This is a genomic window from Methylobacterium sp. GXS13, assembly GCF_001455965.1.
Lineage (GTDB): Bacteria > Pseudomonadota > Alphaproteobacteria > Rhizobiales > Beijerinckiaceae > Methylobacterium.
Map to the genome: position 1 here is coordinate 54,402 of NZ_LKKO01000001.1, position 52,309 is coordinate 106,710.

General features: G+C 68.7%; 67 protein-coding genes and 2 pseudogenes (2 of these 69 only partly in view). 33 read left to right on the forward strand and 36 right to left on the reverse strand.

All coding sequences use genetic code 11. The features are described 5' to 3' along the window. From AO398_RS00305 to umuD, 7 genes are all read right to left on the reverse strand, one after another. Positions 1-421, reverse strand: partial view of a hypothetical protein gene (locus tag AO398_RS00305; protein WP_058190023.1) — the 5' portion only. 50 nt of this gene lie to the left of the window's left edge; 421 of the gene's 471 nt are visible here — the first part of the coding sequence; the start codon lies at positions 419-421; its stop codon lies beyond the left edge, outside the window. A 261-nt stretch (positions 422-682) separates the two neighbouring features. Further along, positions 683-4,096: a PAS domain S-box protein gene (locus AO398_RS00310; protein ID WP_058190024.1), complete on the reverse strand. Its 3,414-nt coding sequence runs from the start codon at positions 4,094-4,096 to the stop codon at positions 683-685. Beyond that, a complete protein-coding gene (locus tag AO398_RS00315) occupies positions 4,083-4,277 on the reverse strand; it encodes a type II toxin-antitoxin system ParD family antitoxin (protein ID WP_058190025.1) in 195 nt (64 codons plus the stop codon). The genes AO398_RS00310 and AO398_RS00315 overlap by 14 nt, the downstream gene beginning before the upstream one ends. 220 nt (positions 4,278-4,497) lie before the next feature. Then, positions 4,498-4,782, reverse strand: a complete 285-nt coding sequence (locus tag AO398_RS00320; RefSeq protein ID WP_058190026.1) for a hypothetical protein — start codon at positions 4,780-4,782, stop codon at positions 4,498-4,500. A 61-nt stretch (positions 4,783-4,843) separates the two neighbouring features. Then, the gene (locus AO398_RS00325; protein ID WP_058190027.1) at positions 4,844-5,197 is read right to left on the reverse strand and encodes a hypothetical protein; all 354 of its coding nucleotides are present in this window, start codon (positions 5,195-5,197) and stop codon (positions 4,844-4,846) included. Positions 5,198-5,362: 165 nt separating this feature from the next. Then, the gene (locus AO398_RS00330; RefSeq protein ID WP_058190028.1) at positions 5,363-6,652 is read right to left on the reverse strand and encodes a Y-family DNA polymerase; all 1,290 of its coding nucleotides are present in this window, start codon (positions 6,650-6,652) and stop codon (positions 5,363-5,365) included. Then, positions 6,649-7,077, reverse strand: coding sequence for a translesion error-prone DNA polymerase V autoproteolytic subunit (umuD, locus tag AO398_RS00335; RefSeq protein WP_058190029.1), 429 nt, complete (start codon positions 7,075-7,077; stop codon positions 6,649-6,651). The genes AO398_RS00330 and umuD overlap by 4 nt, the downstream gene beginning before the upstream one ends. A gap of 475 nt (positions 7,078-7,552) precedes the next feature. Between umuD and AO398_RS00340 the strand changes: the two genes are divergently transcribed. Then, complete coding sequence (locus AO398_RS00340) at positions 7,553-8,113, forward strand: hypothetical protein (RefSeq protein ID WP_152997357.1); 561 nt, start codon at positions 7,553-7,555, stop codon at positions 8,111-8,113. Between the two features lie 59 nt (positions 8,114-8,172). Here the strand turns inward: AO398_RS00340 and AO398_RS00345 are convergent, their stop codons facing one another. Beyond that, on the reverse strand, positions 8,173-9,471 hold the full coding sequence (locus AO398_RS00345; RefSeq protein ID WP_082643063.1) for a DUF2235 domain-containing protein: 1,299 nt from the start codon (positions 9,469-9,471) through the stop codon (positions 8,173-8,175). 54 nt (positions 9,472-9,525) lie between these two features. After that, entirely contained in the window at positions 9,526-11,547 is a 2,022-nt protein-coding gene (locus tag AO398_RS00350) for an AAA family ATPase (protein ID WP_058190031.1), read from the reverse strand. Positions 11,548-11,799: 252 nt separating this feature from the next. Between AO398_RS00350 and AO398_RS27995 the strand changes: the two genes are divergently transcribed. Further along, positions 11,800-12,036, forward strand: coding sequence for a hypothetical protein (locus AO398_RS27995; protein ID WP_152997358.1), 237 nt, complete (start codon positions 11,800-11,802; stop codon positions 12,034-12,036). Between the two features lie 23 nt (positions 12,037-12,059). Here the strand turns inward: AO398_RS27995 and AO398_RS00360 are convergent, their stop codons facing one another. The 4 genes from AO398_RS00360 to AO398_RS00370 form a co-directional block, all read right to left on the reverse strand. After that, on the reverse strand, positions 12,060-12,485 hold the full coding sequence (locus AO398_RS00360) for a hypothetical protein (RefSeq protein WP_058190033.1): 426 nt from the start codon (positions 12,483-12,485) through the stop codon (positions 12,060-12,062). Positions 12,486-12,488: 3 nt separating this feature from the next. Further along, positions 12,489-12,749 (reverse strand): type II toxin-antitoxin system prevent-host-death family antitoxin, encoded by a 261-nt coding sequence (locus tag AO398_RS00365; protein ID WP_058190034.1) that lies wholly within the window; start codon positions 12,747-12,749, stop codon positions 12,489-12,491. Positions 12,750-12,979: 230 nt separating this feature from the next. Further along, positions 12,980-13,105, reverse strand: a complete 126-nt coding sequence (locus AO398_RS29640) for a hypothetical protein (RefSeq protein ID WP_280139102.1) — start codon at positions 13,103-13,105, stop codon at positions 12,980-12,982. An 18-nt stretch (positions 13,106-13,123) separates the two neighbouring features. Beyond that, the gene (locus AO398_RS00370) at positions 13,124-13,372 is read right to left on the reverse strand and encodes a DNA-binding protein (RefSeq protein ID WP_160329298.1); all 249 of its coding nucleotides are present in this window, start codon (positions 13,370-13,372) and stop codon (positions 13,124-13,126) included. Positions 13,373-13,550: 178 nt separating this feature from the next. On the opposite strand from AO398_RS00370, the gene AO398_RS29645 reads away from it, so the two are divergent. From AO398_RS29645 to AO398_RS00380, 3 genes are all read left to right on the forward strand, one after another. Further along, on the forward strand, positions 13,551-13,676 hold the full coding sequence (locus tag AO398_RS29645) for a hypothetical protein (RefSeq protein ID WP_280139103.1): 126 nt from the start codon (positions 13,551-13,553) through the stop codon (positions 13,674-13,676). Between the two features lie 140 nt (positions 13,677-13,816). Next, the gene (locus AO398_RS00375; protein WP_058190036.1) at positions 13,817-14,194 is read left to right on the forward strand and encodes a hypothetical protein; all 378 of its coding nucleotides are present in this window, start codon (positions 13,817-13,819) and stop codon (positions 14,192-14,194) included. A 180-nt stretch (positions 14,195-14,374) separates the two neighbouring features. Then, a complete protein-coding gene (locus AO398_RS00380) occupies positions 14,375-14,731 on the forward strand; it encodes a hypothetical protein (RefSeq protein ID WP_058190037.1) in 357 nt (118 codons plus the stop codon). A gap of 53 nt (positions 14,732-14,784) precedes the next feature. Here the strand turns inward: AO398_RS00380 and AO398_RS00385 are convergent, their stop codons facing one another. Together AO398_RS00385 and AO398_RS00390 are read right to left on the reverse strand one after the other, a co-directional pair. Then, positions 14,785-15,321, reverse strand: coding sequence for a hypothetical protein (locus tag AO398_RS00385; protein WP_058190038.1), 537 nt, complete (start codon positions 15,319-15,321; stop codon positions 14,785-14,787). 78 nt (positions 15,322-15,399) lie between these two features. Further along, positions 15,400-16,257 carry a hypothetical protein gene (locus tag AO398_RS00390; protein ID WP_058190039.1) on the reverse strand — a complete coding sequence of 286 codons (858 nt, stop codon included), beginning with the start codon at positions 16,255-16,257 and terminating at the stop codon, positions 15,400-15,402. Between the two features lie 288 nt (positions 16,258-16,545). On the opposite strand from AO398_RS00390, the gene AO398_RS00395 reads away from it, so the two are divergent. From AO398_RS00395 to AO398_RS00415, 4 genes are all read left to right on the forward strand, one after another. Then, positions 16,546-16,785, forward strand: coding sequence for a hypothetical protein (locus AO398_RS00395; RefSeq protein ID WP_058190040.1), 240 nt, complete (start codon positions 16,546-16,548; stop codon positions 16,783-16,785). Positions 16,786-17,398: 613 nt separating this feature from the next. After that, entirely contained in the window at positions 17,399-18,559 is a 1,161-nt protein-coding gene (locus AO398_RS00405) for a hypothetical protein (protein WP_152997359.1), read from the forward strand. Next, positions 18,556-18,888 (forward strand): hypothetical protein, encoded by a 333-nt coding sequence (locus AO398_RS00410; protein WP_058190043.1) that lies wholly within the window; start codon positions 18,556-18,558, stop codon positions 18,886-18,888. Before AO398_RS00405 ends, AO398_RS00410 begins: the two co-directional genes overlap by 4 nt. Positions 18,889-18,893: 5 nt before the next feature. Beyond that, on the forward strand, positions 18,894-19,271 hold the full coding sequence (locus AO398_RS00415) for a hypothetical protein (protein ID WP_058190044.1): 378 nt from the start codon (positions 18,894-18,896) through the stop codon (positions 19,269-19,271). 270 nt (positions 19,272-19,541) lie between these two features. Here the strand turns inward: AO398_RS00415 and AO398_RS00420 are convergent, their stop codons facing one another. Continuing rightward, complete coding sequence (locus tag AO398_RS00420) at positions 19,542-20,102, reverse strand: metallophosphoesterase family protein (RefSeq protein WP_058190045.1); 561 nt, start codon at positions 20,100-20,102, stop codon at positions 19,542-19,544. A gap of 542 nt (positions 20,103-20,644) precedes the next feature. On the opposite strand from AO398_RS00420, the gene AO398_RS00430 reads away from it, so the two are divergent. The 9 genes from AO398_RS00430 (at position 20,645) to AO398_RS00470 (ending at position 29,207) form a co-directional block, all read left to right on the forward strand. After that, positions 20,645-21,961, forward strand: a complete 1,317-nt coding sequence (locus tag AO398_RS00430) for a hypothetical protein (RefSeq protein WP_082643066.1) — start codon at positions 20,645-20,647, stop codon at positions 21,959-21,961. Positions 21,962-22,049: 88 nt separating this feature from the next. Then, positions 22,050-22,610, forward strand: coding sequence for a hypothetical protein (locus tag AO398_RS00435; protein ID WP_058190048.1), 561 nt, complete (start codon positions 22,050-22,052; stop codon positions 22,608-22,610). A 177-nt stretch (positions 22,611-22,787) separates the two neighbouring features. After that, entirely contained in the window at positions 22,788-23,969 is a 1,182-nt protein-coding gene (locus AO398_RS00440) for a hypothetical protein (RefSeq protein WP_152997360.1), read from the forward strand. After that, positions 23,947-25,365, forward strand: coding sequence for a DEAD/DEAH box helicase (locus AO398_RS00445; RefSeq protein ID WP_058190050.1), 1,419 nt, complete (start codon positions 23,947-23,949; stop codon positions 25,363-25,365). Before AO398_RS00440 ends, AO398_RS00445 begins: the two co-directional genes overlap by 23 nt. Positions 25,366-25,454: 89 nt before the next feature. Then, positions 25,455-25,883: a GNAT family N-acetyltransferase gene (locus AO398_RS00450; RefSeq protein ID WP_058190051.1), complete on the forward strand. Its 429-nt coding sequence runs from the start codon at positions 25,455-25,457 to the stop codon at positions 25,881-25,883. Then, positions 25,883-26,935, forward strand: coding sequence for a hypothetical protein (locus tag AO398_RS00455; RefSeq protein WP_058190052.1), 1,053 nt, complete (start codon positions 25,883-25,885; stop codon positions 26,933-26,935). Before AO398_RS00450 ends, AO398_RS00455 begins: the two co-directional genes overlap by 1 nt. Then, complete coding sequence (locus AO398_RS00460) at positions 26,925-27,995, forward strand: phosphoadenosine phosphosulfate reductase family protein (protein WP_058190053.1); 1,071 nt, start codon at positions 26,925-26,927, stop codon at positions 27,993-27,995. Before AO398_RS00455 ends, AO398_RS00460 begins: the two co-directional genes overlap by 11 nt. Next, positions 27,995-28,651 (forward strand): ParB/RepB/Spo0J family partition protein, encoded by a 657-nt coding sequence (locus tag AO398_RS00465; protein WP_082643106.1) that lies wholly within the window; start codon positions 27,995-27,997, stop codon positions 28,649-28,651. The genes AO398_RS00460 and AO398_RS00465 overlap by 1 nt, the downstream gene beginning before the upstream one ends. Before the next feature lies 1 nt (position 28,652). Then, a complete protein-coding gene (locus AO398_RS00470) occupies positions 28,653-29,207 on the forward strand; it encodes a hypothetical protein (RefSeq protein WP_058190055.1) in 555 nt (184 codons plus the stop codon). A 378-nt stretch (positions 29,208-29,585) separates the two neighbouring features. Here AO398_RS00470 and AO398_RS00475 read toward each other — a convergent pair whose 3' ends face one another. From AO398_RS00475 to AO398_RS00505, 8 genes are all read right to left on the reverse strand, one after another. Further along, positions 29,586-30,014: a hypothetical protein gene (locus AO398_RS00475; protein WP_058190056.1), complete on the reverse strand. Its 429-nt coding sequence runs from the start codon at positions 30,012-30,014 to the stop codon at positions 29,586-29,588. 235 nt (positions 30,015-30,249) lie between these two features. Then, positions 30,250-30,435: a hypothetical protein gene (locus AO398_RS00480; RefSeq protein WP_058190057.1), complete on the reverse strand. Its 186-nt coding sequence runs from the start codon at positions 30,433-30,435 to the stop codon at positions 30,250-30,252. 211 nt (positions 30,436-30,646) lie between these two features. Continuing rightward, the gene (locus tag AO398_RS00485) at positions 30,647-30,916 is read right to left on the reverse strand and encodes a hypothetical protein (protein WP_058190058.1); all 270 of its coding nucleotides are present in this window, start codon (positions 30,914-30,916) and stop codon (positions 30,647-30,649) included. 2 nt (positions 30,917-30,918) lie between these two features. Further along, positions 30,919-31,071 carry a hypothetical protein gene (locus AO398_RS28725; RefSeq protein ID WP_160329299.1) on the reverse strand — a complete coding sequence of 51 codons (153 nt, stop codon included), beginning with the start codon at positions 31,069-31,071 and terminating at the stop codon, positions 30,919-30,921. A gap of 2 nt (positions 31,072-31,073) precedes the next feature. After that, a complete protein-coding gene (locus AO398_RS00490; protein WP_058190059.1) occupies positions 31,074-31,313 on the reverse strand; it encodes a hypothetical protein in 240 nt (79 codons plus the stop codon). Next, on the reverse strand, positions 31,310-31,609 hold the full coding sequence (locus AO398_RS00495; RefSeq protein ID WP_058190060.1) for a hypothetical protein: 300 nt from the start codon (positions 31,607-31,609) through the stop codon (positions 31,310-31,312). The genes AO398_RS00490 and AO398_RS00495 overlap by 4 nt, the downstream gene beginning before the upstream one ends. Before the next feature lie 267 nt (positions 31,610-31,876). Further along, a complete protein-coding gene (locus AO398_RS00500; RefSeq protein WP_058190061.1) occupies positions 31,877-32,170 on the reverse strand; it encodes a hypothetical protein in 294 nt (97 codons plus the stop codon). A gap of 90 nt (positions 32,171-32,260) precedes the next feature. Continuing rightward, complete coding sequence (locus tag AO398_RS00505; protein ID WP_058190062.1) at positions 32,261-32,821, reverse strand: hypothetical protein; 561 nt, start codon at positions 32,819-32,821, stop codon at positions 32,261-32,263. Between the two features lie 49 nt (positions 32,822-32,870). Here AO398_RS00505 and AO398_RS27185 point away from each other — a divergent pair, with 49 nt between their 5' ends. The 6 genes from AO398_RS27185 to AO398_RS00535 all read left to right on the forward strand — a co-directional run bounded on the left by AO398_RS27185 (position 32,871) and on the right by AO398_RS00535 (position 35,867). Then, positions 32,871-33,302, forward strand: coding sequence for a hypothetical protein (locus tag AO398_RS27185; protein ID WP_244498620.1), 432 nt, complete (start codon positions 32,871-32,873; stop codon positions 33,300-33,302). A gap of 164 nt (positions 33,303-33,466) precedes the next feature. Further along, entirely contained in the window at positions 33,467-33,706 is a 240-nt protein-coding gene (locus tag AO398_RS00515) for a hypothetical protein (RefSeq protein WP_058190064.1), read from the forward strand. Next, on the forward strand, positions 33,703-34,155 hold the full coding sequence (locus tag AO398_RS00520; protein ID WP_058190065.1) for a hypothetical protein: 453 nt from the start codon (positions 33,703-33,705) through the stop codon (positions 34,153-34,155). Before AO398_RS00515 ends, AO398_RS00520 begins: the two co-directional genes overlap by 4 nt. A 217-nt stretch (positions 34,156-34,372) precedes the next feature. Then, positions 34,373-34,708, forward strand: coding sequence for a hypothetical protein (locus AO398_RS00525; RefSeq protein ID WP_058190066.1), 336 nt, complete (start codon positions 34,373-34,375; stop codon positions 34,706-34,708). Next, the gene (locus AO398_RS00530; RefSeq protein ID WP_058190067.1) at positions 34,705-35,529 is read left to right on the forward strand and encodes a metallophosphoesterase; all 825 of its coding nucleotides are present in this window, start codon (positions 34,705-34,707) and stop codon (positions 35,527-35,529) included. Before AO398_RS00525 ends, AO398_RS00530 begins: the two co-directional genes overlap by 4 nt. Positions 35,530-35,531: 2 nt before the next feature. Continuing rightward, positions 35,532-35,867, forward strand: coding sequence for a hypothetical protein (locus AO398_RS00535; RefSeq protein ID WP_058190068.1), 336 nt, complete (start codon positions 35,532-35,534; stop codon positions 35,865-35,867). On the opposite strand, the gene AO398_RS00540 is transcribed toward AO398_RS00535, so the two are convergent. Beyond that, on the reverse strand, positions 35,864-36,289 hold the full coding sequence (locus AO398_RS00540) for a hypothetical protein (protein WP_201025688.1): 426 nt from the start codon (positions 36,287-36,289) through the stop codon (positions 35,864-35,866). The genes AO398_RS00535 and AO398_RS00540 overlap by 4 nt on opposite strands. Before the next feature lie 256 nt (positions 36,290-36,545). Between AO398_RS00540 and AO398_RS00545 the strand changes: the two are divergent. Further along, a pseudogene (locus AO398_RS00545) lies at positions 36,546-36,833 on the forward strand (response regulator); the annotation flags it as partial. Between the two features lie 114 nt (positions 36,834-36,947). Here the strand turns inward: AO398_RS00545 and AO398_RS00550 are convergent. After that, on the reverse strand, positions 36,948-38,096 hold the full coding sequence (locus AO398_RS00550; RefSeq protein ID WP_058190545.1) for an acetate/propionate family kinase: 1,149 nt from the start codon (positions 38,094-38,096) through the stop codon (positions 36,948-36,950). A 139-nt stretch (positions 38,097-38,235) separates the two neighbouring features. Here AO398_RS00550 and AO398_RS00555 point away from each other — a divergent pair, with 139 nt between their 5' ends. From AO398_RS00555 to AO398_RS00575, 5 genes are all read left to right on the forward strand, one after another. Further along, on the forward strand, positions 38,236-40,767 hold the full coding sequence (locus tag AO398_RS00555) for a phosphoketolase family protein (RefSeq protein ID WP_058190071.1): 2,532 nt from the start codon (positions 38,236-38,238) through the stop codon (positions 40,765-40,767). Positions 40,768-40,884: 117 nt separating this feature from the next. Next, positions 40,885-41,172: a cytochrome c gene (locus AO398_RS00560; protein ID WP_058190546.1), complete on the forward strand. Its 288-nt coding sequence runs from the start codon at positions 40,885-40,887 to the stop codon at positions 41,170-41,172. A 264-nt stretch (positions 41,173-41,436) separates the two neighbouring features. After that, complete coding sequence (locus tag AO398_RS00565) at positions 41,437-41,769, forward strand: hypothetical protein (RefSeq protein ID WP_058190072.1); 333 nt, start codon at positions 41,437-41,439, stop codon at positions 41,767-41,769. Between the two features lie 62 nt (positions 41,770-41,831). Next, the gene (locus AO398_RS00570) at positions 41,832-42,068 is read left to right on the forward strand and encodes a hypothetical protein (protein ID WP_058190073.1); all 237 of its coding nucleotides are present in this window, start codon (positions 41,832-41,834) and stop codon (positions 42,066-42,068) included. A gap of 195 nt (positions 42,069-42,263) precedes the next feature. Continuing rightward, a complete protein-coding gene (locus tag AO398_RS00575; RefSeq protein WP_082643069.1) occupies positions 42,264-43,631 on the forward strand; it encodes a TAXI family TRAP transporter solute-binding subunit in 1,368 nt (455 codons plus the stop codon). Positions 43,632-43,679: 48 nt separating this feature from the next. On the opposite strand, the gene AO398_RS00580 is transcribed toward AO398_RS00575, so the two are convergent. Both AO398_RS00580 and AO398_RS00585 read right to left on the reverse strand, forming a co-directional pair. Beyond that, positions 43,680-44,324, reverse strand: coding sequence for a DUF1003 domain-containing protein (locus tag AO398_RS00580; protein ID WP_244498621.1), 645 nt, complete (start codon positions 44,322-44,324; stop codon positions 43,680-43,682). Further along, entirely contained in the window at positions 44,324-45,142 is an 819-nt protein-coding gene (locus AO398_RS00585; RefSeq protein WP_058190074.1) for a universal stress protein, read from the reverse strand. The genes AO398_RS00580 and AO398_RS00585 overlap by 1 nt, the downstream gene beginning before the upstream one ends. A gap of 221 nt (positions 45,143-45,363) precedes the next feature. Between AO398_RS00585 and AO398_RS00590 the strand changes: the two genes are divergently transcribed. Further along, positions 45,364-46,182: a universal stress protein gene (locus tag AO398_RS00590; RefSeq protein WP_058190075.1), complete on the forward strand. Its 819-nt coding sequence runs from the start codon at positions 45,364-45,366 to the stop codon at positions 46,180-46,182. Positions 46,183-46,351: 169 nt separating this feature from the next. On the opposite strand, the gene AO398_RS28915 is transcribed toward AO398_RS00590, so the two are convergent. From AO398_RS28915 to AO398_RS00600, 4 genes and pseudogenes are all read right to left on the reverse strand, one after another. Beyond that, positions 46,352-46,576, reverse strand: a complete 225-nt coding sequence (locus AO398_RS28915; RefSeq protein ID WP_280139107.1) for a BON domain-containing protein — start codon at positions 46,574-46,576, stop codon at positions 46,352-46,354. Then, positions 46,577-46,705, reverse strand: a pseudogene (locus AO398_RS29650) (BON domain-containing protein); the annotation flags it as partial. It abuts the gene before it with no gap. A gap of 18 nt (positions 46,706-46,723) precedes the next feature. Further along, a complete protein-coding gene (locus tag AO398_RS28920; RefSeq protein ID WP_201025690.1) occupies positions 46,724-46,999 on the reverse strand; it encodes a BON domain-containing protein in 276 nt (91 codons plus the stop codon). Between the two features lie 119 nt (positions 47,000-47,118). Continuing rightward, the gene (locus tag AO398_RS00600) at positions 47,119-47,970 is read right to left on the reverse strand and encodes a universal stress protein (protein WP_058190076.1); all 852 of its coding nucleotides are present in this window, start codon (positions 47,968-47,970) and stop codon (positions 47,119-47,121) included. 431 nt (positions 47,971-48,401) lie between these two features. On the opposite strand from AO398_RS00600, the gene AO398_RS00605 reads away from it, so the two are divergent. Continuing rightward, entirely contained in the window at positions 48,402-48,596 is a 195-nt protein-coding gene (locus AO398_RS00605; RefSeq protein WP_152997362.1) for a hypothetical protein, read from the forward strand. Between the two features lie 35 nt (positions 48,597-48,631). On the opposite strand, the gene AO398_RS00610 is transcribed toward AO398_RS00605, so the two are convergent. Both AO398_RS00610 and AO398_RS00615 read right to left on the reverse strand, forming a co-directional pair. Next, on the reverse strand, positions 48,632-49,375 hold the full coding sequence (locus AO398_RS00610; protein ID WP_082643070.1) for a cyclic nucleotide-binding domain-containing protein: 744 nt from the start codon (positions 49,373-49,375) through the stop codon (positions 48,632-48,634). 97 nt (positions 49,376-49,472) lie between these two features. Further along, entirely contained in the window at positions 49,473-50,039 is a 567-nt protein-coding gene (locus AO398_RS00615) for an OsmC family protein (RefSeq protein WP_058190078.1), read from the reverse strand. Positions 50,040-50,197: 158 nt separating this feature from the next. On the opposite strand from AO398_RS00615, the gene AO398_RS00620 reads away from it, so the two are divergent. After that, positions 50,198-51,127: a LysR family transcriptional regulator gene (locus AO398_RS00620; protein ID WP_058190079.1), complete on the forward strand. Its 930-nt coding sequence runs from the start codon at positions 50,198-50,200 to the stop codon at positions 51,125-51,127. 55 nt (positions 51,128-51,182) lie between these two features. On the opposite strand, the gene AO398_RS00625 is transcribed toward AO398_RS00620, so the two are convergent. Next, the gene (locus AO398_RS00625) at positions 51,183-51,533 is read right to left on the reverse strand and encodes a 4-fold beta flower protein (protein WP_058190080.1); all 351 of its coding nucleotides are present in this window, start codon (positions 51,531-51,533) and stop codon (positions 51,183-51,185) included. A 49-nt stretch (positions 51,534-51,582) separates the two neighbouring features. Continuing rightward, a protein-coding gene (locus AO398_RS00630; protein WP_058190081.1) for a universal stress protein crosses the window boundary here: on the reverse strand, positions 51,583-52,309 show its 3' portion. Its footprint extends 89 nt past the window's final position; the window shows 727 of its 816 coding nt (coding positions 90-816); its start codon lies off the right edge, out of view; it ends in the stop codon at positions 51,583-51,585.

Below are 52,309 nucleotides of genomic sequence, written 5' to 3' on the forward strand. Positions count from 1 at the left end.
CGTCGAGCTGCGCCTTGAAGTCTGCGATGCCGAGGACCTGGACGGGATTGCCCGCCTCGTCGAGGAACTCGTAGAGGGCATCCTCGATGTTGCGGTTGCTGAAGAACACGATGGCGTCCTCGTCGCCGCCCCCCTCCGTATGCGGGTCGCCGTTCGCCACGCCCGAGACGTAGCTGCCCGTCGGACGGATCTCCTTCAGGGACCCGTCCTCGCGATAGAACCTGAGTTCGCCCTGCATCACGAGCGTGACGTAGGGGCTCCTGTGCCGATGCAGCATCACGCGCTGGTTCGCGGCGAACTTGAACACGACGTCGACGATGCGGTTCTCCTCGTCGACCTTGTAGACGAAGAAGGCGATGTGCGGGAGCCAGTCCAGGGTCCGCCACGTGATGTTGGTCTCGTCGAACATGTGGCTGGGCATCGCGTTTCCTTCCGTTCCCCACGTCCGGCCACTCACGGCCGGAGCACGGTTTTCCGCCGCGTCTCGTGGTAGGGGCAACGTCCTCCATGTCGAATGGATGCGACCGCCCGGGGATCGCGGACCTGCGACGCCAGTTCGAAACTCGATGCTGGCGTCCGGCCCATGGTCGGGACGAGGCAAGGCGGGGGGAGCCCTGACAGAGGTCGAGTTCAGGCGGTTGGGTAAGGCGGTCGGTCATTTTGGTGACGCCGGTGGGACGTCCTATTCAGCCGCCGGCCTGCGGCGCCGCCGTTTCGAGGCCGCCAGGCGCAGGATGCGGGACAGCGCCTCGACCGAGTAGGGCTTCTGCAGGAGCTCGAACCCGTGGTCGCTTTCCTGCGCGAGGACGTGGCTGTAGCCGCTGGTCAGAACCACCGGCAGGCCGGGGTACAGACGTCCGATCTCGCGTCCGAGCTCGACCCCGTTCGTGCCGGGCATGATCACGTCCGAGAACACCACGTCGTAGGTGTCGGGTTCGGCGGCCAGGGCCGCCAGGGTCTCGGCGGCGTTCCCGACCCAGTGCGTGCCGTAGCCGAGTTCCTGGAGGGTCTGGGTCGAGAAGGTGCCGACGTCCCGGTTGTCCTCGACCACCAGGACGTGGGTGCCCCGGCCGTCGACGGCGGCGTCCTCGTCCACGGCCTCGTCGACCCTTGCGGCGTCCGCGACGACGCGCGGGAGATAGAGCGCGAAGGTGGTCCCGTGCCCGACCTCGCTCTCGACTAGGACCTCGCCGCCCGATTGCTTGGCGAAGCCGAACACCTGGCTGAGGCCGAGGCCCGTCCCCTGCCCGACGCCCTTGGTCGTGAAGAATGGCTCGAAGATCCTATCGATCAGATCGGCCGGGATGCCGAAGCCTGAATCTGACAGCGCGATCCGGACGAAGTCGCCGACCTGCGCGGGATGCGAGCGCAACGCGGGGACGACCGCCACGGTGTCGACCGCGATGTCGAGCCGTCCCTCGCCGTCCATCGCGTCGCGGGCGTTGACCGCCATGTTCACGAGGGCGGTGTCGAACTGGCTCGGGTCGGCGCGGATGTGGCAAGGCTCGTCGCCGACGTGGATCGACACCGTTATCCGGGCCCCGGTGAGGGTCCCGACCATCTCGCCGATGGCCCTGACGCCGCGGCCGACGTCGAACACCTCGGGCCGCAGCGCCTGGCGCCGGGCGAAGGCCAGGAGCTGGCCCGTGAGCTTGGCCGCCCGGTCGACGGTGTCCGAGATCGCGCCGATGTACCTGCCCCGCCGTTCCTCGGAGAGGTCCGGTCGCTTGAGCAGGTCGGTCGACGACTTGATCACGGTCAGCAGGTTGTTGAAATCATGCGCGACGCCCCCCGTCAGCTGCCCGACGGCCTCCAGCTTCTGCGATTGCCGCAGGGCCTCCTCGGCCTGGAGCAGGCTGGCAGTCCGCTCCTTTTCCCGGGTGACGTCGCGTGAGACGCAGTACAGCATCCCCTCGACCGGGACGGCCGTCCACGACAGCGTGCGGTAGCCCCCGTCGCGCGCCCGGAAGCGGTTCTCGAAGGCGAGCGTCAGGCCGCCGGCGGCGAGCCGGGCGACCTCGGCGCGCGTCCTCTCGCGGTCGTCGGGGTGTTCGAGCCACTCCGAGGTCCTGCCGATGATCTCGTGGCGCTCCCACCCCAGGATCGAATGCCAGGCCGGGTTGATGCTGACCCAGACACCGTCCGCGTCGGCGACGCCGAGCATGTCCTGGCTCACCTGCCAGATCCGGTCGCGCTCCTTTGTGCGCTCGGCGACCTGGGCCGCCAGGGTCTCGTTCAACGCCCGGAGCGCCCCCTGAGCGCGGACGCGCTCGACCGCGTCCCAGATCCGGGCCGCGACCTCCTCGACCAGCGAGACCTCGTCGGCCGTCCAGGCCCGCGGCTCGCGCTGGTTGACGTAGACGACCGAGCGCAGGCGTCCCTCGTGGACCTGGGGCACGGCGACGATGGCGGCGATGCCGAAGGCGCCCATCCCCAGGCCGGTGGTGTCCGGATCCGCCTCGACGTCGGGATAGACCGACGTGCGGCCCGCCTTGAGGTTGGCGATGTTGCCGGGTCCGAACGCGTCGAGCGGGTAGGTGTCGGCCAGCGTCGCGACGCCGTCGACGTACTCGGTGCCGAGGGTGACGGACACGCCGTCGTCCCCGACGAAGCCGTAGCCGACCCGGCTGGCGCCGATGTGGCGCCCGAGGGCGTCCACCGCCGCCTGCATCCGGCCGCGCGGGCCGCCCTGTTCGCGCAACGTGTCGGTGAGCGCGAGCAGGAAGCGCTGCCGCGCCTCGGCCGCATGCCGTTCCACGACCCGCATCTCAAGTTCGGCGTTCATCTCACGCAGGCGTCGCTCGTCGAGCCTGCGGCCGGTGACGTCCGAGACCGTCAGGACGGCCCCCATGAGGTTGCCGCCCTCGAAGACCGGGGCGTTCGAGCAGACCACCTCGACCGGCGTGCCATCCTGGCGGAAGAAGGTCGCGTCGCGCTGCCGGAGGGTCGATCCATCCCGGATCGCGTCGACGAAGCCGCATTCGGATGCGGGGAACGGGCGCCCGTCCGGATGGTGGTGGTGGGCGGCCTCGTGCAGGTCCTGCCCGACCAGGGTCCCGTCCCCCCACCCCAGCAGGGCGTGCGCGGTCCGGTTGGCGAAGGTGACGATTCCGTCGAGGTCGAGTTGGAACACCGCCTCGCTGACGTGGTCCGTGACGGTCCGGAGCAGGTCGGTCTGCCGCTGCAGCGCCTCCGCCGCCAGGCGCTGGCCGGTCCTGTCCCGGAGGATCTTGAGGTAGCCGACGTGCCCGCCGTCGTCGGCGTGCAGCGGCATCATCTCGCCGAGCGCATAGAAGCGCGAGCCATCCTTGCGCACGTGCCAGCGCTCGTCGTTGCCGCGGCCTTCCTCGCGCGCGCCCTTTATTTCCCGCTCGGGGATGCCCGCGGCGTCGTCCTCGTCGGTGAAGAAGATACGGGCCGGCTTGCCGCGCATCTCAGCCTCGGACCAGCCGAGGATCGCCTCGGCCCCGGCGCTCCAGCCGGTGACGAGGCCGTCGAGGTCCATGGTCACCATCGCGTAGTCGATGGCGCTGTCGAGGATCTGGCTATGCCGGGTATCCGCCTCCCGGGCGCTGCGAAGGGCGTCGTCGCGGGCGGCCATCGACCGGCGCAGCTCCATCTGCGCCATGACCTGGCGGGCCAGCGCCTCAAGGGCCTCGGCCTGGTCCGGGGTCAACCCCTCGGGCCGGGGCTTCCCGTCGATCACGCACAGCGTCCCGAGCGCGACGCCCTCCGGGGTCTCCAGGCGGGCGCCGGCATAGAACCGCAGGTGGGGCTCCCCGGTGACCAGGGTGTTGCCGCGGGTCCGCGGGTCGGTTGTCAGGTCCGGGATCACCAGCAGGCCCGGTCGCGCGAGGGCATGCGCGCAGACCGATTGCGACAGCGGGGTCTGGCACGGGTCGAACCCGACGCGGGCCTTGAACCACTGGCGGTCGGCGGCCACCAGGCTGACCAGGGCCACCGAGGTCGCGCAGATCCGGGAGGCGAGCAGGACGATGTCGTCGAAGCCCCGCTCGGCCTGCGTGTCGAGGATGCCGTAGCCGTCGAGGGCCGCGAGGCGTTCCGGATCGCGGGCGGCCTCCTCAGGCGCGGTCATGGACGGCCTCGGCGTTGGCGGCCCCACGGTGCACCTTGGCCGCCTCCCGCTCGATCAGGAGGCGCAGCGCCGTCCTGACGACCTCGCTGATCGAGGTGTACTCGCCCTTGGCGACCTGGGCCTCGGCGTAGGCGATCAGCGGCTCGGTGAGGGCGATGTGTCGGGAGTGCTTGGCGGCCATCCGGTGCCGGTAGCAGCTCCGGCATCCGGTGTCGCAGCCGCGACACCCCTCCCGCACGGACGTGTCGCCGCAGCCGTCGTACGCGGTCCGTGACGCGCGCCCGATGGCTCCGGTGTTCCGCGCGGGTCGATGCCGGCCGGACCCTATGGAACGGCATGCCGCGCGACGTCGCCCGCGGTCGCCGTCCCTCGGGGGGGCGGGATCGGCGACGGTCGGCGAGCTATGTTCGGGTTTCGAGCGAGGCGACCGCGTCGCCGTTCCAGACGATGCCGTACCCGGCCTCCTCGACGGCCTCGGAGACGACCGCCTTCCAGTCTGCCAGAGGGCGGCCCGCCGCCGGGGCGAAGACCAGGGCGCAGATCCGCGTCACGTTGCCGACCGATGCGGCGCCCCGCGAAGCCCAATGCCGGTTCAGGGGCACCAGCGCGGCATCGTAGAGCCGTGCCCGCTCGTCGCTGGCCAGGAGGTCCAGACGCATGTCCTCGATTTCCGCGGGACCGATCATCTTCGAGGTTCCTCGTGCCGTATCCGGAGGGGGCGCGTCGGGCGACGCTCGTGGCAGCCGCCTACGGCAGGGCGCCGATCATGCCCTTGGCCTCGGTCATGGTGTTCTCGCAGCCGCGCTTGTCCCCGCGCCGGTCCTCGTCTGCTGCCCGGACGATGAGGGCGCGCGCCTCCGAGACGTGGCCCGCGGTCGAGACGGTCGCGGGATCGCTCGGGGCGTCGAGGCGAGCCGCGGACACGCCCCGGGGCGAACCGGTCCGGAGGCTGTGGCCTTCCTGCAGGCCGGTGACCTGAACGGCGCCGGCGCTGTCGAGGCGTCGCTCGATGGTGGCGATCTGTTCGGCGCAGGACGAGGCCATCGCAGGCATCGGCGACAGCGCCAGGATCAGGATCGCGAGGGTAGGGGCGATGCGCATCGAGAAAACCTTCGGGGAGGCAGCGCCGCGACCCCGCCCGGCGGGCGGTCGATCCGACGCCGTCCCCCGATCGTCGACGCGAGGGTAGCGCCTATCCAACCGGCGAGACCGGCTTATGTTGCGCTGCAACACGCTGCGCTGGGCAGGCCTGCGCGGGATGCGGGATCAGGCTGCCGCTATCACCGGAAGTTCATCGAGACGGGTCGTGTAGCGCGGCGAACGCATCTCAAACTTAGTCGACCAAGCGCGCTTGGTCGCGAGCCCGGCCGCGGCCGGGACGACCGCCCCGCGCCCGAAGCGGCGATTGCAGGCGTCGAGCGCCGCCATCAGGGCGGCGCCCTGCTCGCGGTCGAGCTGGCCGAGGCCGGGCATCGCCCGCTGCGAGGCGTGGAGGGGCAAGAGGTCGGTCGTGACCACGCCGGACTTCGAGTAGCGAAAGCCGTCCCGCCAGGTCTTCCGGACCCCGTGAAGGGCGGCCTTCACCAGCACTAGGCTATCGTTCGACGATTCCGGCAGGGTCACTACCGTCGAGACGGACCGTTGCGGCCAGGTCCGGTCGTGCTCCGAGGTGTGGAAGAAGACCGTGACGTGGTCTGTCCCCAGCCCCTCCCGCCGGAGCTTCTCCCCGAGCCGGGTCGCATGGGCGGCCACCGCCTGCTCCATCGTCGCGCGGTCCTTGACCCGGTCGGAGAAGCTGCGCGTCACGGCGCAGCCCTTCCGGGTCGCGGCGACCTCCTCCAGGTCGAGGCAGGCCTCGCCGCGCAGCTCCCGCACCAGGCGTTCGCCCACCACCGTCATGGCCTTGCGTACCGCTCGGGTGTCGAGGTCGCGAACGTCGGCGGCGCTCTCGCAGCCGAGCGCCCCGAGCTTGCGGGCGTTCGCCGGGCCGACGCCCCAGATGTCCTCGGGCGGGATCCGGACCATCCAGTGGTCGTAGGCTTTCCGATCGGTCAGGTCGCAGACCCCGCCGAGCTCAGGGTTCCTCTTGGCGACGTGGTTGGCGAGCTTGGCCAGGGTCTTCGTGGCGCCGATCCCGACGCAGGTCGGGATCCCCGTCCAGGCCCGCACCGTCTCGCGCATGTCGCGGGCGAGCGTCACCCGATCGGCCACCCGCACGTCCGAGATGTCCAGAAAACTTTCGTCGATCGAGTAGACCTCGATCCGGGGGGAGAAGTCCCGGTAGACCGCGTTCACCCGGGCCGACATGTCGCCGTACAGGGCGTAGTTCGAGGAATAGACCCGCACGCCCTTGGCCTTGCAGAGGTCGCGGATCTTGAACCAGGGATCGCCCATGCCGATCCCGAGCGCCTTGGCCTCCGGGGTCCGGGCGATCGCGCAGCCGTCGTTGTTCGACAGCACGATCACGGGCACCCGGGCTAGCCGGACGTCGAACACCCGCTCGCACGAGCAGTAGAAGCTGTTGCCGTCCGAGAGTGCGTAGGCCCGATCGCTCATTCGCTGCGGCGCCTCGGGTTCACCGAACCGGAGACCACGCCCCAGACCTCGATCACGGCGTCGGGGGAGAGCTGGAACTCGGGGAAGCGCGGATTGGCGAAGTGCAGGCTCACGCGGGGTCCCTGCCGACGCCAGACCTTGAACGAACGCTCCCCATCGACGTCCACGACGACCACGTCGCCGTTGCGCGGCTTGAGCGAGCGGTCGACAACGGCGATGTCGCCGTCGAAGAGCTTGGCCAGCACCATGCTGTCGCCGGCGACCCGCACCAGGAAGGTCGCCGGGCGGTTGGCGATCAGCAACCGCTGCAGGTCGATCTCGTCCTCGATGAAGTCGTCCGCCGGGCTCGGGAAGCCGGCCCGGACGGCCCGCGCCAGGATGGGGACGGGGATGGGCAGTCCAATCGTGACGCCGTGGACTTGCATGAGATCGCTCCGAATCTAACGGAACGAAAGATGAACATGTGTCGGCGGTTCCACCAAACGGCCGAGCTCACGAGACGCAGAAATTTACCGTCCCCAGCGAAGGGGCTGTGGACCCCTGTGGATAACATCGCGAGGGCGTCGGGGTGCAGGCAGGTCCCGATCCGAGCCCGGCGGCCCGCGGACGACGTCTTCAGGACCTCGGTTGTGCCGCCCTCCAACCCGCATGCGTGGCCATCTGCTAGGCTGGGCGCCGGGATGGCGGGAGCGAATCGTGGGATTGTTCGGACGGAAGGCACGGTCTCCGCAGTCCGGGCTTTCAGAGATCGCCCGAAACCTCGCTGAAGCCGAGATCCGTTATCTCGGGACGCTTCGCCGCGAGTTGGCCAACCTCATCATGTCTTCCGATCCGGACCTGATGCGTCGAGCCTATGAGAAGGCATGGCATTGGGAAAGCGAGACGGCGGGAAACCCGGAGATGCTTCGGGCCGACGAGCAGGCGCTCGTCACCCGTCTCCCCATGTTCGAGGAGTTCGACCGGATAGGTACCCGTCACTTCGTGCCTTACGGCGAAAGCCGGCGGGGCTTGGCCCACGACGAGCTGCTGGACGGATACCTGGATCTGTCACGCATCATGGTCTTCATGCGAAACCGCCTGCAACCAGACGTGGGGCGCCGTCGCCCCCTGCACGACGAGAAGGAGCACAAGGTCCTGCTGGACACCATCCATGCCGCGAAGGACCGCCGGTTCCGGTCCCGCGTCGAGGAGGCGCTCCGGCGCTGCCACGCCTATCGCCAGGGCTTCGGCGCCGGCAAGGAAGACCCCTTCGCGGGCACGCGCGAGCCCTATTCCGACGCTGAGGTCGAGATATTCGCGCTTCCCTATGGACCGACCCCGGAGAACGAGACCGGCATCGTGTTCAAAAAGTCCGACGAGTACGCGGTCTCGGCCGTGTTCCATCGCGATGACGGACGTATCTCGGAGGACCTCTACCGCAACGATCGGCAGTTCGTCGCGCGGACCCCGCTGAGCCGGTGAGCGAAGAGGTTCGCTCGGAACTGCTGCGTCAGCGGCAGACTGGCAGGGATCCGCCCTTACTACGGCGCGGCGGCTGTCGGGTCGTCCGCCCGGACCGAGGTCCGGATCTGTGCGGGGTCCACCTTCTTTCGTTCGGCCCAGGCGGCCAGGTTCTCGGGACGGTAGCCCGGATCGGCACGCCAGCGGTCGAACACCGTGACGTCGATGGTCTCGTTGACGTTGGTGTGGCTGCCATCCTCGCGCACCTCGGGGTCCCGCCCGATGACGCGGTACAGCGGTGACGAGACGAGCTTGTAGAAGCCGCGTCCGAACAGTGCGTAGGAATCGACGGTCGGAGCCTTGAGCGCGTCGCCGTCCAACTCGACGGCGGATCGGAACTCAAGGCCGTGCGACTGCGCCTTCTCCATGATCCAGCGCAGGGGCGATTGCGCCAGGAGGTCGGTCTCGTAGCCACCGCCGACATTGGCGTGGGCGCCGACGAACCAACGCTGCTCGACGCTGGCCAGCGTCCGAGGCTTCGCGAAGACGTCCTTGGGATTGTTCGACCGGCGCACGTCCCACAGCGTCGGAGCGAAATCATCGCGGTGCTCGTCGATCGCCAGGGCGTGGTAACCGTTCAGGATGTGGATGCGCAGCCCAGTTTGCAGGTAGTCGAAGGACGAACGGCTGACCCCCGGTATCTTGCCGGTCGACAGCCCGAGCGAACCGACCGTATCCCACACGCCGATCATCTTCACGTCTGCCGGCTGGGAATACTTGATGAGCCATCGCTCCTGATCCGTGAAGCTGGCCGCCTCGCCAGCCTGTTCGGCCTCCCTCAAACGCCAGATGCTTTCCTCGTCGCCCTTCTTGTAGCGCCTGAAGAGTTCCGAGGTGCCGATCGGCGATCCCGCCTTGAGGATCCCGTTGATCGCCACCAGTCCGGCAAGGCTCCTGGCCGTGAAGGCGCCGCGGCTGAAGCCGAAGATGAAGATCTCGTCCCCGTCGTTGTAATTCTCGATCAGCCATTCGTAGGCGAGGCGGATGTTGTCATCGAGCCCCTGGCCGAACATGCCGCCGAGGACCCCGTTCACGCCGACGCCGTAGTAGATGAGCTGCGGTCGGCCGTCCTTGCCCTTGGTCGCGGTGAGCGCCCGCATGCGCCAGACGTTCGTGTTGCTGTCGACGCTGTTCCAGGTCCCGTCGAGGAACACGACGAGACGCTTCTTCTGGAGGTCCGCACCCGCGAAGTTGGGTTGGGTCCCGCCTTTCTCGGAGGGCCGACCGACGAACACGACGGCGGCGACCAGCGTGACAAGCGCGGCCAGGGCGACCACCCAGAGCGAGAGCCGCCCGATCCACCGAAAAGCTGTTCTCATGACGCACCGACGGATCAGGCTTGAGCGACGAGACGAGTTCGGCAACCCTGGAATCTACCTCAACGCTGCGTTCACGGCATCGATCAGCTTCTTCCAGTGGGCGCGCTCCGCTTCCGTCAGGTCGGCGGCGTGGTGGTCGCGTGTCCAACGGACGTAAGCCTTCGCCAGCTTGTACTTCGAGAACGCCTTCTCCTTCGCGAGGATGTCGACGATCGGCCGTTCCGGTTGCGCGGCCGCGGTCGCGGCGACATCGAGGCCGAACTCGGCCTTGGCGATCCCGATCAGCGTCTCCCGCAGGAGGTCCTCGACCTCGGCCTTCGCCACCGGGTCGGCCAGATAGTCCTTCGTGCGCAGGATCGCCTTCTGTCCGAGCGTATGGACGAGGACCTCCTGCTTGGCCGCTTGATCGCCGGCCGCGTCGGAATCCAGGAGGGCCGCAACCTTGAGACCGTGGGCATGGAGGATGGTGGCGAAGTAGACGACCTTGCTGGCTGCGTTCGCCGTCACCAGGGCGATCCGCTCGTTCAGCCGTACGATCCCGTCGCCCGCCAGGAGCGCCGCCGTCGCCTCGACGTACCAATGGTCGGTCAACCCCTCCAGGATGAGGTTGCGCTGGTTGGCGAACAGGCTCTGGGCCAGGTCGTAGCCCAGGGCCTCCTGCAGCGGCAGCAGCGCCGCCGGGTCGCTGGAGGTGACCGCGGTGTGCACCTTCGTGCCGACCTTCCGATCCCGCATCTCGACGACCCTGACGAGGTCGAGTTCCCCCGGACCGACGAGGAACGGCGAGTGGGTCGTGTAGAGCGTCTGGTTACCCTCCGCGAGACGCGAGACGGTGTCTCGGAAGTCCCGCTGCTTGAGCGCGTGCAGGCTCAGTCCCGGCTCATCGAGCAGGAGGATCGCGTTCTCGTGCTTGTCGGCCGCCTCGGCGAAGAAGACGACGAAGAACGATACGAGCCACTGGAAGCCCTCCGAGCGCTGGTCGAGCTCGATCTCCACGCCCAGATCATCCTCGACGACCACCTTCAGGTACTGGCCGTCGGCCACGACGCGGAGCCGGTCGGCCTCGGCACGGTCGGGGTTCGGGTTCCAGACGCGCCTGATCTCCTGGGTCAGGCGGATGCTCGCGGCGTTCAATTGGTAGCTGCGCTTGTCGAGCTGGTCGCGGTACGCACGCAGCATGGCGGGGTCCTTGGCATCCGGCTCCTCGGCGCGGCCGAGGTCGGAAAGCGCCTTCGCGGTGAAGCCCAGGAGATTCAGGAGGCACGAGTTGCCGTAATCGTACTGGTCGTCGTCGAGGACACCGGACTTGAGGCGGCTTGCGAGGTGGGCGAGATGGATGACGGGCCTGACCCGGAAGTAGTTGCTGAACAAGACGAAGACCGGCATCCGCTCCCTCATCGCCTTCTTCGCGGCGAAATAGCGGTCGGGATAGGCAAGCCTGGACCGAAGCCCGTCCAAACGGCTCTCCTCTCTCTCGTCGTCCTCGTCGACGAGCGCCACGGCCTTGTCGAGCCAGGCACGCAAGGCCTCGGCGTTCTTGGCGTACAGCAGCGTGCCGTCATCCCAACCCTTGGCCATGCCCGCGATCGCATCGCCGGCCGTCGCCTTCGCGGGCTGGCCCTCCGCGGGCGGCGGGGTCCGGGCGTCGATATGTGCGGCGAGCCTGATCAGGTCCTTCCTGACCTCTCCGTAGGTCGGGAAAGCCGGACATCCTTGGAAGTCGTCGACAAGCCTGTTGTCGATGTATCTGATGGCGACGTAGGGGAAGGAAGCGAACTCGCTCCCGACCAGCTTCCTCTCGTCGGGATCCAGAGAGAAGACGGCGGTCGCGACCCTGACCTGCGTCGGGTCGACCTTCCTCGTCGTGATGTCGTTGTACAGCGCCCTCGGATAGTCCCGCAGCACGTCGAACGGCTTGACCCCCTCGGGCGGATTGACCTGTTGGAGGGCCTGGAGGATCGCCGTCTTCCCGGCCTCGTTCGGCCCGACGAGAATGGTCTTGCCCGGTTCGACCTCGAACCAGTCCGTGTCCCGGATACCCCGGTAGTTCTGTATGCGGGCTTTCGTCAGTCGCATCTTCGGACGCCTCCGCTGACGCTTCGAGCGCAAGAAACGTCGAGCTCAAGCGTGGCAACGATCCTGTTCCGCCTTCGTTCCCCCGACCGGATCCGCTCGGGCCTAGTCTCCCCGTTCCGTCCGCCTTCGATCGGTCGGGCCGGCGACCTTCGGCGGCGTCCTTCGCCATCGATCGCGCCGGCCCCGGAGGACGATGGCAAGCGAAGCGAGCCCATCGAGCGTCAGGTCGGCGCCGAGTGCGTTCGGCATGACATGCCTGGGGGCAGGGCACGATCGCACGACACCAAGGGCGAGGTCGACACGATCAAGCGGAAGCGGACCCGCGCGGACGAGATCGGACGCCTGGGGCTCATGCCCCCATGGTTCTCCGGGGTGCTCCCCGAAGGCGCCCTGCGCGAGCTGGTCGAGGACGAGCTCGGCCCGGGAAGGCACAACGAGAACGTGGTCCTGGCGCGTCTGGATCGCGGGGCCAAGGCGATGCGCAGGTAGGACCCCGGTCGTCCCGGGACGCTTCAGCGGCCGGGGGCCATGCGGTCGTTGCGCGCCGTCATGCCCGCCTTCATCAGCGTGAAGAACCTTCGCCGGACCTCGTCCATGAACGCGTCCGAGAAACGCCCGAACGTCCGCCCGTTCGGATCGTAGTTCCACGAATGGGGAAGCACGTCGTAATTGTATTCCGAGAGCACGACGAACGCCGGACGCTCCAGCTGGAGCCCGGCCCGTCGCTTCTCCGTCACCGGGATCTCGACCGCCTCCTGATCAGGACGCGGGTTGTCGGTGATCCCGGCCAGCAGGAGGTGATGGAGATCGACGCCTTCCCGGTCAGCCCTCGTCCTGGCCACGACCAGGCACGTGACCCGATCCTTGGGATTGTCGACCTTGCCGGCCTCGTTCGACCAAAGGTACGGGTAGTCGAAGACGGCGCCGGGCTGACGCATCCGCTAGTCCTTCACGCCGACGGCCTTGGCCATGTCCTCCGCGAAGATCTCAAGCAGGTCGTCCGGCGTCTCCGCCGTCATGACGACGCGGCGCGGGTCCCGGGAGCGGTCGCTCAGGCGGTCGAAATCCTCCGAGCGGACCAGGACAAAACGGGGGCGGCCGTGCCGCGTGATCCTGACGGGTCGACGGTCGGCCGCATCGGCGACCTTGCCCGTCCGGTGGACGAGGTCGCTCATGGTGAATTCCACAGTCGCGTCGTCCATCGAACCCTCCGTCCGCATCACGTATGTCAACTTAGGGCACAAAGTGTGAAAAGTCCACTAAGTTGACATTCGCAATGCGTCCTCATGCACGCACGAGGACGTCTCGACCCGAGATGCATCCCGCTCCGCAGGACCCCATGGCATGGGTGCGACTACCCCGGACATGCGGGCCTCGAACTCGCCCTCCCGGGGGACGACGGCACCGGGCCTCCGCAAGGCGTCGCCGACCGTTACCCGCCGGCGGCAGCCCCGGCCAGCGTCGCCCCGTCCTCGTGACGCGCCAGCCGCTCCCGCAGTCGGGCCATCTCCGCCTCGGCCACGTCGAGCCGCGCCAGCGCCTCGTCCATGATCTCCAAGGCCGCCCGCCGGTCGACCTAAAGCCGCTCGCGTTCCGCCACCAGCTCGGCCGCCGCGTCCGCCTGCGCCGCCTTCCATAGGTCCGTCACCGCGCTCCCGAGCGACGCCTGAACCCGCTCCGGCAGCCCCTTCGGCTCCAGCTTCGGCCGGTAGTTCCGCTTTCGCAGCAGCGCCCCCACCGCACGGTGGCTGCCGCCGTTCCTCAGCTTCGGGATCACGCTGCGCACCGACACCCGCACGCCATCCGCGTGCGGAGTTCCCGCCACGTATATATTCGCGGCATGGGCTTAAGCCCTGCACGATGCAGCCGCCGGGCGCGAGGCGGCCAGGATCGCGAGGGCGGACCTTGCCGACCAGCTGGCCCCCGCCCTCACCGCGGCCCAGCCCGAGGCAATCGCCCGGGCCGCCGAGCGGACGCCGAGCCTCCGCCGCTACCCCGTTGGCATGTCGTCCCCCAAGGTGCGGACCGCGCTCCGGTCTGGCGACATCGCCTCCTGGGACCTCGACCGCCTCCTCGCCGTCGCCGCCTCGATCGGCCTCAAGGCCAGGATCGTCCTGAAGCCGATCTAGTCCCGACGGGCCGACGTCGGGCGCACGTCAGGCGCACGTCAGGCGCACGTGCGCGCGCTGTGCGCCCGTGAAAATGAACAAACGCTCAGGTTATCGTCACACGTGACGTTCCTTGCGTCGCCGGGTGCTATCCTGCGGCCATGCGCGAGACCTTTCACATCCCGACCCCCGCTCACCCCGAGACCGGCGCCCGGCGCATCGGCCGGATCCGGCGGCAGACCGCCGACCGCATGGCGTCGATGCGCGACCGGTGGCGCGCGGAAGGGCGGCCGGATCCGGCCACGCTCGACCGGGCGATCGCCGATGCCTTGAGGGATGCGATTGCCGCGACTGTGCGGGAAGGCGTTACCAGCGGCCCCGTCGATCCTCAGGCGATCCTTAGGGGCGTCGCCCGCCAGGTCGTCGGCCGGACCGAGGCGGCTCGGGACGCGGGGCGCGAAGGTGTCGTCTACCGCCGCGAAGCCGTCGCCGACGCCCTGTGGAAGCGTCTGCTTCAGCCGAAGAAGGCGTCGTCATGATGTGACGGCAATCGCCGTTGCAGTCCGTAGGAGTAATGGGGGTGTCGTTCACCGGTTGGAAACCATCGCCTGAACCCGTGACCGCCTAAAGCCCAGGGATAACCCCCACAGGCGGTTGCCCGGCCCCCTTCGACGACTCATCCTTGGGGTACGAGATCGCCCCGCCTGGAGAGAGCCGCCATGTCCCACGAGACCCGCCACGTTCTCGCCGACGTCACCGGCCGCGGCACCCAGGCCCTCATGCTCGGGCACTTCGCCGTGCAGGATTTCTGCGCCGGCATCGAGCGGGCCCGGGTCGAGGAGGTCGACGCTGTCTCGGCCGTCGTCGCCGAGCTCCATCGCGCCCGTCGTCAGGCTGCGGCCGCGGTCGCGGAGGTGGAGCGTCTGAGGGCCGAGGCCGCCCAGCTGCGCGAGGACCTCCGGTCGGCGGGGGGCGCCCTGGCTGCGGAGCGGGCCCGGGCCGACCGTCTCGACGGATCCCTGCGCCGGCTCATCGCGGGCGTGCGTGCGCACCAGGCCGCCCGGGCGGCCGCATAAAAAAGCCCGCCGGGGGGACCGGCGGGCGATTTGGGTTCGCGGGGCGGTGAGGGTCAGCGCGGACGCGGGCTGTAGCCCTGATCGAAAACGAGGCCCAGCTCTTCCAACGCTTGCGACAGATCCCGGCCCTGTTTGACGCCCGTCCCGCCCGTGGCGCCACGCTTCGCATGGTTCGGGACGGCGTGGGGCAGGACAGGCGGGAGGTGATAGGGTCCACGCGCGGTCGAGCCCGATAGGCCTGCGTTCACGTGGCTCTGGAGATCCCGGGCGCTGCAGCCGATCACATCGCAGAGCTCATTGTTGTCCAGCTGCGTGATCCACGCCTCCAAGGCGGGCGGCAGCGGGACGAGGCCCTCGTGCCGCTCGTGCGTGAACAGCCTCTTGCGGGCGTGCTGTAGGAGCAGATCCGCCATCGGCGTGGGCTCGCGCGGCACCGGTGCCGGCGCCTCGATCGGGGCGGCCCGGACAGCCTCCACGGCCTCGGCCGCGATGTCTGCCGCCCTCGGCTTGGCTTCCCATCCCAGAAGCCTGAGCGGGGACAGCAGGATCCCGAAGATCGCCGCCAGCAGGTTGCGAATGAAATCCATCATTTGTTGAATTCCTTGTGGTGAAGGCGGCCCCGCGCCGGGGGCCGCCGATGGGGGGATTGAAGCGCGCCGCCCTGAAAGTCAGAGGGCGAGAGTGGGGGCGTCGGCCGGGGCGGAGCGGCGCCGTCGGGACGGAAGCTCGCCGAAGAGGATGAGACAGAGCGGGTCGGGCAGCTGTTTCCGGTGGCCGTGCAGCAGGGCCAGCGCATGCGCGGCCTCGCCTTGATCGAGCTTGGTTCGCTCGCTCAGAAGATGTCCCGTCCAGCACGTGGCCTGCGACCACCCGATGGAGTTGCGGTCCGAAGCCCAGTCTTCGTCGAGCGACGAGAGGTGCTGGCAGGCATCGCACGCGGCCGCGCGGATGCCCTCGTCGGCCGCCTTCGCGAACCACACTGCCGGCGGGGTCCGCCCAAGCCTCTCGGCCGCGCGCTCGGCGTTGCCCCTGGCGTTACGCACGTGCCGCTCGGCGTCCTGCATCCCCCACACGGACCAGCTGTCCAGATCGAGAAGCTCGCGCGCGGCGGTAAGATGGCGACCGAGCATCCACGGCCGCTCAGCCACAATGACCGCCAGGTCGGCACGAATCGGGGCCGCGAGCGGCGCGAGTCGGGCGGTCTCCGCTTGGATGCGCTCCTCCTCCAGGCGGGCCCGCTCAGCGCGATCGGAGGCCGCCTTGCCGATGGCCGGGGCGATCGCGGCGGCGAGGGCGTCGGCGTCGACGGGATCACCGCCTCCCCACCAGCAGGGAGTGAGCACGCCGTTGGCCGTGCCGCGGTCCGTCCACGAGTAGCCGGCCGTGATCATCTCGGACCGCGCGCCGCGGTAGGCGTCGGAGAATGAGGGAGGGGCGTCGGGGCAGAGCCAGAGCTCGCGCTTCACGTCGTAGCGGCGGTGCGTGCCGACGTGGCGCCAAGTAGCTCCGAAGTCGATCGGGGGCATTTAGGGTATTCGCAAAAACCGGGGTTTCCGGCGCTTGGCCGGGTCAGCCGATGCGCTGACTGGCGTATCCTCCTCCCCGTATTGGCCTTTTGCAAGCGGAATGTTTCACCAACAGATTTGACGGCATTCACAACAGTTTCACCAACACGCTGTTGGTGAAACTGTTGAGGTATACATTTGTGCAGATCGGCTTGCCGGAACCTCTTGCGGTTTCCCGCGACGCCCCACTTAATAGCTGGAACGCGCATGCGCTGATCGAGCGGTGCCTGTCCAGAATAAGGTGACGTCATGAGGGCTACTATACGGAGGCGCGTCGCTCCGACGCCAGATAACGCCGCGCTCGTCCGTCTGGAGGAGCAGGTTGCCGCAGCTGGAAGCGCCAAGGCCTTCGCCCTCAAGGCGGGGATCTCCGAGTCCTACGTGGGCGACGTCCGGGCAGGCCGGCGCCAGCCCGGGCTGTCCTTGCTGCTGGCTCTCGGGCTGGTGAGGGTCGTCTCCTACGCTCCCGCACCGGAGGCGCGGTCGTGAGCGCCTTCACATGGCCTCCCGCCGCCCGCGCCCGCGTGCTTGAGCTGTACGGGCAGCCCGATACGAGCGAGGCCTCGATCGTCATCGTGCTGGCTGACGAGTTCGGCATTCACGTGAGCCGGTCCGCCGTGATCGGTATCGCGAACCGGGGGACGCTTCGCCCGGCGCGGGTTGTGCTCACGCCGGAGGAGAAGTTGGTCCGGAGCCGGGACCGCAAGCGCGAGGCGCGGGCCGCCGCGCGAGAGTGCCGGCCCGCGCCGGCGTGGGCTTACCCCGGCGCGTACCGCCCGGCTCGGCCTGCGTCTGCGCCGAAGAAGCCCTCCGCTCCGAGGCCGAGGCCGGTGGCGGCCCCCAAGCCGGCTCCAACCACGCCCCGGCCCGCCCCTAAGCTGAAGGCCGTCGTCGTCCCTGCCGTCCCGCCGTCGCTCCTGATCCCGCTGACGTCGGCCGGCCCCAACGCGTGCCGCTTCATCGCGGACGACCCGAAATCGGGTCCTGCGCTTGTCTGCGGGCACCCGGTGGCGCCGGGGTCGGCGTGGTGCCCAGGGCATCGCATGATCTGCGTGGTTCCGGAGTGGAACCGGCCCTTCGCCTGGCTCCCGAGGAGGGCAGCGTGAGACGATCCGGGACTTCCCTCGATGCGACGCTCGGCAGCCTACAGCGGACCGCTGCCGCGCTGGCGATCGGCTCCCTCGACGATGTTCGCGCTCAGCGCTGGATGGCGCTGCGTCTGCCGGCGGCATGTCGGCCCCGCGATCGAATGACGCTGTTTCCGTCGCCATTCGGCACCCCGCTGACGCCGTGGGGCATCGAGGCCGAATATCAGCCGGATCACTCGTGTTACGCCGATCACCCGGTCTACAGAGATGCGCTGGCCCAGAGCGAGGGCAGCGACCGTACGGTGGTTGCCGGCTATCTCCGAGGCGAAAGCGTCGTGACCTATGCCGGCAACAGCGTCCCCCCGACGCTTGAGGTTGTCACCGACTGGCTGAACGGCCTGTCGGAGGACGACCCCCGCTTCCTAGAAAAGCTCCTGCGTGTGACGTGGGCTCAGGCCGAAGTGCACGCGGAACGGTGGCACCAGCGGATGCTGGCAAAGCGGGCGGATCGTGTCGCCGGCAACGAGGGCACCGTCGATCGCCTCGATGTGCCGGTGATGCCCGGCTGGTACTGGGTCCACGTGGTCACCGACCGCGCCCTCGACGCCGAGGGCGAGGTCATGGGGCACTGCGTCGGTCGCGGCTACGATCATACAACCTGGGAGGGCGGTGTCCGTCCGGATGATTGTCGGGCCGATGCCGGGATCTGGAGCCTGAGGGATCCGGTTGGGAGGTCCCGCGTCACGGTGGAGATCGCGCTCGACGGTATCGTGCAGGCCCAAGGCCCCGGCAACGAGCGCCCGGAGTCTGAGACCGTTCCGGCGTTCGAGATCCTCCTCACGAAGTTCGTGGAGCCCGGCTCCAAATTCTACGTCCCGAATTGGGTGAAGCGCGAGGAGACCGGGGCGACGCGCTTGCGCACCGAGCAGGACATCCTCGCTGATCATATGGCTTACCGGCACGGCGTTTTTTACGAGCTCGGCGACGTCGTTGTGCCTGGAGTCGATACGCAGCCTGCCCGCCGGGAGCGCTACTCCCAGCGCGAGGCCGCTGCGCAGATGGAGGAACTCTGGGGCGTGAGACCGCGGGAGCCATCCCGGCGCGAGCGGCACGAGGCAGGGCAGCCCTGGTACCGGCAGCACGAGCGCCAGCGGAACGGGAGGACTCCTCGATGAGCGGCGGTCTCAACCTCGGCAGCCCCAACCCAACGTCGTTCCCGGCGAGCTTCGACGCCGCGGTCGTCGACGGCGGCTACCGGTCCGGCGACGGATGCTGGAACGCCTACGTGAACCGGGACCTCATCCTGATCTTCGACGAGGACGCCTGGCTGCCCCGCTCGGAGATCGTCCGGCGCTACGCCTGCGCGATGCAGGCCCGGTTCGCCCGCTATCAGGGCACGGACGAGCAGCCGCGAACGTGGGCCGACGCTGGCAACACGACGCATCATGGGCTCGCCCTGCGCCTCGTCGCCGAGGAGATCCGCAGCGGCCTGATCGAGGAGTGATAACCATGCCCCGCCGCCCCTCCTTCGCCGCCGACACCCCGGCAGCCGCCCTCTACGCGTGGATCGCCAACGCCGTCGCCGAGCGGTTCCACAAGCCGCGGGTTCTCCCGATCCTGCGGCGCCAGCCGACGCCGCCGCCGGCCCCGTTGCCCCTGCTGTTCGAGGACCTCCCCGAACAGCGTCGGGGCGAGCCTGCGCCGGTCCAGCCGGCCATCGAGCTAGAGCCGACCCCGGATCTTGATCCGCGGGATTTCCCGAACTACGCGCTGATGTCGAGGATCGTCGGGGATGCGATTGACCCGCCGAGCCAGCTGACGATCAGGCGTCGGCGGAGGGCGCGCGAGCGGGCCGAGGCGGCGGCCCGGGGGTCTTCTCAGATCTGAGGAGGCCCCCATCCATGTGCCCCTCGGCCAACACGCCGGAGATGGTCGCCCCGTCCGGGACGTCCCCCACCTTGGCGGGCCGGTACCGGGGGGCGGGGCAGCACCGGAAATAGGACATCCCGATCGGTGGCTCCCCCGGCCGAAGCTGGGCGTTCGCGCTTGCGACGGCGGGTTCGGCCTCGGCACGGGTCATCCCCATCGAGACGCGGCCGCACGCGAGGCAGGTCACCGCCCCGGGCGCCGGCTCGAAGTAGTCGTAGGACTAGCACATCAGGCAGCCTCGGCCAGCGCGGCCGCCGCGACGGGACCGCCGATCCGGGCGGTATCCATCTCCATCCGCTCCAGGATCTCCGGTACCGTCACTGGGCGCCAGTCCCATGTGTCGACGCCGACATCGAGCGACCGCCCGCACCCGGGCAGGCTGCCGTGGCTGTGGCCGTACAGGTGGAGGGCCCCGCGGTGGATCCCGTTCCACGTCCTCTGCGCGTAATGCCCGAGGACGAAGCGGCGGCCCTCGACGACAACCTCCGCCCGTTCATCCTGGCTGTACCAGGCGAGGTCTGTCGTGCGCGCCTTGTCGTGGTTGCCAAGGATGAGCCGCTTCCTGCCGTTGAGGCGGGCGAACACCGATCGGCAGTGTGCGGCGCTCGCGGCGTAGGCGAAGTCGCCGAGGTGGTAGACCTCGTCGTCCCGACGGATCCGATTGTTCCAGGCTGCGATTATGTGCTCGTCCATGGCCTCGACAGAGGAGAACGGGCGGGGCCTGCTCATGCGCGGGCTCAGCATGCCGCCATGGCCGAAATGGCTGTCCGATGTGAAGTACGTAGCCATGGGGAGGCCCCCTCTCATAGTCGAACGCGCGCGTCCGCATTTGCGGACGATGGGTTGGCTCAGGCCAACGGGCATTTCGCGAGAGGATGGGCGGTGCTCATACGGTCAGGATGGCTCAAGCCGGAAAGCTCGGCAAGCACAGGCTGCTAGCATCATTGTTGGATCCCTGGCCTTTGCTGTGGAGCCCAGGCGGAATAGGCGGTCTGCCGTTAACCGAGGACGCTCTTTGCCATTGCGGGGAGGAGTCCCGTGGGGGAGAATCGCCGGATGATGAATTCGGTCACATACGTCTTCGACGGCGGCACCTTCGACTTCTCGGAGGGTGCAGGAACGCGCGCCAGCAACGCGGGGGCTGACACGCTCCTGCCGCTCGATGTCGCGATCTGGACCGAGGAGCTGGCCGACCCCGACGGCTTCCCGACCTTCACCACCGCTCAGCTGCGTGCCGCGACGGTCGCGGCCCCTCCGCATCGTCTCAAATCGATGCGCCCGGGCCACGCGATTTACACGACCCGCAGGCACCTATCTGAGTGGAGAGAGAGTTGGCACGCCCCCGAGATCCAGCCCGACTGTACTGGGACGCCAAGCGCCAGGTCTGGGGCATCCGCGACCACATCGACGGCCGAGAATTCAAGCGCCGCACTCGACACGGCCGCGACGCTCGCGCGGAGGCTGAAGGCGAGCTCGCGCTCCATATCGCGGAACGCGATAGACTAGCCCGAGAGGCCCTGGCGATCGCGCCGAGCCACGACGACCCGGCGAACAGCAACCCCCGGCTCGTCACCGTCCCCGCCGTGTTGACCTTCTACGGCGGGCGGATGGAGGGGACGTCGAACGCGGCGATCGTCGGAAATCATATCGAGCACCTGCTGCGCCACATGGGCAAGCTCACGCTCGCGCAGATCCGGGGCGACGTCTGCCGCGCCTACGCTGAGGCCCGCCTCGTAGAGCCCTACATGCGGAAGGGGTGGAAGAAGCCGAAGTACCCGGTGCACTCCACGATCCGGCGCGAGCTCGTCACGCTGTCGGCGGCGGTGAACGTCTGGCACCTGGAGTACAACCTGGCGAGCGTCCCCAAGATCGCGAAGCCTCCGGACGGCAAGGCCCATCCGGACTGGCTGACCGAGGTGGAGTTCTGGCGCCTGCATAAGGCGGCGCAGGGATACCGATGGTTCGCCTCGGACCTCGCGACCGGCGAACCGATCTGGGAGCGGATCGAGGGCCTGCGCGACGAGCCGGGTGATCTGCTCACCCGGTTCCTGCTGATCGGCTTCTACAGCGGAACTCGATCGGCGGCCGTCCTCAACCTGCGGTGGCGCCGCCACCGCGTCGCCGGGTTCATCGATCTTCCGGCCGTGACACTGTTCCGGGAGGGTCCTGAGGCACCGCCGTCGCGGAAGCGGCAGCCCCCGTGCCGGATCCACAACGCGTTGCTGCCACTCCTCGCCGAATGGCGCGAGGCGGACCTAGCGGCCGGGATTTCCCGGGTCGTCCACAGGAACGGTGCCGGGGTCGCGCGGGTCAGCAAGGGCTTCAAGCTCGCGGCGATCCGCGCCGGCCTCGATCGGCGGGAAGTGGACGGGACGTACCGGGTCCGGGACCTGGCGGCGGCGCTCTCTGCCGATGCGGGCGTGGTTGACGACGGGGACGAGGGATACCTGCTGGAGGACGACGAGGACGCCGACGAGCTCGGCTGGCCAAGCCCTCACATCCTGCGGCACACCCGGGCGACGCTGATGCTCCGCGCCGGCGTTCCGCCGGTCGAGGTCGCCGAGTACCTTGGGATGAGCCTGCCCATGCTCCTCAAGGTCTACGGGCACACAAGCAGCGAGTACCAGCGCGCGGCCGCAGCGGCGTAATAAACACCGCTTGACTTTCGCCAAGACGTGTCCCAAAAATTGAGACACCGGCAGGCATGGGCCGCCGGTCACGACCGGAGAGACCGTCATGCTCAGCACCGCCCTGAAAGCCGTCCTGCATCTCAAGAGCGCCGAAGCCGCCCGCATCAGGGACAATCAGATAGCCGAGGCCACGGCGGCCATCGCGGCCGACCCGCGCGTGGTCCATGTCCAGTACCTCGGCCGCGTCCTCCAGGGCCGTCCCGCGTACGAGATCAAGGCGACGGACACGGCGGAGGGTACCCTCAACGGAGATTATTCGATCGGGGCCGTACTCAATGCGATGGCCATGACGACCGCGGAACACGAGGCACACCTCGCGGAAGGTCGAGCCAAGTTCGATGCACTCGTCGAGTCGGTTCGGATGCAGGCGATCGAACGCCGTAAGCAAGATGAGAAACTGAAGGCCGAGCGGGTCGAGAACCTCCGTCGGCTGAAGTCCGCTGGGATTTCCCGCCAGCGCCTGTCGTGGATCTGCAACCGCCTCGCGAGCGGCAGCTACGTCCCCAACGACGCGCTGGAAGACTGGGCCTGGTACGAGAGCGAGATCGTCCGTGGCCGCCCGTCCCCGATGAAGATCAGCCTTTACGTCGACGGGTTCGTGGACTGAGCGACCAGCCGGGGCTCCATGCCCCGGCCCTTCGCCGGTGGCCCCTCGTTGGGACCGCCCGTCGAGGGCCGTGGTTCTCGCCAGGCAGGCATAGGCCGCCGGGCATCCAGGAAAGACCTGACAATGGCGACGACGCGTATCGAGTGCGCAACGGAAAATTGCGCTGGGTGCATGGAGGTGGACGGCCGGAACCGGCGGGACGCCGATTACAGAGCAAAAAAGTTGATCGAGCGCGGCTGGACCTGCCGTGCCTGTGACAACCGGGCGGTTGTCGAGCGCGATGCAGCCGCCGGCCATCCTGCGCTGGAGGGATCCGAGAAGCAGATCGCCTGGGCAGCGACTCTGCGGGAGCGGACGCTGAAGACCCTCGATCCCATCGTGTCTGATGCGGTGAAGTCCGCTGCCGGCCGGCTGTTCTACACGTCCGGCGGCGTCTGCGGCATGCAGAACATGGTCCTGGAGCTCGCTGTAGTCGTCAAAGCGATCGGCGAGCCGGCTGTTCGAGAGGCGGTGGAGGCGATCCGCGCTGAGACCGACGCTCGATTCTGGATCGACGGGCGCGAGGAGGCTCCGCACCAGACGATCTCGGCGGTAGCCAGGCGCCTGGCGGATGAGGCGCGCGCCATGTCGCCGGAGGGCAAGGCGGAGGCCGCGGCCCAGCAGGAGGCTATGGCCGAGGCAACCCTGCGGCCGCCCGAGCCCGTGTCCGAGACCATCGCCGAGCTCTCGTGCCGGGACGGACGTCTCGTCGCCCGCTACGACGAGCGGACCGAGACCTTCAACACCACCGTGAAGGGCCTCGGCTACGTGTGGGATCCCGCGGCCGTGGCTTGGGTGCGCCGGCACAACTCGCTGATGATGGGCACGGCTACAGACAGGCTCGCCGAGACCGCACACGAGCTCATCGCCGCCGGCATCGTCGTGGCCCTCTACGACCCTGAGGCCCGCGCCAAGGCCATCGACCGTTCATACGAGCCCGAGCACCGGCGTTGGGTCAGCCTCGTCCCGTCCGGGGCGAACGAGGGAAAGCTGCGGCTCACGTGGGGCCGCGACGAGGACCTCTACTCCGCGTTCCGCAGCCTGCCGGGGGCCACGTACAGGGACAAGGCCTGCCTCGTCCCCGCGACGTCGCGCGACGCGGTCATCGACTTCGTGGAGGCGCACGGTTTCCGCATCACCCCCGGCGCAAAGAAGCGGATGGACGAGGTGATGGCGCAGCGCCAGCGGGGCATCGTCGTCGATGCCGTGGCGCGCCCCAAAGCCGAACCGGTCAAGGCCAAGGCCCGGGGCGACCGGCCCGATCCCATGGACATCCCGGAGCACGTGGGAATCGACGATGACCTGGTCGACCACGACTGAGCTCATGCCGCACCAGACGGACGCCGTCGCGAAGCTCCTGCCCTCCCGCGTGGGGGGGCTCTTCGCCGAGATGGGGACCGGCAAGAGCCGGATCCTTATCGAGCTCGCCAACAGGCGGGCCGCCAAGATCGACCGGGTGGTTTGGTTCTGCCCGGTCAGCGTCAAGGCCACGGTGCGGGCCGAGATCCTCAAGCACACGTCCTGCGAGCCCGACGACATCGTGGTCTTCGACGACCGCACCGACGCGGCGAAGATGCCGCTGGACCGCCCCTGGTACGTCGTGGGCATCGAGAGCCTGTCGTCGAGCCTGCGCATCATCGCCGCGTTCGACGCCCTCGTGGACGAGCGCACCTTCGTCGCCATCGATGAAAGCACGTACATCAAGGGCCCGCATGCCTCGCGGACCCGCCGGGTCACGGACATGTCCCGCCGCGCGCGCTACCGGGCGGTCCTGACGGGAACGCCGTTCACCCAGGGCGTCGTGGACCTGTATGGGCAGATGTCGTTCCTGAGCCCCAAGATCCTCGGGTACAACTCGTTCTGGGCCTTCGCGAGGAACCACCTCGAATACGAGACCGACCGCCGGACCGGCAAGGTCACGGGCCAGATAAGGCGGTCGCACAACACGGATGTGCTCGCCGCCCGCATCGCCCCGTACGTCTACCAGATCCGCAAGGACGAGTGCCTGAGCCTGCCGGAGAAGCTCTACGACGAGCGGTGGGTCGCGACGAGCCTGGAGCAGGACGCCGCCGCGATGAGGGCCAAGGAGGACGTTCTCGAAGACGAGGCGACCTACCTCAATCCGCACATCGCAATCTTCCGACTGTTCTCGCGGCTCCAGGCCATCGCCTGCGGATTCCACCGAGGCGCACCGATTCGCCACAACCGCATCGCCGGCCTCCTCGACGTCGTCGCGCGGATCCCGGAGGGCGAGAAGGTCGTCGTCTGGACGAAATACCGTCAGGGCCTCGACGAGATCGTTTCCGCTCTGTCGGGCGAGCACGGGGCCGGATCCTGCCGCGAGTTCCACGGCGGCCTCGACGAGCGCCGGCGCGGGGCCGAGGTCGAGGCTTGGCGTCGGGAGGCCCGGTTCCTCGTCGCGACGCAGCAGTCCGGGGGGCACGGCCTTACGCTCACCGAGGCGTCCCACGCCGTCTTCTACTCGACCGGCTTCAAGTACAGCGAGCGCGCCCAGGCCGAGGACCGCATCCATCGCATCGGGCAGGAGCGGCCTTGCACGTACTTGGACGTGGCCGTGGACTGCGGGATCGACCGCAAGATCCTAGCCGCCGTCCAATCGAAGGGGGCTACCCTGGCGGAGTTCCGCCGCGAGCTCGACGCCTGCCGGAAGAAGGGCATGAAAGAGAAGCTGCGGGCCCTGATAGCGTCGATTTAGGCTGATTTAGGCTTGACGTTTACCATGTCATGTCCCATAATTAGGGACATAGCAGGGGCAGGCATGGGCCGCCCGGCTTGGAGACGATCATGGCCAAAAGCATTACCACGCACGTCGTCGCGCCCGCCGATCGGGACCGCGACTTCTACGCCGACATCGGCCCGTTCTTCATGGACGGGGCCGTCCGCCGCGAGCTTCCGTACCTCAAGGACCTCCCCCACAAGACTTGGCTCCTCGCGAAGGAGGGCGGCACGGTCGTCGCTATCGCCGGCATCATCCCGCACGCCAACGGCGTCGCGGAGCTCTGCTCGCTCTACGTCGTCCCCTCCTACCGCAACACCGGCATCGCCGACGCTCTCGTCGAGAAGCGCCTCTCGATGGTCGAGGGCGCCCGCGTCATCCGCGTAGTCTGCGCCCCAGCCTCGGCCGGCCTCTACGCCGACAAGGGCATGAGGCAGGTTGCCAAGCGCGGAAGCTACGTCGTTCTGGAGCGCAAGGCCCAGAAGGCGGCCGCCTGATGATCGCCGCCCACCTTTCTCCCGACGCCGGATCCCGGCGCCGGGCCGTCGAGGGATTCCTCGCGGCCTCCGGCACCCGCCAGGCGATCTACGTATGCCCCGAGGCCTCCGCCTGGCGGGCCGAGGACTTGCGCGACCGCGCCCTGGTCGTGCCTTTCGAGCGCATGGACGATCGCGACACATGGCTCACGCTCAACGCCATGGTCGGCCCCGAGACCGCGCTCGTCATGGAGTGCGTGTCCCGCTACCCGAAAATCACGTCGACGAAGTTCGCCAACCTGCAGCGCCTCTCGAAGCAGGTCGAGCACCGCATGACTGCCGACATCGTGCCGTTCACCCTCGGCATCGAGTACGTCTACACGCCCTACAGCTACCTCGACCGATCCATCCTCGGGTTCGCCCATTGGTACGCGTTCCGCGAGGGGAACCTGGAGCAGGGACTCGACGGCGACGCGGTGTCCTCGCACGACCCGGTCGTCATCGCCCGCAAGCTGGCGAGCGTCACGACGTGCGACGGCGCTACCCTTCTCGCCGCCCGGACCGTCCTGGCCGTCGAGGCCGACGCGTCCGAGCATGCCGGATACGCGGCCAAGAAGGCGGCGCTATTCGAGGAGCACTCGAACCCCACCAAGATCGTCACCCGGCTGGCCGACCATGCCCACGCCTTCCGATCCCGGACGGCCGCCGTCGTCGCCCATGTCCGGGGACTGCCGGGACGGACCCTGGTCCTGACGAACCTCGGCTCCTACGCCGACAAGCTCGGCAAGGCCCTGGCCAAGTCGGGCGCAGCCGGTGCCGTGGCGACCTCGTTCGCCCTGGCCGTCGAGCGCCGCGACCTCGGCGGGTTCGATAACGTCGTCTACGCCGAGGCCCCGATCGTGAAGAGCTACCTCGCCCTCGATGTCGAGGCGGGCATGCGCAGGGACGCGACGGTGACCCTCGTCCGTGGCGACACCCGCATCGATTCCTTCCTCCACGACTGGTGGGGCCGCGAGACCGGTGCCATCGACGCCGTAACCACCACACTCCTGGAGGCCCGCCATGGCGCGTAAGCTCTACAAGCCCAAGACCGTGGACGTTGCGCTGGCCGAGCGCATGGCCTGGATCTTCGACACCTACGGCAAGGTCGTCGTCTCGATCTCCGGCGGCAAGGACAGCACCGTGCTGCTCGACGCGGCCCGCAAGGAGGCCCTGCGCCGGGGGACGACCGTCTTCGCCTTCTTCCTCGACCAGGAGGCCGAGTACGGGGCGACCATCGAGCACGTCCGTCACCTCATGGGCCTGCCCGGCGTCATGCCGGTGTGGATGCAGGTCCCCCTGCGCATGACGAACGCCACGTCCTACGAGGAGGCCTGGCTCCACGCGTGGGAGCCCGGCGCCGAGTGGATGCGGGCGAAGGAGCCGCACGCGATCCACGAGCTCCCCGGCGCGCCAGACCGGTTCCACGCCTTCTTCGAATGGTGGGAGGCCCGGTTCGACGCCGACACCGCCTTCCTCGTCGGCCTGCGCGCCGAGGAGGCCCTCAACCGGTACCGCGCCGTCACGAGGAACGCGGCCGTCGCGGGGATCCCGTGGTCGAGCAGGACCAAGGGCAAGGCCGTCAAGCTCTACCCGCTGTACGATTTCACCTTCGAGGACGTCTGGACCTACCTCGGCAAGAACGGCGTCCCATACAACCGGGCCTACGACTGGATGTGGGCTAAGGGCCACGGCATTCAGGAGATGCGTGTCTCGAACCTGATCCACGAGCAGGCCTTCCACAGCCTCTCGACGCTCCAAGAGTTCGAGCACGACACCTTCGAGGCACTTCAGCGTCGCCTCGCAGGCGTCCATGCCGCGGCGCTCTACGCCGGCGAGCAGTCGGTCTACCAGACGTTGGTTCGCCCCAAGGCGTACCCGACGTGGCGCGCCTACCGCGACTTCCTCCTCCAGACCCTTCCGATCGACGTCGGGAAATTCCGGACCCGATTCGCCCGGCAGCCCGAGGCGGAGAACGTGGCCCGCTCGCAGTGCCGGGCGCTCCTCCTCAACGACCACGAAGCCAACCTGCCGATCGACACCACCGTCAAGGACCCGCGCGCCTCGCTCGCCAAGTGGATGGAGTTGCTATGATGAACCGGATCGAGACCCTGACGGCCGACCTCGCCGCCGCCATCGACGGCCTCCCCCTGGAGGAGAAGGTCGAGGCCCTGAACGCTGCACGCCGCGCGCTGCACGCCGTCTCCCCGTTCCGCTCGGAGCCGGTGGATCTGGTGACCTGGGTGCTCAACGACGTCGTGGTGGCCAACGAGTATAACCCGAACAAGGTCGCCTCGCCCGAGATGGCGCTCCTGCACCGCTCGATCCGAGAGGACGGCTACACTCAGCCGATCGTCACGTTCGCGTCCGGCGTCACGTCCGTCGTGGTCGACGGCTTCCACCGTCATCGGGTCGGCAAGGAGAAGGCGGATGTCCGGGAGCGCATCCACGGGTACCTGCCCGTCGTCGCGATCGACAAGCCCCTGGCCGAGCGCATGGCATCGACCGTTCGGCACAACCGCGCCCGCGGCAAGCATCAGGTGGACCTCATGAGCGAGATGGTGGTGAAGCTAGTCAACCTCGGCCAGTCCGACCAGGCGATCGCGCGCCAGCTCGGGCTGAGCGCCGACGAACTCATCCGGCTCAAGGCCCAGACCGGTATCGCCTCCCTGTTCGCCGGGCAGCCCTTCTCGCGGTCGTGGGTCGCGGTCGAGGAGGCCGCGCCTGTCCTCGCCGACGAGGAGGCGTGACGTGAAGGTCAGGATCATGCACAAGGACAGCTTCGCATTCACCGGCGCCGACATCGACTGGGAGGCGATCGGCATGGGGCCGATCGGCTTGGTAGAGGACGCGGAGGGGAACTGGTATCCCCTGGCGTTGGATGACCGGCGCCATCCGCACCTCGTGGATGCTGATGGGCCGCACGAGCTCGATCGCGAGAACGCTGGGCCGGCGATCTATCGCGCGCTGGACGAGACGTGCGAGCGGTTATGGGGGCACTCCTGGAACTCGGCGGTGGGTGAGATCTTCGGGCTCAACCGGCGCACCACCCAGCGCGATCGCGTCTCGCGCTACCTGCTCCCGCCGGCGGTCCTGCAAGTCGTCGCCTACGTGGCGAGCGCGGACGACAGCCAGGAGTTGGCCGGTGCGCTCTTGGCCCTCGCACGCTATGCCCGGAAGACGGGCAGCAAGGCGGAGGCGCTTGGATACTGGCAGAACGCAGCCGACGTTTTCTACGGCAACGCCAAGGACGTGATCGTGGGAGCCGGTTTGGCTGGTCCGGATTTGGCCCGGAAACCCGTCTGACGGGCCGGAATGCGGATACGCGGCGGTGCGCCGAAACGAACGGCGATGAACGGGTTTGCATGGGTCCCGTCATCGCGTAGAGGGGAGGGGATGACGCGGGCAAGCCTTGCCAAGGTTGGGGTCGAGGGTTCGAATCCCTTCGCCCGCTCCAGTTTCTCCAACCGAAACAGTCACTTAGCAAGGCTGCCTCCGGGTGGCTTTTTTTCTGTGGGGCCATAACTGGGGCCGAAACGTGCGGAAACTCCGCTCGAACGGGGGTCCGGCAGGGTTGTCGGCGACGGGCCGGGGCCGAAAGGTTTCGGACCCGGCGGAAGGCGTCGCGAGGGAAGGCTGCCACCCCCCGCGTGTCCCGTTCCAGGGCACGACTCGGCCGGCGTCTCACGTTCCCAGGTCGAAAATCTCGACGAGCTCCGGATTGCCGTGCGCGTCCCGTCCGCCGGACGGATCCTCGATCAGCAGGTTGATGACCCAGGGCTCGCCCGGTCGCGGGGCCCTGCCTTCCCCGAACGTCGCCGCAAGCTGGACGGCGCCGATCCTGTCCGAGACTCGGAAAGCGGTCCGGTCCTCGATGGCCGTGCCCTCGGCAAGCGCCTGCCCGGAGACGACGCGGTGGGCGTAGCCGCCGGGAGCGGTATCATCCGGCCAGAGCGCGTGAACGACGGCGCCCGCCTTCATCGCCTGCTGCACGTAGCGACCGGGCCCTTCTCCTCGGCGCGCTCGGAGGCCTAGCGCCCTGTCGGTCGTGGCGACGCTCCTCAGCAGGATCCTCACGATCTGCTCGGGTGTCTGGTCCTTGATCTTGTCCATCGTCTTGCCTCCGTACCGGCACCATCTCCGGGAGGCCAATTGATTTAACCACGAATACTTGCGTGAACCTTAGCGAGCCTAAGGTAAAATTTGGGCTTACTGATTCTGTATACTTTTAGGTATCATGAAACATCGCTCAGCGGGCGCACACTCCGGATACGGCACGGCTCTGGAGATTGTGAATACAAAATTCCTGAGCGCCTTCTTCGGGCGCACAATCCGAGTCTCGGGCAAGTCAGGCCTCCACAACTGTATGAACGTCCACGCGGCCCTTGAGGGCATCGAGCCAGCCGAAGCTCGGCGGCTCGGCGTCCAGCGTCGACCGGGCATCCCACATAGTCGCGAACTCCTCGCGGGTGATGACGACCTGGTCTGGAGCGAAGGCGGGGACGGGGGCGATGAGGCGCACGTCGCGGTCCACGAGGTCCTGCTCGTAGTCCGAGCCGATCTCCAGGATCCCGTGCGGATCGTCGCCAAGGTATGAGATGCGCGCCGGCTCAAGGGGCTCGCCCTCGCACCACTCGACTCACCAGAACTCGGCGGGGCGGTTCGGCGGAGCTCGCGCTGCGGCTCTCGCCTCGGCAGAGGCCATCCGAAAGAAGCGGTCACGTTGACGGCCATCGTCCCCTCCCTCAGCTGTAGGCCGACCAGCACGCGGGCAGCCCGCCGCCGCGGCGGATCCGGGCGTCCTGTTCGGTGAAGCGCTCCAGGACGAGCTCGGTGTGCCCACCCCTCGGGGGCGCCGGATCCGCGTCAGGGTTCTCCAGCACGTAACGCGTTACGTGCTTGGGATCGGCCGGGCTTGCTGCGATCCGAGCGCGCCAGGCGGCATGCCCGGGGGCGTCTCCGAAGCGGTGGGCGAGCCGTTCGAGCAGGGCGGCCGAGGGGGCGGGGCGGGTCATGATCAAACCTTCCTTCGGGGGGAGAGCGCCTCGCGCAGCCGGCCGACGTCGCTGGTATCCGTGCGCTCGATCGTCGTGACGATCGCCACGATGAGCACCATGAGCATCAGGACGGCTGACATGAGAGAGCAGACGAGGGTGGTGAGCTCGCCCATCGTCAGACATCCTCGCACGGTAAGAGTCCGTGGCTCTGCAGGACGACCTGGATCCCGCCGGCGAGCTGCCTGTCGTTGAGGCCGTCAGCGCTCCCGCGGGCGAGGACCTCCTCGACCAGCGATGAGGTCGTGGGCCGAGCCGGCTCGGGTGCGCTCGGTGTTGGGTTGCCCCAGCCGATGATGAGGCCGATCTCCATGCCCGCCAGCACGGACAGCAGGAGCCAGATCCCGAGCCAGATCATGCGCAGGCCCCCTTCGGCGCGACGGCGAACTCGGGCGGCAGGTCCTGCCCGCACAGCGCGATCCCGGCTGCGGCGCGGTCCTCCTCGTCGAGGGAGGCGAGCCCGGAGGCCACGAGGTCGAACAGGTCGAACGTGTGTAGGACGACGTCGGTGACGCCGACCGCCGCAAATGCGGCGCGGGGTTCCGGGCGCCCCCACCGCACCCCGGCGACTGTCCGCCGGAACGCGCTCCTCGCCTCGAACGGCAGCGCGTAGAATGCCCTCCCGTCCCACCGCGCCTCGATCCCGTCCGCCATCGCCTGCCCCGCGCCATCTGCCCCACCAGGGTAGCACTCCAAACGATTCGGAACGGGACGGCCAGCGGGCTCGAAGCCCAGGGAAAACCTAACCAGTCCGGCAGCTTGCTATTGCCCCGCGGGTCGGCTTCGGGCAGTGTGCAGGCCTCACCGAAGGGATCGCCCCAGTGACCGCTCGCTTCTCGAAACGGACCGTTCGCACCGCCTGAGCCACCGAGCTCGGCGCCCGCCTGCGCGTTCCAGTTTCAGAGTGAGCCTCCCCCAATCTCAGACGACGTCCAGCGCCGCGCCCGGCGCCTCACCCGCATTGCGACCTACCAGGAATCCGAGGAGCGCCACCGGGCGGCGATCACGCTCCCTCCGGGCGGCATCCCCTCGATCCAGCAGCTGCTGGCTGGTGCCGAGCTGTCCGTAGGCAGCATCGAAATCGACGCAACGCGCTGGGCCGGGCGGCTGCTCGGATCCCCGGAGGGCGGCCGGCTCGACGAGGGCGTGCGGTCGGCCCTCGACCGGCTCCTCACGGGGTTCTCGGCTGACGCCTGCGAGGATGCGGAAATCCACGCCCTCGGCGCCATCCGGCGGTTCGAGCCGGACATCACGATCGAGGACATTTACGCCGACATCGCCGACCGGTGCGCGATCTACGCCGCCCTACTGGGCTGCCAGGAAGCCGCGGGCCGGGCCGTCGCGATCGTTCATGATGCGATCGGCTCGTATCTGCACGTTGCGGGCGGGGATCCCGTGCCGCTGCGCGAGACCTTCGTCAGCCTGCTGGCGTTCGCGGGGCTCTGCCGTCGTGACCTGCCGTCGTGCGTGGCGGACCTCGCCATCGCCGCCTCGTGGCCGGTCGTCCGCGGCAACGCCCGGAGGCTGCTGGCAACAATCGCGCAAGTCGCGGAGCCGCCGGAGGAACTGCTGGCGGGGACCGGTCCGGCCGGGCCGTCGCAGCACGTCCCCGCCGACGTCACCGCTCTGGCTGAAGCGGTCGCGCCCGGCTTGGTCGTGATCCCGGCGCCGCCTGGAGGCAAGAAGATCCCGGGCCAAGCCCGCACGCTCGTCGGCAAGCGCCTGCCCCTGCGCCCGCTTCCGGACCTTGAGGTTCTCGGTCGGGAGCTGACCGCCCGGCGGCCATGGGCGGCCATGGGCGGCCCCGGCGATCGCCCGGATCGTCGGCCTGCTCCTCGGGCGGTCCCATGCGAGCCTGCCGAACATCGTCCTCGTCGGCCCCCCGGGCACCGGGAAAAGCGAGCTTGCTCGGGACTTGGCCACCGCGCTCGACCTGCCATCGCTCGTCTACGCCTGCGCCGGCGCGCACGACGGCTCGATCGGGGGCACGTCGAAGCAGTGGAGCTCAGCGAGGCCGGCGGTCTGGACCCAGATCTGCATCGAGAACGAGAGCGCCAGCGGCATGCTGATCCTCGACGAGCTCGACAAGGCGGCCGAGCCCGGTAGCCAAAACGGGTCCGTCCGGGAGTCCCTGCTCGGGATCGCGGAGCTCAGCCAGCGCAGGGATTTCTGGGACGTTGAGCTGGAGACGCGATGTGACCTGAGTGGGATCTCGCTCGTTGCGACGGCCAACAGCACGGAGCCGCTGCGAGGTCCCCTGCTCGACCGGTTCGTGACGATCGCCGTCGGCGCCCCCCGCCGGGAAGACCTGCCGGTGATCGGGCAGTCCGTCCTGGAAGGACTCTGAGCCGAGCATGCGGATCCGCGGTGGATCCAGGATCTCGACGGGACCGAATACGAAGCCATCCGCAAGGCATGGCGAGGCGGCTCGATCCGCCCGGTCAAGCGCGCCATCGAGCACATCGTCGGGCTCCGTTCCGACACCCGCTTCGCGCACGGAGGGGGGCCGCCATGTCAGTGTCAGCCCTCCGCTCCATGCGGGACGACATCGAGGCCGCAGTCCTCGACCAACGCGTCGAGCCGTCCCTCGCCGGCAGCGTCTACAGGTACCTAGCCGCCTTCCTGCGACTTGCCGAGGACGGCGACCTGGACCCCGAGTTCGCTGCCGGCAAGGGCCGCGCCGCGGTCGGATCCCTGCGCGCCGTCCCCCGCCTCCCGCCCGCCCGCGCCCGCACATGGAGCCAGTCGTGAGCATTCGCAGCCGCCGCGCACACCGGGAGCTCCACGGGTATCTGGAGCGGCTTTACGGCCCGCAGCCCACCCTCATCATCAGGGAGATCCCGCACGAGGGCGCCGTGCGGATCTCGCTGACCGTATCGGGCAGGACGGCGATCTGGCCCGATCCGGAGGACGGCCAGACGTACAGTGCCTCCTCGATCGACAGGTTCGCTCCCAGCTACATCGCGATCGTCGAGCAGATCGCGGCCCGCCTCGTCGCGGTCCAGAGCGAACGCTACTCCCCGGGGAGCGGGCTGGAGTCGCGGGATCAGAATGACGCCGAGTACGACCTGCACAGCGACTTTCCCGTGCTGTTCCCAATTGCAAGCCTGGAGATCGGCGTGCCCTGGCTGGAACTCGTGCGCGCGGTCGCAGAGGTCCTGCGCAGAGAAGATTTGCTCAACGGCCTGAGTTCATCTTAGATTAAGCAAAAGTTTGCTTCTCTCAGCTGGTATTTTGACGACAAGCCTCAGGATTTTCGGGATCAGATTAATGTCGTCATCAGTGCCGCGGTGCATCTTTCGACTGTCGTCTGCGAGACCTGCGGCGCCCCGGGACGGCATCGGCACGGGGGCTGGCATGTGATCGCATGCGATCCCTGCGACGAGGCGCGTGGCCGCATAAGGACGAACCGCGTCGGTGGCTGACGTCTACTGGCACCGGGGCCGCCGGCTGTGGAGCGTGCGCGAGGGCGGCCGGGTCGTCGCGCATGTCGAGGCGATCGGGCTGCGCGACGTGGTCCTCCGGGCGAGCGAGAAGGCCCGGATCCGGTGCATGAGGACTGGGGTGAAGGACGTCCACGCGTGGGCGGCGGGCTCCGTCATGAAGGCGCTCCGGCCGGCGGGGGCTGTCCGACTTCTGTACCGGCTCGCCGAGCCCGGTTTCAGGGTGGACGGGGCGGTCGTCATCGCCGCGGCCGCGGCGTGGTTCGAGGCAGATGGAACAGCGTGGATCGAAGGCGTGGGGGTGGTGTGACGAGCGTCTGGATCCCGAGCGACCTACACACCGACGCGTCCCCGTGGACACCGCCACTGGGCCCGCTCGTCGACATCGCGATCGTCGCCGGCGACGTCGCCGATGGCCTGTGCTGGCGGTCGATCCCCTGGCTCGTCGAGCACATTCGGCCCCGGGCCCGGCACGTGATCTTCGTGCCCGGGAATCATGATCTCTACGGGTGCCGCTACCCTGACGAGATCGCCCGGGCCCGCGAGGCGGCGATCGCGGCCGACCTGACGCTGCTCGACTGCGGGCAGGTCCGGCTTGTCGGCGGCATTCAGATCTGCGGTGGCGTGCTCTGGACCGACTACGAGATCACCGGGAACAGGGCACACGCGCTGCGCGTAGCCGGCGACCGTCATCTCGGCATGAATGATCACAGGCGGATCCAGACCCGCGACCGGCTAGGGGTCCCAGCCCCGTTCCGCCCTCTCGTCGCCGCAGGCCTGCACGCCGAGCATCGCGGTCGCATAGAACGGGTGCTGGCGGAGCGATGGGATGGGTCACGGATCGTCGTCACACATCACGCGCCTCACCCAAGGAGCCTGCTGCACGGCGAGGTTCGCGAGACGATCGACGCCGCATACGGGTCCGACCGTTCTGCGCTCATGGAAGGCCCGACGGCGCCCGACATCTGGATCCACGGGCACGTCTACGTGAGCCGGGACTACGTCGTCGGCGGGACGCGGGTGATCGCCAACCCGAGGGGGCACGACACGAGCTTCCGACGCCGGGACGGGACGTGGTCCGACGTGCGCGAGAACCCCGCTTTCAACCCGAATTTCACAATTGAGATCTGACGATGCGAACTTTCCTCGCCGCGGCCCTGGTCGCCCTCTCGATGCCGGCGGCCGCGGTGGACACGACGTGGATGCTGCCCCCAGACGGCCTTTACTGCCCGATCGGCGTGAACGTCATGCCGATCTCCATCAGCGAGGGCGGCGTGGGGATCGATGGGCTCGACTGCGCGGCCGTCAGTCTGGAGGGCGGGCGGATGTGGTCGAATGCTTGCTACGCGAACGGGGGAACAACGGTGCCCTACGATGTTGATTTCGAGGTCAGCCCGTCTGGCGCGATCCTGCACGACGGCGTCCGATTTCAGCGCCGCGTCGGGCCGGCCCCGTGCCCGGCGGACTAGGACTGCCCGGCCCAGGCGGCGGCGATCGTCGCCTCGAAGGCCGCCCGGATTGCGGCGGGATCTCGCGCGGGCTTGGCCTGCTCATCCAAATGGTCGCCGACGACCTTGGTGATCGCCGCAGCCCTCTTCCGGGCGATCCGGCGGATGTGGTCGAGATCCGTCGAGGAGACCCTCGCTTCCCCGGATTTCCACCTGCGCACGGTCCGCCCGTCACTGTGGCCGAGGTCCCGGGCGACGTCGGTCCTCCACCGGGCCCCGTAGAGGAGTTCGGCGATCGCGGCAAGTTCCTGGAGGGGCGTCAGATCAGCGGGACCGCCATTGCCGTCGGCGCCTGTCAGGGCCACGGCTATGGGCGCCTCGGCGGCCTCGGCGCGGCCCTTCGCGATGCAGCGATTTCTCTCCGCGGGGCCGCGGGCGGCCATTTCGTCGGGCTTGTCTTTCAATAACTTAGCGGGGCTATCGGCATTAAAACGCGTTTGGGTACCATTCCGCTGCGTGGGTTTCCGGTGCGGGAGAACTGTGCAGAAACCCATAACCTGCCAATTACCGATATAATCTGAGCGGCATCGACCACATACCCTGCAAACCTGGCTCGCTGGCGTTGGTGTATCGAGGCGGTCCCGATCAGCCAGCCACCTAGATCTCGACCGGGCGGTCCTTATTCCACGCCTAATCACACCCTCGCGCCTCAACGCCGTGTTCTCGGACGTGGTGATGCCCGGGATCGGCGGGATCGAGCTCGCGAACCGGCTACGTGAACGTCACCCCGACCTTCCGGTCATCCTCACGTCCGGTTACAGTCACGTGCTGGCGCAGGACGGGCCCCACGGCTTCGACCTGGTACGGAAGCCCTACTCGGCCTCCGAGGTCGGCAAGGCCCTTTCCTCGGCGGCCGTACGGCGATCCGGGCGTCGCGTTGCGTCGCCGGCGGACACCCAGGACGCGGTCGGGCCGTCGTTGCGGTGACATCGTTGCACCAGAGGCCGCACGACTGGCTAACCGCGGTTCGGCGTCGAAACGGTCCCATGTCGCGATCCCTCAGCCGGCTCGCCGCCGCAACGCCGGGCGCCGCCGCTTCCGTCAGGTGCCGATGAGACACCGCGCCTCGTCGGCGATCTCCCGCTCCTCGTCGGCCGGGATGACGAGTATGGGGACGCCAGAACCATCCCGCTCGATGCGCTGACAATTTCTGACGTTGCGTCCCGGATCGAGGTCCAGTCCGAGGAACGCCAGCCTCCTGCAGACTTCCGCACGGACGGCCACCGCGTTCTCGCCGATGCCACCGGTGAACACGAAGGCGTCCAGGCCGCCCAGGGCGACGGCGAGGGACCCGGTCTCGCGTGCGATCCGGTAGGCGAACAGGTCGAGCGCCTCGCGGGCCTCAGGTGCGTCACTCGCCTCCAGGACACGGACGTCGTCGCTGATGCCCGAGACCCCGAGCAGGCCGGATCGCCGGTTGAGGAGGTCGGCGACCTCGGACGCGGCCATGCCGCGTGCCTGGATCAGGTGGAGCACGAGTCCGGGGTCGACGGTGCCGGAACGGGTTCCCATCATCAGCCCCCCGAGGGTCGTCAGACCCATCGTGGTGGCGACGCTGCGTCCGTCCGCCATGGCACAGAGGCTGGCGCCGTGACCGAGATGGGCGACGACGATCCGTCCTTTCGTCGTGTCCCCGATCAACGTCGGCAGCATGCCTGCGACGTGGGCGTAGGATAGCCCGTGGAAGCCGAAGCGCAGGAGCCCATCCTCGATGAGCGCACGCGGGATCGGCTCGATCTGGGCGAGACGGTCCTGGGTCCGGTGGAAGGCGGTGTCGAAGCAGGCGACCTGAGGCAGGCCGGGCCAAGCCTTCGCGACGGCGGCGATGCAGGCGAGCCCCTGCCGTTGGTGCCCCGGGGCGAACGGGACCAGTGCCTCCAGTTCGGCAATCAGGCGTCCGTCGACCCGGGCGGGACCGGCGTGGCGGGCGCCGCCATGGACGATCCGATGGCCGGCCGCCCGAAGGTCGAGGTTCGGCATGCCTTGCAGGCGCGTCAGGAGCCAGTCCACGACGGCGCCCAGGTCACCGTCCGGCGGTACGTCGCCATCGAGGTCGAGTTCACCCTTCACCGTCAGTTCTGCGACACCGCCGATCCCGGCGACGTGCACGCGCCAGACGGCGACGTCCTCGCCGTCCCGGAACAGGGCGCAGCGCAGGCTGGACGAGCCGGCATTGAGGACGAGGATCATGCGCATCTCCGGGCGAGCCCCCGAGTGGCATGCATCGTGAGGGCACGGCGTGATCCAGATCAAAGAACCGCGCCCCGGGGGATGCGACGACCGACCTTGAGAGGGCGCCGCTTCGCCCTGCGATGCCCGGGAGTCCGAGATGCCTGTTGCGACCGATCCGAAGCCAGCCGTCGTCCAGGATCTTGGCGGGAAGCCGAAGTCCCTCGACTTCGTGCCCGGTCCCCTGGGACCGACCGGCCTCGACGCCATCGACGCCTACTGGCGGGCGGCGAACTACCTCTCGGTCGGCCAGATCTACCTGCTCGACAACCCGCTGCTGCGCGAGCCTCTCTCCCTCGGACAGGTGAAGCCGCGCCTGCTCGGCCACTGGGGCACGACGCCCGGCCTGAACTTCATCTACGCTCACCTCAACCGCGCCATCGTCCTGCGCGACCTCGACATGATGGCCGTGTGGGGACCCGGACACGGCGCGCCCGGGCTCGTGGCGAACGCCTACCTCGAAGGGACCTACGGCGAGGTCTACCCTGACGTCGGCCCCGACACGGAAGGGATGCGCCGCCTGTTCCGGCAGTTCTCGTTCCCCGGGGGCATCCCGAGTCACGCCTCGCCCGAGCTTCCTGGGTCTATCCACGAGGGCGGCGAGCTCGGCTACTCGCTCATCCATGCCTACGGGGCGGCACTCGACAACCCTGGCCTGATCGTCGCCTGCGTGGTCGGGGACGGCGAGGCCGAGACCGGACCGCTCGCCGCCTCCTGGCATGCCTCGAAGTTCCTGGACCCCGTCAGCGACGGCACCGTCCTGCCGATCCTCCACCTCAACGGCTACAAGATCGCCAACCCGACGCTCCTCGCGCGCATGCCGGCGGCGGAGTTGCGCAGCCTGCTCGTCGGCTACGGCTACGAGCCCCTGTTCGTCGAGGGCGACGAGCCCGGTCCAATGCACCAGGCCATGGCGACGGCCCTCGATTACGCTCTCGACCGGATCGCCGAGATCCGCGAGGCCGCCCCCCATCGCGACGTCGGACGACCGGCCTGGCCGATGATCGTGCTGCGAAGCCCGAAGGGCTGGACCGGGCCGAAGACGGTCGACGGCAAACCCGTCGAGGGGACGTGGCGGTCGCACCAGGTCCCGGTCGCGGCCCTGCGCGAGAACCCGGAGCACCTCGCGATCCTGGAGACCTGGATGCGCTCCTACCGGCCCGAGGAGCTTTTCGATGATGCCGGCCGCCTCGTTCCCGCCCTGGCCGCCCTGCACCCGCGCGGCGACCGACGGTTGAGCGCCAACCCCCATGCCAACGGCGGACGCGATCCGCGGCCGCTACGCCTGCCCGTTCTTGCCGACTACGCCATCACGATGCAGTCCCATGGGACGGCCATCGCCGAGGGCACCCGCGTACTCGGCCGCTACCTCCGCGACGTGCTCGCCCTCAACGCCGAGGCCCGTAACTTCCGTCTGATGGGGCCGGACGAGACCCTCTCCAACCGGCTGGATGCCGTCTTCGACGTCACCGACCGCGTCTGGCGCGACGCCATCCTGCCCACCGACGAACACCAGGCCCGTCAGGGGCGGGTGATGGAGGTGCTGTCCGAGCACCTCTGCGAGGGTTGGCTCGAAGGCTACCTCCTCACCGGCCGGCACGGCGTCTTCGCCTGCTACGAGGCCTTCATCCACATCGTTGATTCGATGGTGAACCAGCACGCCAAGTGGCTGAAGGCCTCCCGGGCGCTGGCCTGGCGCAAGCCCGTCCCCTCGCTCAACATCCTGCTGACCTCGCATGTCTGGCGCCAGGACCAGAACGGGTTCAGCCACCAGGATCCCGGCTTCATCGACTTCATCGCGAACAAGAAGGGCGACACGGCGCGGGTGTACCTGCCGCCGGACGCCAACTGCCTGCTCTGGGTGATGGACCACTGCCTCCGCACCCACGACCGCATCAACGTGGTCGTGGCCGGCAAACAGCCCGCCCTGCAGTGGCTCGGCGTGGACGAGGCGGCCCGGCATTGTGCGGCGGGCATCGGGGTCTGGGAATGGGCCTCGAACGACAGAGATGGCGAGCCCGACGTGGTCATGGCCTGCGCCGGGGATGTCCCCACGATGGAGACCCTGGCCGCCGTCGCGTGGCTGCGCGACCGCATCCCGGCCATCCGGATTAGTGTCGTAAACGTCGTCGACCTCATGACGCTGCCGTCACCCGACATGCATCCGCACGGGCTCGACGACACCACCTTCGACAGCCTGTTCACCCGGGACCGGCCCGTCGTGTTCGCTTATCACGGCTATCCGTGGCTGATCCATCGCCTGACCTACCGGCGCACCAACCACGCGGGCATCCACGTCCACGGTTTCGTCGAGGAGGGGACGACCACGACCCCGTTCGACATGGCCGTGCTGAACGGCCTCGACCGCTACCACCTCGCTCTGGCGGCCCTGAAATGGGCGTCCGGGCTCGGGCCGGCCGTCCAGCATGCGGAGGAGGAACTCCGCGACCTGCTGGCGGTGCACCGCGAGCACGTCTGCGCCACCGGGGAGGACCTGCCCCAGGTGCGCGACTGGGCCTGGTCGGATGCGTCCCCCTCGGCGGGCACGCGAACCGCGGGCGCAGGGTTCGACCTGCGGATGGTGCGGGAGGTCGTGGAATACGAGACCGGGCCGGACGGCCAGCAAACCTAGGCGTCGCAGCCCCGTGCCGCGCCTGCCCCGTCACCCGCCCGTGGGAGGCGCCCCGAAAAATCGTGCCCAAGGCCATTACCTATGTCACAGCGTCCAACGACCTCGGTCCTTCTCCTGATGGCCCTTCTGCAGACCGCAGCGGTGGCCTCAGACGGACAGGTCCAGCGCGGCCAGACCTTCGTCGGGGCGAACTGCGCCACGTGCCATGCCGTCGGACGGGTCGGTGCGAGTCCGCTCGGAGAGGCGCCCGCGTTTCGGGACCTCCATACGAAGTATCCGGTCGAGGACCTCGGCGAGGCCCTGGCGGAGGGCATCACCACGGGGCATCCGACCATGCCGGAATTCCAACTCGAACCCGACCAGATCATGGACGTGCTGGCCTACCTGAAGTCCCTGGAGCGCTGATCTTATCGGGAGGTCGAAACCTTCCCGTCGAGAGCCGGAGGCGGGACTTTGATGTTGAACGCCCAGGCCGTTAGGGGGCCCGACGCCTGTCTCGAAATCCCCATGGAACGGCATCGTCGACGCCGGTCGCGGCGGTTGCGCAAATTCGGATAGCCGGTCCGCGAAATCACTCCGGCCGATGACGGTGCCCGCCAGGGAGGGTAGCGGCAGCCGGGCCCTACATCCCCGTTACGACGGCATCACGCCAGCGGACGGAGACGAGACATGAGACACATCCCGATCCTATCGCTCATCCTGGCGGGCACGATGGTGGCCGCGACGCCGGCGCTCGCGATCACGGTGACCAACCAGGACAAGGCGGAGCACACGTTCACGGTGGACCAAGGCGAGGAGCAGGCCGACCGTAAGCTGGCGGCGGGCGCCTCGACCGAAGTCGAATGCAAGGGCGGATGCGAGCTTCGCGTCCGGGGTTCCGGCTACGGTCGCTCGGTGGAGACGGGCGACAAGCTCGTCATCGACGGCGAGGGCATGATCCGTTTCGCCGGCGAGGACATCGTCACCGGGTCCATCAAATCCCCGGACGCGACGAAGCAGTAGCCCTCCCTGGCCGGGTCGGGGCACCAACGCCTCGGCCCGCCGGCAATACCGGAGAACCCACCATGCCGAGCCATGCCTGCGTCGATCCGCAGGACCAGTACGCCCAGGCCGAGGTGCTGGTCGCGTTCGAGACGACGGACCGTGGGGTCCGGCTGGTCTCGGCGCACGACGCCTCGGATGACGACATCCTCCCTGGACTTGAGGACTTTCAGCGCCAAGCGCTCGAAAGCGAGATCCTCGACGACTATCGGCATACTTTCGAACCTAGGCGGGCTGGAACATCTGATCCCTGCTCCTGACCGAAGCACCCAAGGCAGTGATTGCGGTGTGAGGGACTCATCAGGATCGGCCGCGGACCGGTACCGCGCTCGTCCCGCCACCTCGCAAAGCCGAGCGGATCGACCCACCTCGAAGAGGAAGGCCGAAGGCCAGCTCGGGGGCAGTTCCGTTGCGGTAAGTCGAGGTCGCCGGCCTGGCGTGTTTTCCTGCTCTGCATGCCGGCGTTGATCGCGGTGGCCGCCGTCGGGGCGTACCTTTACCTCACGCACCCGACGACGCTCGTGGTCGCGGTCGCGCCCAAGGGCGGCAGCGAGCCCGCCTTGCTGCGTGCCTACGCGGACGCCCTGGCCGGGAGCAAGGCGGCCATCCGGTTGAGGCTGGTCCCCTACGGTGGCGTGCGCGAGAGCGCGGAGGCACTCAGGGACGGCAAGGCCGACCTGGCGGTCGTCCGCCCGGACGTCCTGATGCCCCGGAACGCGCTGACCTTGGCGATCCTGCGCGAGCAGGCGACGCTGGTCGTCGCGCCCCTGCAATCCGGCATCGACGGGTTTCCCGCCTTGGCAGGGAAACGGCTCGGCATCCTGGCACCCCGCAAGGCCGACCACGAGCTCGTGCGAAACCTCGTGGAGCGACATGGCCTGAGCCTTGTGGACGGCGTACCGGGCGGACCCGTTCCCGCCGGGACGGTAGCGTTGGTCCCGGTCGAGGAAGCCGATCTCGGACGCGCCCTGTCGGACGGGCGCATCGGCGCCGTGATCCTGCTGACGACGCCGACATCCCCCGCCGCGCGCCGGCTGGTGGGAATCGGCCGCGACGCCGACGCGGGCGCCGCGGTCACGCTGTTCGGCGCGTCCCACGTCGCCTCGACCCTGGCACGCATGCCGCGCCTCCAGGCCGTCACCGTGCCCGCCGGGCTCTTCGACGGCGCTCCGCTCCTGCCGGCCGAGGACATCCCGACCGTGGGGGCGTCCTACCGCTTGATGGCCCGCGCGACGCTGTCCCGAAGCGTCGCCGCCGAGGTCACCCAGCACCTGTTCGAGATGCGTGCCGCGTTGGCCGAGGCGACCCCCGCGGCCGACGACGTCACCCATCCGGCCTACGACACGACCGTCGGGGCGACCAGCGCGCGGCTGCCCATCCACCCGGGGGCCATCGACTATTACGAGCGCGAGCAGGAGAGCTTCATCGAGCGCTACGAGAGCTGGATCTACCTCGTCGCCATCTTCGGCGGCGGCCTCGGCTCGGTCGCGGCCTGGTTCCGCCAACGGATCGGGCGCATCCGGCGCGAACGCATCGAGGTGGCGACCCTGCGCCTGCTGGAGATCCGCTCGAACGCCCGTGGCGAAACGGACCGGTCCAAGCTGGAGGCGATGGCGGGTGAGATCGACGACCTCGCCGCCAGCGTGGCCCGTCATGCGATGAGAAGGGCCGCCGAGCCCCACACCATGGCGGCCGCGGCACTCGCCGTCGATGCGGCGCGATCCACCGTCGCGCGACGGCTGGTACGACACGGGGAGACGGGTATCGCCACGGCCGCAGACCAGTCGGAGCCGGTCCAACCAAGGAATGGCGAGGGCGGCTGACTTGGGAGGCAAGCGAGGCGAGACATTCGTCGCCGCCGCGTGCACACGTCAGTCCGTGACGGGCGTTACCGGGGCAATGCCGACCGCCTTGGCGATGGCTTCGATCTGCGTCGATTGCGTAGCAAGGACGCCTTCGAGACGCTCCATCCGGATGCGGTCGAGCTTGTCGTGCAGGGCCATGATCTCGACCTCCGCCTTCAGGTTGATCTCGTAGTCGAGGCCGGCGGCCACCCGATCCCGGGCGGCCTGGCGGTTCTGCGACATGAGGATCACCGGGGCCTGGAGGGCGGCGACCATCGACAGGATCAGGTTCAGGAAGATGTAGGGATAGGGGTCGAAGCCGGCCGCGTGACCGAGGACGACGGTGTTCACCGCGACCCAGGCGACGAGCATGCCCGTGAAGACGAGGATGAAGCCCCAGGAGCCGCCGAGTTGGGCGACGCGGTCCGCGAGAAGCTCGCCGAACGTCTGGCGCTCGACGAGGACGCTGTTCACGTCCCGGGCCACGTGACGCCGTTTCGCGATGTGGAGGATGACCCGCCGCTCGCGCTCGGACAGCCCGTCCAGTCCCGCTTCCATCAACTGCCGGGCTAGCTTGGTGACCGCAACGTCAGAGGGCGGTCTTCCGGCATCGTCCACCTTGGCGCGGTCGATAATTGGGGAGGCGCGGCCCGGCATGACGTGCTCGCCCATCAGTGGCTCAGGAGGCTGCAGGTCGGGGATTGTCGCAGGACATCCCGTGTGACGCCGCCAAGGACCATCTCGCGCACGCGGCCATGGCCGTAGGCGCCCATGACGATCAGGTCTGACGCATGCTCCGACGCCAGGTACAGCAGGGTATCCGCGTCGCCCGTCCCCTCCGACCGATGTTCGGACGATGTCGCATGGATGCCGTGCGTCGAGAGGTAGGCGGCCACGTCCGCTACGCCGTAAGTCTGGTCGGCGCCCATGACCGAGACGATATCGACGCGCTTCGCCAATCGCAGGATCGGCAGGGCGTCCGAGACCGCGCGACGCGCTTCCCTCGTGTCCTTCCATGCCACCATGACGCGGCGGGCTTCGAGGTGGTCGATGCCGGGCGGCACCACCAGGATTGGACGTCCCGCAGCGAGGACGACGGATGCGGGATCGAGCGGGTGGATGCACCCGGTCGCCTCGCTCCCGTTCCCCTGACCGACCACGATCAAGTCGGCCGCCCGCGCCTGGCTCGTCAGGTAGGCGAGCCCGGGCTCGGGGGCGGAGCGCCACGAGACCCGGCTGCGGCTGCCCACCGCCTCGCGGAACAGGTCATGCGCCCGGTCGAGCCCGTCGAGGACGGCCTGCCGGGACAGGCCCGGAAGCAGGGAGGAGGCGCCCATCGGGCCGACCGGCGCGGCGACGTGATCGGGCGATTGCGCGGCGACGCCTATCGTCCGCCCGTCGAAGGCGTCAGCAAGATGGGCGGCGATCCTGGTCCGACCGCGCGCGCCGCCGGCGAGATCGACGGATACCATGATGCTCGCATAAGTCATGGAAGGCGCGGCTCGCTCGGTTTCGGGGAAAGCCGACAGTGCCGGTTCGCCGCGATATCGGCTTTGTCCTAGCGCAAAGCCGACCGGAGGTTTCGCCATCCCCCCTCGTTCCGTAACGGGTGCGCCTGGACCCTTGACCGTGGCCGGTCCGGTTTGCGCTGGGTCAACGATAGGAAGCCGCCAACAGGGCATGATCCGCCGTTCGTCGTCGGAGGCCCTCAATGTCGTATGCCAGCATCATTGTCGCCGTGGACCCCGGGAAACAGGCAGCCCCGCGGATCGCGCTGGCCGCGCACCTGGCGCGACGGCTCGATGCACGCCTCCTCGGGGCTGCCGCCTGGGGCCCGGACTACCCGCGGGGATACGGCGAGACCTCCGTGCCGGCCGGATACGGGGTCGAGGAGATCCGACAGAAGGCCCTTGCTGAACTCGTGAGGGCGGAAGAGGTCTTCCGGGACGCGGCCGAACCGGGCGGGCGGATCGAGTGGCGTTCCGAACTCCGGGAGCCGGTCGCGTTCCTGGTGGAGCAATCACGGGCGGCCGATCTCGTCGTCGTCGGGCGCCAGGGCGAGAACGACCGTCCGCATCTCGTGGCTGCCGTCGGCCCCGGCGACGCCCTGATGGCGACCGGCCGCCCGGTGCTCGTGGTGCCCCCCGGCGTGGAGGAGATGTCGGGAGCCCGCGTGGTCGTGGCCTGGAAGAACACCTCCCAGGGCCGTCGGGCGATCTCGGATGCGATGCCGCTTCTGAAGCTCGCCGAGGAGGTCCAGGTCGTCCAGGTCGCGGATGATGGCGACCGGACCGAATTGGACGACGTGGTGGCGTATCTCGGCCTGAACGGCGTGAAGGCCGCGGGAGTCCGCAAGGTCGAGACCATCGCCGGGACGGCCGATGCCATCGTCAAGGCCGCCGAGGTGTTCGAGGCGGACCTGATCGTCAGCGGGGCCTTCGGTTACAGCCGATTGCGGGAGTGGTTCTTCGGCGGCGTCACGCGCAACCTCCTCGACCGCAGCCCGGTCTGCTGCCTGATGTCCCACTGATACGGCGTCGGGCCTGGTCGCCTTGCCGCTGGGGCGGGCGGCGGAAGGGAAGGCCGGAATCGGCCCACTCCGTGATCATGGATCCGGTCCTGCGTCATCGGAGGCGAATTCACGTGGGAGCTTGCATCGCGCGGTCGGGTCCGTCCGATGCGTCGGGTTCCAGGCGCGCTCAGACGACGCGGATGTCGTTGTCGACCGTCGTGGCGCCCGGGGCGCTCCAGGCCGTCCATCCGGCCATCTGGCGGTCGTACCAGGTGTGGACCGTGCCGTTCAGGTGGACGCCCCAGCCGCTGGCGCTGACCGCAATGGTCTTCGGGTCGTACCATCTGCGATGCAGGGCATCGGTGATGTCGGCGCAGATGTCGGACGCGTTCGGATGCCGCTTGATCGTCACGGCGTTCGAGATGCCGACGACCCTGGGCATCCCGCGGATGTCATGCTCGGCGGGCGCCTTCTGGTACTGCCATCCGACCTCGCCGGCGAGCGTGACCCAGCCCTTCTCGACCGTCACCATCAATGCCTTGTCCGGGACGGAAACGTTTCAATCGAGGCGCTCCACCACGGTCGCGGCGCTCTCATCGTCGGTCCGCCTGGCATGGTCTGGAAGCCGGACCTCGATTTGGTCGACCACGGTGCGGACGCCCTTCACCCGGCCGGCGGCCCTCTCGGCGGCGTGCTTCTCCATGTAGTTCCGGACGTGGCCGCTCAGTGTCACGATCCCGCCCTTGGTGGTCACCCCGATATGGCCGGCGGTGACGCTCGGCCCGCAGCCGAGTTCGGCGAGGACGTTCGTCTGCAAGGTCTCGTCGACGGTCATGTTGTTATCCGGCGTTGGGGACTGAGGGAGGGACGCGCGCGCCCGGGTGACAGTACCTACGGCGCCGCACACCGCACGGGTTAAGCGGCCTCTGGGTGGGACGATGGGTTCGTCGGCGCTCAGTGCGCCAGGAACAGCGGGAACGGGCACAAGGTCATCATTGCCTGGGTGAGCCCGCCGAAGATCCATTGCCGGATAGGCCCGTGACGGTATGCGCCCATGACGATCATGTCGGCCCGGTAGAGGCCGGCTTCCGACCTTAGCGTCTCGGCGACATCGCCATCGCGCCGCAGCGGAAGATCGTTCACCGTTACGGCGATGCCGTGTCGGGCGAGGTGCACCGCGAGGCCGGCCCCTGCGACCGACGTCGGCAGGTCCTTGTCCCCGATGACGGAGACGATCTCGACGGCCTCGGCAGCCCGTAGGAACGGTAGCGCGTCGTTCACGGCCCGGGTTGCGTTTTTGCCGCCGTCCCAGGCGATGACGATGCGGTGGCCCGCGAAGGCGTTGTAGCCTGCGGGGACGACGATGACCGGGCGGCCGCTTCCGAACAGCGCCGCCTCGATCAGTTCGCGGTCGAGGTCGATGGTGCGCTCCTCGGCGTCGAGGATAGCCAGGTCATGCAGCCGGGCCTTGGCAGCGAAGCTGGCAAGGATGACCGGATGCGTCAGTTGCGGGCTGTCCACGGTGCAGCCGATGCCGGCGCGGGCGGCGTCGCCCCGGACCTTCTCGGCGACCGCCTCGCCCAGGCCGGCGGTGCGTCCGTTCTCCTCGGAGGCCAGGCCCCTTACGAACCCACCGGCCAGCGCGCTGTTCATGACGATGCGCCGCGAGGCCGCCTGGACGGTAAGGTGTGCCCCGGCGGCGACGGACAGCGACAGGCCGTAGCCGATGGCGTCGCTCGTCTCGCCCTGCTGACCTTCCTCGGTCAGGCCGACGATGACGTTCTTGATGTTCTGGAGTGCCGTCATGGGAGGGTCCCTCGTTGCCGTTGGACGAACCCTAGTCCCGGCCAGGGCCCGGTCCTTGATCCAGCGCAAAGCCGGACCCGGGGGCCGGGGGCATGGTGCCCCTCGAACCTGGCCCCCCCGCAGCGGGGCCTGTCGATGCCTCGCCTGCGAAGGGACAAAGCCCCGATGACACGTTTGATGACGACGCTCGCGGCGCTCGGAACGCTCCTCGCCGCGACGAGCGCACAGGCCGCCTCGAATGATGGCCGCCTCGCCCGGTCCAACGGGCCGAACATGCCACGGTCTCGGGACGTCGTGCCGAGCGAGATCAGGCCTCAGGAGCCGGCCGCGCCGGAAAGCATGAAGGGGCGTGCCTCGACCGCCGGACGTTCACGTTGGCAGGACATCAGGCGCCCGCCGGCCCGTCCCCCGTCGTTGTGAGGGCGGCGGTCATGACGTTCTCGACGCAACTCCTGTACGGCGGTGCGGTGCTTGAGCGGTACGCCGGCGAGCCCGCCTACTTCCTCGACTCCTCCGACCTGCGACCGGCGAGGCAGGAGGCGCGGGCCTGGTTCGGCGCGGCGATGGCCTCCGCTCGGGCGGCCGGGGGGGGCCGTCCCCTCGGCGGTCGCGATCATGGACCGTGACCGGGAGGTGTACCGGTACCCGGCAGCCCCAACTGTCAGTGGGCCGACATCCGGTCGAGGCGTGGCTGATCGATGAGGCGCACGCCGCCCGGCACGATCAGGATGCAGCCGTCCCGGTCCAGCCTGGACAGAGTCCGGCTCACGGTCTCGATGGTCAGGCCGAGGTGGTCCGCGATGTCGAGGCGGCCCATGGGCAGTTCGAGGGTGACCGAAGATCGGCCGATCCGGACGTAACGGGCCTGCAGCCCCGTCAGGAAGGCGGCGATCTTCTCGTCCGCGGTGCGGCGGCCGAGCAACATCATCATGTCCTTGGCCCGGGACAGTTCCTGTCCGGTGATCTCGTGCAGGTGCATCATCAGGCCCGGGTGTCCGCCCAGCAGGTTCCGGAAGGCCAGCCTGTCGAAACGGCACGCGGTCAGCGGTGACAACGCGTCGGCCGACACCGCATGGCGGTCGAGCATCGACAGCCCGACGAAGTCGCCCGGGAAGGCGAAACCGGTGACCTGCCGGCGACCGTCCGGAAGGATGCGGTACATCCGAAGCGCGCCGGAGGTGATGTTGAAGACGGAGCAGGCGGGTTCGTCCTGGCTGAACAGGGTCTCCCTCTGGTCGAGCGAGACCCGCCGGCTCAACGGCTCCAGCGTGTCGCGTTCCGCCAACGTCAGGGCCGTCGAGAGGCTTAGCAGACGCACCTTGCCGAGGCCCTTTTCGAGGTACGACGTCAGGACGGGGACAGGGAGCCCGGTCACCGGGCCGGTCTGGAGCGAATGGATCGACATGGGCCTGTCCTTTCGGCCGGGAAGTGTCTCGATGCGGGTCTCGTCGAACGGTCCTGAGAGGTGGTCGCGCCGGCGTTCAGAGGATGCCGGGTGGTTCTCAGGCCGCGGCTGCGGCAACCTTCGCCAGGGCAACGTCGAGGTGGACCGGGTTGTGGAGGGTGTTCGCCACCGGCGACCACAGCACCGTGTGCTTGATCAGCGCCGCCAGGGCCTTGCGCGAGGCGTCCGCGTCCATCGCCACGGAGACGCGGATGCTCTCGAATCCGATGGTCTTTGGATGGAGGTCGCCGCTGCCCCAGACCGAGGTCATGTTGATGTCGGCCTCGACGTGAAGCTCCAGCGACCGGATCGGGATGCCCTGCGCCAGGGCGTTGGCGTGGATGCCGATCGAGAGGCAGGACCCCAGGGCGGCGAGCAGGGCCTCGGAGGCGTTCGGCGCCGTGCTTTCGCCCAGCAGGCCCTCGGGCTCGTCCTCCATCACCGGTTGCGGCGGCAGGTTCCGGATGTAGTTCATCTGGCTGAGGCGCCCCTGCGCCACCGTGCGGCACCGCAGCGTCCGGACGGCGGTCGGGTCGGCCTTGCCGTCCGAGATCACCGCCTCGAGTCGGTGCCTGTCGTTTGTCGTCGGCGAACCGCCATCGGATTTCGTCGGTGGCCGGGCCATGGAGTTTTCCCTCGTACGGACTACGAGCGCGAAACATCTCAAAAGGCTGAAATATTTCCGCCGTGATTATTTCGTGATGACGAGTATAAGCTCTTTTAAATGAAAATCGGCCACCAAAGCCGACGACGGGAAATGCATTAATGGATGGCAGGTGACGGATGCTCGATTGGGACGACCTGAGGTTTTTCCTGGCCCTCGCCCGTCACGGCACGCTCTCGTCTGCGGCCAAGGTGCTCCATGTCTCGCAGTCGACCGTGGGACGCCGTCTGAACTCGCTTGAGGCGACCCTGGCGGTCCGCCTGCTCAACCGGACGCCGGATGGCTACGTGCCGACGCTGGCCGGCGAGGAGGTCCGCAGGAAGGCCGAGAGCCTGGAGGCGGAAGCCCTCGCCCTGGAACGCGACGTCACCGGGCGGGACACACGCCTGCGCGGGCTGGTGCGGGTGACCTGCGCCGAGACAATCGCCGCCCACCTGCTGGCCCCGACCTTCGCAAGCCTGCATGCCCAGCATCCCGACATCATGATCGAGCTCATCCCGAACCCGCGGGAACTCAGCCTCGCGATGCGGGAAGCCGACATTTCCGTGCGGATGAGGCAGCCCGAGCAGCACGATCTCGTGGTGCGGCGCATCGGCGGCATCGCCTTCGGTCTCTACGCGACCGCGGGCTACATCCGGGAGCGCGGCGAACTGAACTTCGAGGACGGCTGCCCCGACCACCACCTCATCACGCAGATGGAGGATAGCCAGGAGATGACGCAATCGGCCTGGCTGACCGAGATGGCCCCGATGTCCCGCGTCGTCCTGCAGACAAGCAGCCACGAGGCCGCCGTGCTCGCGGCCGCCAGCGGCGGCGGGCTGGCATGCCTGGCCCGGTTCCGCGGCGATGAGGAAGCGCGGCTCACCAGGATCGAGGTTCCGACCGAGCCTCCCAGCGCCGACATCCTCTTGCTGGTCCATAAGGACAATCGCGACACGCCGAGGATACGGACGGTGTTGACCCACATCACCGAGAGCATCCAGGCGCTCGGCCATGCGCTTCAGCCTTCCGGCACGAACGAGGAGGACGTTCGCGGCGTGGGCGCGTGATGCATGGGCGATGCGTGTGCGTCCATGGTGAGGGACAGTACGGACGGCACCGGGGTCAGACGAGTTCGGCGAAGGACCGGTCGGACCATGCTCGCGACGGGGCCGGGCGGGGCGAGACGGGCTCCGGGGTTCCCTTGGCCGGCTTGGTGCCTCTCGGGCCCGCCGTGGTCTTGGTTTGGCGCCTCGGCTTCTCCGGACCGCCGACGGCGTCGAACTCGAACAGGAGGCGACCGCCCGCCTCGTCCGAGATCCAGCCGTCCCTGGTCCAGCCGATGAGCCGGCCGGAATAGGCGTAGACCGCGTCGCCGTCGATGTAGGCCGCGGGCGTCCCGTCCCAGAGGTAGACGGAGTGCCCGTCGCGGCAGAAGGCGGCTTCCCGGCCCTCGCGGTCGAACAGTTCTATCATGTGGGGCTCCGTCGGAATGGGATGGCGGCTCTCACCGGTCGGGGGACGGTCAATTGCTCATCAGGCAGCAGACCGGGGTGTTCTGCAGGACGTCCCGGGTGACGCCGCCGAACATCCATTCGCGCATTCTCGAATGCCCGTAGGCTCCCATGACGAGCAGGTCCGCATCTTCGCGGGCGACGAAACCGAGGATCGCCTCGCCCGCGCCCGCATCGTCGCTCCCCAGCCTGTGCGGCGTGACGGCCATGCCATGCCGGGAAAGGTAGGCGGCCACGTCGTTCAGGCCCTCGCCATCCCCCGCTGGACCGACGCCGACGAGGAGGACTTGGTCCGACCGTTCGAGGAACGGCAGGCTGTGCAGGACTGCGCGGCGGGCCTCCAAGGTGTCCTTCCAGGCGACGACGACACGTCGAACGCGCAACGACTCGATGCCGGGCGGGGCGACGAGGACCGGGCGTCCGGCCTCAACGATGAAAGGCCCGGGCAGCACGGTGAGGAAACCGGGCTCGGGATCGGGCGTGCCCGCACGGCCGACTACCACGACGTCCGCCGCCCTCGCTTGCCTGGCGAGGTAGGTGGAGGGTTCGGCCAGGTCCGAACGCCAGCCGGTCCGGGCGACGCCCTCGACGTTGCGGTCGAACACGAGCCGAGCCTGCTCCAGGTCCTGCCCCGCCCGGGCCACCTCGACGTCCGTGACTTGGAGGGACGCGTAGACGCTGGTCGAGTAGGCCGGAGACGAGATCTGGCGGGCGGCCACGCCGACCAGTTCGGCCTCG

Coding starts and splice junctions, on each gene's coding strand:
- AO398_RS00310 (WP_058190024.1), bottom strand. CDS start 4,096: ATGACCGCGCCTGAGGAGGCCGCCCGCGATCCGGAACGCCTCGCGGCC.
- AO398_RS00315 (WP_058190025.1), bottom strand. CDS start 4,277: ATGGCCGCCAAGCACTCCCGACACATCGCCCTCACCGAGCCGCTGATC.
- AO398_RS00320 (WP_058190026.1), bottom strand. CDS start 4,782: ATGATCGGTCCCGCGGAAATCGAGGACATGCGTCTGGACCTCCTGGCC.
- AO398_RS00325 (WP_058190027.1), bottom strand. CDS start 5,197: ATGCGCATCGCCCCTACCCTCGCGATCCTGATCCTGGCGCTGTCGCCG.
- AO398_RS00330 (WP_058190028.1), bottom strand. CDS start 6,652: ATGAGCGATCGGGCCTACGCACTCTCGGACGGCAACAGCTTCTACTGC.
- umuD (WP_058190029.1), bottom strand. CDS start 7,077: ATGCAAGTCCACGGCGTCACGATTGGACTGCCCATCCCCGTCCCCATC.
- AO398_RS00340 (WP_152997357.1), top strand. CDS start 7,553: ATGCTTCGGGCCGACGAGCAGGCGCTCGTCACCCGTCTCCCCATGTTC.
- AO398_RS00345 (WP_082643063.1), bottom strand. CDS start 9,471: ATGAGAACAGCTTTTCGGTGGATCGGGCGGCTCTCGCTCTGGGTGGTC.
- AO398_RS00350 (WP_058190031.1), bottom strand. CDS start 11,547: ATGCGACTGACGAAAGCCCGCATACAGAACTACCGGGGTATCCGGGAC.
- AO398_RS27995 (WP_152997358.1), top strand. CDS start 11,800: ATGCCTGGGGGCAGGGCACGATCGCACGACACCAAGGGCGAGGTCGAC.
- AO398_RS00360 (WP_058190033.1), bottom strand. CDS start 12,485: ATGCGTCAGCCCGGCGCCGTCTTCGACTACCCGTACCTTTGGTCGAAC.
- AO398_RS00365 (WP_058190034.1), bottom strand. CDS start 12,749: ATGGACGACGCGACTGTGGAATTCACCATGAGCGACCTCGTCCACCGG.
- AO398_RS29645 (WP_280139103.1), top strand. CDS start 13,551: ATGTCGTCCCCCAAGGTGCGGACCGCGCTCCGGTCTGGCGACATCGCC.
- AO398_RS00375 (WP_058190036.1), top strand. CDS start 13,817: ATGCGCGAGACCTTTCACATCCCGACCCCCGCTCACCCCGAGACCGGC.
- AO398_RS00380 (WP_058190037.1), top strand. CDS start 14,375: ATGTCCCACGAGACCCGCCACGTTCTCGCCGACGTCACCGGCCGCGGC.
- AO398_RS00385 (WP_058190038.1), bottom strand. CDS start 15,321: ATGATGGATTTCATTCGCAACCTGCTGGCGGCGATCTTCGGGATCCTG.
- AO398_RS00390 (WP_058190039.1), bottom strand. CDS start 16,257: ATGCCCCCGATCGACTTCGGAGCTACTTGGCGCCACGTCGGCACGCAC.
- AO398_RS00395 (WP_058190040.1), top strand. CDS start 16,546: ATGAGGGCTACTATACGGAGGCGCGTCGCTCCGACGCCAGATAACGCC.
- AO398_RS00410 (WP_058190043.1), top strand. CDS start 18,556: ATGAGCGGCGGTCTCAACCTCGGCAGCCCCAACCCAACGTCGTTCCCG.
- AO398_RS00415 (WP_058190044.1), top strand. CDS start 18,894: ATGCCCCGCCGCCCCTCCTTCGCCGCCGACACCCCGGCAGCCGCCCTC.
- AO398_RS00420 (WP_058190045.1), bottom strand. CDS start 20,102: ATGGCTACGTACTTCACATCGGACAGCCATTTCGGCCATGGCGGCATG.
- AO398_RS00435 (WP_058190048.1), top strand. CDS start 22,050: ATGCTCAGCACCGCCCTGAAAGCCGTCCTGCATCTCAAGAGCGCCGAA.
- AO398_RS00445 (WP_058190050.1), top strand. CDS start 23,947: ATGACCTGGTCGACCACGACTGAGCTCATGCCGCACCAGACGGACGCC.
- AO398_RS00450 (WP_058190051.1), top strand. CDS start 25,455: ATGGCCAAAAGCATTACCACGCACGTCGTCGCGCCCGCCGATCGGGAC.
- AO398_RS00455 (WP_058190052.1), top strand. CDS start 25,883: ATGATCGCCGCCCACCTTTCTCCCGACGCCGGATCCCGGCGCCGGGCC.
- AO398_RS00460 (WP_058190053.1), top strand. CDS start 26,925: ATGGCGCGTAAGCTCTACAAGCCCAAGACCGTGGACGTTGCGCTGGCC.
- AO398_RS00465 (WP_082643106.1), top strand. CDS start 27,995: ATGAACCGGATCGAGACCCTGACGGCCGACCTCGCCGCCGCCATCGAC.
- AO398_RS00475 (WP_058190056.1), bottom strand. CDS start 30,014: ATGGACAAGATCAAGGACCAGACACCCGAGCAGATCGTGAGGATCCTG.
- AO398_RS00485 (WP_058190058.1), bottom strand. CDS start 30,916: ATGACCCGCCCCGCCCCCTCGGCCGCCCTGCTCGAACGGCTCGCCCAC.
- AO398_RS28725 (WP_160329299.1), bottom strand. CDS start 31,071: ATGGGCGAGCTCACCACCCTCGTCTGCTCTCTCATGTCAGCCGTCCTG.
- AO398_RS00490 (WP_058190059.1), bottom strand. CDS start 31,313: ATGATCTGGCTCGGGATCTGGCTCCTGCTGTCCGTGCTGGCGGGCATG.
- AO398_RS00495 (WP_058190060.1), bottom strand. CDS start 31,609: ATGGCGGACGGGATCGAGGCGCGGTGGGACGGGAGGGCATTCTACGCG.
- AO398_RS00505 (WP_058190062.1), bottom strand. CDS start 32,821: ATGTTCGGCAGGCTCGCATGGGACCGCCCGAGGAGCAGGCCGACGATC.
- AO398_RS00515 (WP_058190064.1), top strand. CDS start 33,467: ATGTCAGTGTCAGCCCTCCGCTCCATGCGGGACGACATCGAGGCCGCA.
- AO398_RS00535 (WP_058190068.1), top strand. CDS start 35,532: ATGCGAACTTTCCTCGCCGCGGCCCTGGTCGCCCTCTCGATGCCGGCG.
- AO398_RS00540 (WP_201025688.1), bottom strand. CDS start 36,289: ATGGCCGCCCGCGGCCCCGCGGAGAGAAATCGCTGCATCGCGAAGGGC.
- AO398_RS00550 (WP_058190545.1), bottom strand. CDS start 38,096: ATGATCCTCGTCCTCAATGCCGGCTCGTCCAGCCTGCGCTGCGCCCTG.
- AO398_RS00555 (WP_058190071.1), top strand. CDS start 38,236: ATGCCTGTTGCGACCGATCCGAAGCCAGCCGTCGTCCAGGATCTTGGC.
- AO398_RS00560 (WP_058190546.1), top strand. CDS start 40,885: ATGGCCCTTCTGCAGACCGCAGCGGTGGCCTCAGACGGACAGGTCCAG.
- AO398_RS00565 (WP_058190072.1), top strand. CDS start 41,437: ATGAGACACATCCCGATCCTATCGCTCATCCTGGCGGGCACGATGGTG.
- AO398_RS00570 (WP_058190073.1), top strand. CDS start 41,832: ATGCCGAGCCATGCCTGCGTCGATCCGCAGGACCAGTACGCCCAGGCC.
- AO398_RS00575 (WP_082643069.1), top strand. CDS start 42,264: ATGCCGGCGTTGATCGCGGTGGCCGCCGTCGGGGCGTACCTTTACCTC.
- AO398_RS00580 (WP_244498621.1), bottom strand. CDS start 44,324: ATGGGCGAGCACGTCATGCCGGGCCGCGCCTCCCCAATTATCGACCGC.
- AO398_RS00585 (WP_058190074.1), bottom strand. CDS start 45,142: ATGACTTATGCGAGCATCATGGTATCCGTCGATCTCGCCGGCGGCGCG.
- AO398_RS00590 (WP_058190075.1), top strand. CDS start 45,364: ATGTCGTATGCCAGCATCATTGTCGCCGTGGACCCCGGGAAACAGGCA.
- AO398_RS28920 (WP_201025690.1), bottom strand. CDS start 46,999: ATGACCGTCGACGAGACCTTGCAGACGAACGTCCTCGCCGAACTCGGC.
- AO398_RS00600 (WP_058190076.1), bottom strand. CDS start 47,970: ATGACGGCACTCCAGAACATCAAGAACGTCATCGTCGGCCTGACCGAG.
- AO398_RS00605 (WP_152997362.1), top strand. CDS start 48,402: ATGACGTTCTCGACGCAACTCCTGTACGGCGGTGCGGTGCTTGAGCGG.
- AO398_RS00610 (WP_082643070.1), bottom strand. CDS start 49,375: ATGTCGATCCATTCGCTCCAGACCGGCCCGGTGACCGGGCTCCCTGTC.
- AO398_RS00615 (WP_058190078.1), bottom strand. CDS start 50,039: ATGGCCCGGCCACCGACGAAATCCGATGGCGGTTCGCCGACGACAAAC.
- AO398_RS00620 (WP_058190079.1), top strand. CDS start 50,198: ATGCTCGATTGGGACGACCTGAGGTTTTTCCTGGCCCTCGCCCGTCAC.
- AO398_RS00625 (WP_058190080.1), bottom strand. CDS start 51,533: ATGATAGAACTGTTCGACCGCGAGGGCCGGGAAGCCGCCTTCTGCCGC.